The 54,446-nt window shown below is 61.6% G+C and carries 56 protein-coding genes and 1 pseudogene; 35 read left to right on the top strand and 22 right to left on the bottom strand.

From position 1 onward, the window contains the following. Positions 1-61: 61 nt before the first annotated feature. The gene (locus tag NWI01_RS14385) at positions 62-2,287 is read left to right on the top strand and encodes a malate synthase G (protein ID WP_141384628.1); all 2,226 of its coding nucleotides are present in this window, start codon (positions 62-64) and stop codon (positions 2,285-2,287) included. A gap of 103 nt (positions 2,288-2,390) precedes the next feature. Here NWI01_RS14385 and NWI01_RS18985 read toward each other — a convergent pair whose 3' ends face one another. Further along, a complete protein-coding gene (locus NWI01_RS18985) occupies positions 2,391-2,546 on the bottom strand; it encodes a hypothetical protein (protein WP_181410496.1) in 156 nt (51 codons plus the stop codon). A 348-nt stretch (positions 2,547-2,894) separates the two neighbouring features. Here NWI01_RS18985 and NWI01_RS14380 point away from each other — a divergent pair, with 348 nt between their 5' ends. After that, positions 2,895-3,263: a DUF883 family protein gene (locus tag NWI01_RS14380; protein ID WP_011315965.1), complete on the top strand. Its 369-nt coding sequence runs from the start codon at positions 2,895-2,897 to the stop codon at positions 3,261-3,263. Positions 3,264-3,629: 366 nt separating this feature from the next. Then, a complete protein-coding gene (locus tag NWI01_RS14375) occupies positions 3,630-4,052 on the top strand; it encodes a hypothetical protein (RefSeq protein WP_141384626.1) in 423 nt (140 codons plus the stop codon). An 18-nt stretch (positions 4,053-4,070) separates the two neighbouring features. On the opposite strand, the gene NWI01_RS14370 is transcribed toward NWI01_RS14375, so the two are convergent. Together NWI01_RS14370 and NWI01_RS14365 are read right to left on the bottom strand one after the other, a co-directional pair. Then, the gene (locus NWI01_RS14370; RefSeq protein ID WP_141384624.1) at positions 4,071-4,457 is read right to left on the bottom strand and encodes a hypothetical protein; all 387 of its coding nucleotides are present in this window, start codon (positions 4,455-4,457) and stop codon (positions 4,071-4,073) included. A 234-nt stretch (positions 4,458-4,691) separates the two neighbouring features. Beyond that, complete coding sequence (locus tag NWI01_RS14365) at positions 4,692-5,498, bottom strand: response regulator (RefSeq protein WP_011315969.1); 807 nt, start codon at positions 5,496-5,498, stop codon at positions 4,692-4,694. 241 nt (positions 5,499-5,739) lie between these two features. Here NWI01_RS14365 and NWI01_RS14360 point away from each other — a divergent pair, with 241 nt between their 5' ends. Continuing rightward, positions 5,740-5,958, top strand: a complete 219-nt coding sequence (locus tag NWI01_RS14360; protein WP_011315970.1) for a NepR family anti-sigma factor — start codon at positions 5,740-5,742, stop codon at positions 5,956-5,958. Next, the gene (locus tag NWI01_RS14355; RefSeq protein ID WP_011315971.1) at positions 5,958-6,500 is read left to right on the top strand and encodes a sigma-70 family RNA polymerase sigma factor; all 543 of its coding nucleotides are present in this window, start codon (positions 5,958-5,960) and stop codon (positions 6,498-6,500) included. Before NWI01_RS14360 ends, NWI01_RS14355 begins: the two co-directional genes overlap by 1 nt. A 196-nt stretch (positions 6,501-6,696) precedes the next feature. Here the strand turns inward: NWI01_RS14355 and NWI01_RS14350 are convergent, their stop codons facing one another. The 3 genes from NWI01_RS14350 to dapF form a co-directional block, all read right to left on the bottom strand. Next, positions 6,697-8,355 (bottom strand): CHASE domain-containing protein, encoded by a 1,659-nt coding sequence (locus NWI01_RS14350; RefSeq protein WP_141384620.1) that lies wholly within the window; start codon positions 8,353-8,355, stop codon positions 6,697-6,699. Positions 8,356-8,742: 387 nt separating this feature from the next. Beyond that, complete coding sequence (gene mtaB, locus NWI01_RS14345; RefSeq protein WP_141384618.1) at positions 8,743-10,011, bottom strand: tRNA (N(6)-L-threonylcarbamoyladenosine(37)-C(2))-methylthiotransferase MtaB; 1,269 nt, start codon at positions 10,009-10,011, stop codon at positions 8,743-8,745. Continuing rightward, positions 10,011-10,883, bottom strand: coding sequence for a diaminopimelate epimerase (gene dapF / locus NWI01_RS14340; RefSeq protein ID WP_141384616.1), 873 nt, complete (start codon positions 10,881-10,883; stop codon positions 10,011-10,013). The genes mtaB and dapF overlap by 1 nt, the downstream gene beginning before the upstream one ends. Before the next feature lie 277 nt (positions 10,884-11,160). Here dapF and NWI01_RS14335 point away from each other — a divergent pair, with 277 nt between their 5' ends. The 8 genes from NWI01_RS14335 (at position 11,161) to leuC (ending at position 18,610) form a co-directional block, all read left to right on the top strand. Next, positions 11,161-11,889 (top strand): GyrI-like domain-containing protein, encoded by a 729-nt coding sequence (locus NWI01_RS14335; RefSeq protein WP_141384614.1) that lies wholly within the window; start codon positions 11,161-11,163, stop codon positions 11,887-11,889. Further along, a complete protein-coding gene (locus tag NWI01_RS14330; protein WP_141384612.1) occupies positions 11,886-12,602 on the top strand; it encodes an SIMPL domain-containing protein in 717 nt (238 codons plus the stop codon). The genes NWI01_RS14335 and NWI01_RS14330 overlap by 4 nt, the downstream gene beginning before the upstream one ends. 195 nt (positions 12,603-12,797) lie before the next feature. Next, entirely contained in the window at positions 12,798-14,333 is a 1,536-nt protein-coding gene (gene ffh, locus NWI01_RS14325; RefSeq protein ID WP_141384610.1) for a signal recognition particle protein, read from the top strand. 78 nt (positions 14,334-14,411) lie between these two features. Then, on the top strand, positions 14,412-14,744 hold the full coding sequence (rpsP, locus tag NWI01_RS14320; RefSeq protein ID WP_141384608.1) for a 30S ribosomal protein S16: 333 nt from the start codon (positions 14,412-14,414) through the stop codon (positions 14,742-14,744). Between the two features lie 12 nt (positions 14,745-14,756). Beyond that, the gene (gene rimM, locus NWI01_RS14315) at positions 14,757-15,278 is read left to right on the top strand and encodes a ribosome maturation factor RimM (RefSeq protein ID WP_141384606.1); all 522 of its coding nucleotides are present in this window, start codon (positions 14,757-14,759) and stop codon (positions 15,276-15,278) included. Between the two features lie 162 nt (positions 15,279-15,440). Further along, positions 15,441-16,160 carry a tRNA (guanosine(37)-N1)-methyltransferase TrmD gene (trmD, locus tag NWI01_RS14310; protein WP_141384604.1) on the top strand — a complete coding sequence of 240 codons (720 nt, stop codon included), beginning with the start codon at positions 15,441-15,443 and terminating at the stop codon, positions 16,158-16,160. Positions 16,161-16,385: 225 nt separating this feature from the next. Beyond that, a complete protein-coding gene (rplS, locus tag NWI01_RS14305) occupies positions 16,386-16,766 on the top strand; it encodes a 50S ribosomal protein L19 (protein ID WP_079448048.1) in 381 nt (126 codons plus the stop codon). A gap of 437 nt (positions 16,767-17,203) precedes the next feature. Next, positions 17,204-18,610, top strand: coding sequence for a 3-isopropylmalate dehydratase large subunit (leuC, locus tag NWI01_RS14300; protein WP_141384602.1), 1,407 nt, complete (start codon positions 17,204-17,206; stop codon positions 18,608-18,610). Between the two features lie 148 nt (positions 18,611-18,758). On the opposite strand, the gene NWI01_RS19725 is transcribed toward leuC, so the two are convergent. Further along, the gene (locus NWI01_RS19725) at positions 18,759-19,217 is read right to left on the bottom strand and encodes a hypothetical protein (RefSeq protein ID WP_244613782.1); all 459 of its coding nucleotides are present in this window, start codon (positions 19,215-19,217) and stop codon (positions 18,759-18,761) included. Here NWI01_RS19725 and NWI01_RS19720 point away from each other — a divergent pair. After that, entirely contained in the window at positions 19,216-19,449 is a 234-nt protein-coding gene (locus tag NWI01_RS19720; RefSeq protein WP_244613781.1) for a hypothetical protein, read from the top strand. The two genes, NWI01_RS19725 and NWI01_RS19720, sit on opposite strands and share 2 nt — an antisense overlap. A 116-nt stretch (positions 19,450-19,565) precedes the next feature. On the opposite strand, the gene NWI01_RS14290 is transcribed toward NWI01_RS19720, so the two are convergent. Beyond that, positions 19,566-19,877: a hypothetical protein gene (locus NWI01_RS14290; protein WP_141384598.1), complete on the bottom strand. Its 312-nt coding sequence runs from the start codon at positions 19,875-19,877 to the stop codon at positions 19,566-19,568. Between NWI01_RS14290 and NWI01_RS18980 the strand changes: the two genes are divergently transcribed. After that, positions 19,876-20,052 (top strand): hypothetical protein, encoded by a 177-nt coding sequence (locus tag NWI01_RS18980; RefSeq protein ID WP_181410494.1) that lies wholly within the window; start codon positions 19,876-19,878, stop codon positions 20,050-20,052. The two genes, NWI01_RS14290 and NWI01_RS18980, sit on opposite strands and share 2 nt — an antisense overlap. A gap of 75 nt (positions 20,053-20,127) precedes the next feature. Next, positions 20,128-20,514, top strand: a complete 387-nt coding sequence (locus tag NWI01_RS20195; RefSeq protein ID WP_210242976.1) for a hypothetical protein — start codon at positions 20,128-20,130, stop codon at positions 20,512-20,514. A gap of 84 nt (positions 20,515-20,598) precedes the next feature. Here the strand turns inward: NWI01_RS20195 and NWI01_RS14280 are convergent, their stop codons facing one another. Further along, the gene (locus tag NWI01_RS14280) at positions 20,599-20,940 is read right to left on the bottom strand and encodes a hypothetical protein (protein ID WP_141384596.1); all 342 of its coding nucleotides are present in this window, start codon (positions 20,938-20,940) and stop codon (positions 20,599-20,601) included. 126 nt (positions 20,941-21,066) lie between these two features. Here NWI01_RS14280 and NWI01_RS14275 point away from each other — a divergent pair, with 126 nt between their 5' ends. Continuing rightward, the gene (locus tag NWI01_RS14275; protein WP_141384595.1) at positions 21,067-21,468 is read left to right on the top strand and encodes a metallopeptidase family protein; all 402 of its coding nucleotides are present in this window, start codon (positions 21,067-21,069) and stop codon (positions 21,466-21,468) included. Positions 21,469-21,537: 69 nt separating this feature from the next. Then, positions 21,538-22,143, top strand: coding sequence for a 3-isopropylmalate dehydratase small subunit (leuD, locus tag NWI01_RS14270; RefSeq protein ID WP_141384594.1), 606 nt, complete (start codon positions 21,538-21,540; stop codon positions 22,141-22,143). Between the two features lie 133 nt (positions 22,144-22,276). Here leuD and NWI01_RS14265 read toward each other — a convergent pair whose 3' ends face one another. Beyond that, positions 22,277-23,311, bottom strand: a complete 1,035-nt coding sequence (locus NWI01_RS14265; protein ID WP_141384592.1) for an aspartate-semialdehyde dehydrogenase — start codon at positions 23,309-23,311, stop codon at positions 22,277-22,279. A gap of 491 nt (positions 23,312-23,802) precedes the next feature. Between NWI01_RS14265 and NWI01_RS14260 the strand changes: the two genes are divergently transcribed. Then, on the top strand, positions 23,803-24,195 hold the full coding sequence (locus tag NWI01_RS14260; protein WP_141384590.1) for a hypothetical protein: 393 nt from the start codon (positions 23,803-23,805) through the stop codon (positions 24,193-24,195). A 123-nt stretch (positions 24,196-24,318) separates the two neighbouring features. Here NWI01_RS14260 and leuB read toward each other — a convergent pair whose 3' ends face one another. Together leuB and NWI01_RS14250 are read right to left on the bottom strand one after the other, a co-directional pair. Further along, on the bottom strand, positions 24,319-25,431 hold the full coding sequence (gene leuB / locus NWI01_RS14255) for a 3-isopropylmalate dehydrogenase (RefSeq protein WP_141384587.1): 1,113 nt from the start codon (positions 25,429-25,431) through the stop codon (positions 24,319-24,321). Between the two features lie 300 nt (positions 25,432-25,731). Next, positions 25,732-26,241, bottom strand: coding sequence for a superoxide dismutase family protein (locus tag NWI01_RS14250; RefSeq protein WP_141384585.1), 510 nt, complete (start codon positions 26,239-26,241; stop codon positions 25,732-25,734). Between the two features lie 336 nt (positions 26,242-26,577). Here NWI01_RS14250 and NWI01_RS14245 point away from each other — a divergent pair, with 336 nt between their 5' ends. The 6 genes from NWI01_RS14245 (at position 26,578) to NWI01_RS14215 (ending at position 34,616) form a co-directional block, all read left to right on the top strand. After that, positions 26,578-28,134, top strand: coding sequence for a malonate--CoA ligase (locus NWI01_RS14245; RefSeq protein WP_141384583.1), 1,557 nt, complete (start codon positions 26,578-26,580; stop codon positions 28,132-28,134). A 145-nt stretch (positions 28,135-28,279) separates the two neighbouring features. Next, positions 28,280-28,681: a succinate dehydrogenase, cytochrome b556 subunit gene (gene sdhC, locus NWI01_RS14240; RefSeq protein ID WP_141384630.1), complete on the top strand. Its 402-nt coding sequence runs from the start codon at positions 28,280-28,282 to the stop codon at positions 28,679-28,681. Between the two features lie 29 nt (positions 28,682-28,710). Next, a complete protein-coding gene (sdhD, locus tag NWI01_RS14235) occupies positions 28,711-29,085 on the top strand; it encodes a succinate dehydrogenase, hydrophobic membrane anchor protein (protein ID WP_181410497.1) in 375 nt (124 codons plus the stop codon). Positions 29,086-29,088: 3 nt separating this feature from the next. After that, positions 29,089-30,912, top strand: coding sequence for a succinate dehydrogenase flavoprotein subunit (sdhA, locus tag NWI01_RS14230; protein WP_141384581.1), 1,824 nt, complete (start codon positions 29,089-29,091; stop codon positions 30,910-30,912). A 210-nt stretch (positions 30,913-31,122) separates the two neighbouring features. Further along, the gene (locus tag NWI01_RS14225) at positions 31,123-31,905 is read left to right on the top strand and encodes a succinate dehydrogenase iron-sulfur subunit (protein WP_141384579.1); all 783 of its coding nucleotides are present in this window, start codon (positions 31,123-31,125) and stop codon (positions 31,903-31,905) included. A gap of 785 nt (positions 31,906-32,690) precedes the next feature. After that, positions 32,691-34,616, top strand: a complete 1,926-nt coding sequence (locus tag NWI01_RS14215; protein ID WP_141384573.1) for an OmpA family protein — start codon at positions 32,691-32,693, stop codon at positions 34,614-34,616. A gap of 102 nt (positions 34,617-34,718) precedes the next feature. On the opposite strand, the gene NWI01_RS14210 is transcribed toward NWI01_RS14215, so the two are convergent. The 7 genes from NWI01_RS14210 to NWI01_RS14175 form a co-directional block, all read right to left on the bottom strand. After that, entirely contained in the window at positions 34,719-35,948 is a 1,230-nt protein-coding gene (locus NWI01_RS14210; protein WP_141384571.1) for an argininosuccinate synthase, read from the bottom strand. 72 nt (positions 35,949-36,020) lie between these two features. Then, a complete protein-coding gene (locus NWI01_RS14205; protein WP_141384568.1) occupies positions 36,021-36,809 on the bottom strand; it encodes a phosphatase PAP2 family protein in 789 nt (262 codons plus the stop codon). 192 nt (positions 36,810-37,001) lie between these two features. Next, positions 37,002-37,478 carry a hypothetical protein gene (locus NWI01_RS14195; RefSeq protein ID WP_141384566.1) on the bottom strand — a complete coding sequence of 159 codons (477 nt, stop codon included), beginning with the start codon at positions 37,476-37,478 and terminating at the stop codon, positions 37,002-37,004. Positions 37,479-37,514: 36 nt separating this feature from the next. Next, positions 37,515-38,708, bottom strand: a complete 1,194-nt coding sequence (rlmN, locus tag NWI01_RS14190) for a 23S rRNA (adenine(2503)-C(2))-methyltransferase RlmN (protein ID WP_141384629.1) — start codon at positions 38,706-38,708, stop codon at positions 37,515-37,517. 263 nt (positions 38,709-38,971) lie between these two features. Further along, positions 38,972-39,520 carry an invasion associated locus B family protein gene (locus NWI01_RS14185; RefSeq protein WP_141384565.1) on the bottom strand — a complete coding sequence of 183 codons (549 nt, stop codon included), beginning with the start codon at positions 39,518-39,520 and terminating at the stop codon, positions 38,972-38,974. 359 nt (positions 39,521-39,879) lie between these two features. Next, positions 39,880-40,260, bottom strand: coding sequence for a YkvA family protein (locus NWI01_RS14180; protein ID WP_141384563.1), 381 nt, complete (start codon positions 40,258-40,260; stop codon positions 39,880-39,882). A 96-nt stretch (positions 40,261-40,356) separates the two neighbouring features. Then, a complete protein-coding gene (locus NWI01_RS14175) occupies positions 40,357-40,662 on the bottom strand; it encodes a 4a-hydroxytetrahydrobiopterin dehydratase (RefSeq protein WP_141384562.1) in 306 nt (101 codons plus the stop codon). A gap of 330 nt (positions 40,663-40,992) precedes the next feature. Between NWI01_RS14175 and fdxA the strand changes: the two genes are divergently transcribed. Both fdxA and NWI01_RS14165 read left to right on the top strand, forming a co-directional pair. After that, the gene (gene fdxA, locus NWI01_RS14170; protein ID WP_141384560.1) at positions 40,993-41,331 is read left to right on the top strand and encodes a ferredoxin FdxA; all 339 of its coding nucleotides are present in this window, start codon (positions 40,993-40,995) and stop codon (positions 41,329-41,331) included. Between the two features lie 187 nt (positions 41,332-41,518). Next, positions 41,519-41,890: a DUF488 domain-containing protein gene (locus tag NWI01_RS14165; RefSeq protein WP_141384558.1), complete on the top strand. Its 372-nt coding sequence runs from the start codon at positions 41,519-41,521 to the stop codon at positions 41,888-41,890. A gap of 89 nt (positions 41,891-41,979) precedes the next feature. On the opposite strand, the gene htpG is transcribed toward NWI01_RS14165, so the two are convergent. Further along, complete coding sequence (htpG, locus tag NWI01_RS14160) at positions 41,980-43,893, bottom strand: molecular chaperone HtpG (RefSeq protein ID WP_141384557.1); 1,914 nt, start codon at positions 43,891-43,893, stop codon at positions 41,980-41,982. A 415-nt stretch (positions 43,894-44,308) separates the two neighbouring features. On the opposite strand from htpG, the gene NWI01_RS14155 reads away from it, so the two are divergent. The 4 genes from NWI01_RS14155 to NWI01_RS14140 all read left to right on the top strand — a co-directional run bounded on the left by NWI01_RS14155 (position 44,309) and on the right by NWI01_RS14140 (position 47,639). Continuing rightward, the gene (locus NWI01_RS14155; RefSeq protein WP_141384555.1) at positions 44,309-44,974 is read left to right on the top strand and encodes a PepSY-associated TM helix domain-containing protein; all 666 of its coding nucleotides are present in this window, start codon (positions 44,309-44,311) and stop codon (positions 44,972-44,974) included. Positions 44,975-44,984: 10 nt separating this feature from the next. Further along, positions 44,985-45,509, top strand: a complete 525-nt coding sequence (locus tag NWI01_RS14150) for a DUF2271 domain-containing protein (RefSeq protein ID WP_141384553.1) — start codon at positions 44,985-44,987, stop codon at positions 45,507-45,509. Positions 45,510-45,808: 299 nt separating this feature from the next. After that, complete coding sequence (locus NWI01_RS14145) at positions 45,809-46,621, top strand: DUF4198 domain-containing protein (protein ID WP_141384551.1); 813 nt, start codon at positions 45,809-45,811, stop codon at positions 46,619-46,621. A 52-nt stretch (positions 46,622-46,673) separates the two neighbouring features. Next, a complete protein-coding gene (locus NWI01_RS14140) occupies positions 46,674-47,639 on the top strand; it encodes an FAD:protein FMN transferase (protein ID WP_244613780.1) in 966 nt (321 codons plus the stop codon). Positions 47,640-47,826: 187 nt separating this feature from the next. Here the strand turns inward: NWI01_RS14140 and dusA are convergent, their stop codons facing one another. Further along, on the bottom strand, positions 47,827-48,846 hold the full coding sequence (dusA, locus tag NWI01_RS14135) for a tRNA dihydrouridine(20/20a) synthase DusA (RefSeq protein ID WP_141384547.1): 1,020 nt from the start codon (positions 48,844-48,846) through the stop codon (positions 47,827-47,829). Between the two features lie 303 nt (positions 48,847-49,149). Between dusA and NWI01_RS14130 the strand changes: the two genes are divergently transcribed. From NWI01_RS14130 to NWI01_RS14125, 3 genes and pseudogenes are all read left to right on the top strand, one after another. Beyond that, positions 49,150-49,575: an IS5 family transposase gene (locus tag NWI01_RS14130; RefSeq protein WP_141384546.1), complete on the top strand. Its 426-nt coding sequence runs from the start codon at positions 49,150-49,152 to the stop codon at positions 49,573-49,575. 555 nt (positions 49,576-50,130) lie between these two features. After that, a pseudogene (locus NWI01_RS20330) lies at positions 50,131-50,484 on the top strand (hypothetical protein); the annotation flags it as partial. Positions 50,485-50,509: 25 nt separating this feature from the next. After that, the gene (locus tag NWI01_RS14125; protein ID WP_141384544.1) at positions 50,510-51,271 is read left to right on the top strand and encodes an acyltransferase family protein; all 762 of its coding nucleotides are present in this window, start codon (positions 50,510-50,512) and stop codon (positions 51,269-51,271) included. Between the two features lie 214 nt (positions 51,272-51,485). Here the strand turns inward: NWI01_RS14125 and NWI01_RS14120 are convergent, their stop codons facing one another. After that, positions 51,486-52,706: a GNAT family N-acetyltransferase gene (locus tag NWI01_RS14120; RefSeq protein ID WP_141384543.1), complete on the bottom strand. Its 1,221-nt coding sequence runs from the start codon at positions 52,704-52,706 to the stop codon at positions 51,486-51,488. A gap of 736 nt (positions 52,707-53,442) precedes the next feature. Here NWI01_RS14120 and NWI01_RS14115 point away from each other — a divergent pair. Then, positions 53,443-54,264, top strand: coding sequence for a site-specific integrase (locus tag NWI01_RS14115; RefSeq protein WP_307723463.1), 822 nt, complete (start codon positions 53,443-53,445; stop codon positions 54,262-54,264). Positions 54,265-54,446 lie beyond the last annotated feature (182 nt).

The following is a 54,446-nucleotide window of genomic DNA, read 5'->3' as shown; positions in this document are numbered from 1 at the left end:
GCTCTAGGTCGCTCGATCTTGAAACAGCGCATGGTCGCGCTTCCCGCGAGAAGCCGCCGACATGATCCGAATCGACGCCCACGGACTGAAGATCGCGCCCGTCCTGTTCGATTTTATCAACGGGGAAGCCACGCTCCGGACCGGCATCAAACCCGATACGTTCTGGGCCGGACTTGCAGCGATCGTGCGCGATCTCGGACCGAGAAACCGCGAATTGCTCGCAGTGCGCAATAGGTTGCAGGCCAAGATCGACGACTGGCATCGCACTCATAAAGGCACGTCGTTCGACATCAGCGCCTACGCGACCTTCCTGACCGAGATCGGCTATCTGGAACCGGAGCCGGAAACGCGGCCGATCGAGACCGCCAATGTCGATGACGAGATCGGCAAAATCTGCGGCCCGCAACTGGTCGTGCCGCTGACCAACGCGCGCTACGCGTTGAACGCCGCCAACGCGCGCTGGGGCAGCCTCTACGATGCGCTCTACGGCACCGATGCCATTGCGCACGAAGCCAATGAGGCGAAAGGCTATGACAGGGCGCGCGGCGACAAGGTGATTGCGAGAGCAAAGGCCTTCCTCGATACGGCAGCTCCGCTTGCGAACGGCGCTCATGCTGACGTCGCAGGCTACAGCGTGTTCGACGGACAGTTGTCGGTCACACTCCAGAACGGCGACACCACCGGTCTGAAGACGGAAACGCAGTTCGCGGGCTATCAGGGTGATGCGAACGCTCCATCCGCGATCCTGCTCGTCAATCACGGTCTGCACATCGACATCCAGATCGACCGCGCCCACCCCATCGGCAGGGATGATCCCGCCGGCGTCGCCGACGTGATCATCGAAGCGGCCATCAGCACGATTCTCGACATGGAGGACAGCGTCGCCGCCGTCGATGCCGACGACAAGGTTCTGGTGTATCGCAACACGCTCGGCCTGATGAACGGCACCCTCACCGACACTTTCGAGAAAGGCGGGAAAACCGTCATCCGCGCCCTCAACCCGGACCGCGTCTACACCGCGCCGGACGGGGAGCGACTTACGCTGCACGGACGCAGCCTGCTCTTGATCCGCAACGTCGGTCACCACATGACCACCGACGCGGTGCTCGACCAGCGCGGCGCCGAGATTCCCGAGGGCCTGCTCGACGCGGCCGTATCGGGCCTTCTCGCGATTCACGACATCAACGGGGTTTCGAAAAGGCGAAACAGCCGCAACGGTGCGCTCTATCTGGTCAAGCCGAAGATGCACGGCCCCGACGAGGTCGCGCTGACCTGCGAATTATTCGCCCGTGTCGAGGCGATGCTCGGACTGCGGGAGAACACGCTCAAGATCGGCATCATGGACGAGGAACGACGCACCACGGTCAACCTCAAGGCCTGCATCCAGACCGCATCGAAACGCGTCTGCTTCATCAATACAGGCTTCCTCGACCGCACCGGCGACGAGATTCACACCTCGATGGAAGCGGGCCCGATGATCCGCAAAGGCGAGATGAAAACGCAGCCATGGATCAAGGCCTATGAGGACTGGAATGTCGACATCGGCCTGATCGACGGCCTGCCCGGCCGCGCCCAGATCGGCAAAGGCATGTGGGCCGCGCCCGACCGGATGGCGGACATGCTGGCGCAGAAAATCAGCCACCCGGAAGCGGGCGCCTCCACCGCATGGGTGCCGTCGCCGACCGCGGCGACGCTGCACGCCTTGCACTACCACCAGATCGACGTGCGGAAGCGCCAGCAGGAACTGAAGGCCGGCGGGCGGCGCGCCACGCTGTCCGATCTTCTCACGATCCCGGTGTCTCATTCGAACTGGCCGCCTGAAGACGTGAAACAGGAAATCGACAACAACTGTCAGGGTATTCTCGGCTACGTCGTGCGCTGGATCGATCAGGGCGTCGGCTGCTCGAAGGTGCCTGATATCCACGATGTCGGCATGATGGAGGATCGCGCCACGCTGCGGATTTCCAGCCAGCATCTGGCGAACTGGCTGCATCATGGCGTCGTTACCCGCGATCAGGTGATGGATTCGCTCAAGCGCATGGCTGTCATCGTGGACGGACAGAACGCGGGCGATCCGCTCTACACGCCGATGGCGCCGGGTTTTGACAGCGTGGCTTTCAAGGCGGCCTGTGATCTGGTGTTCAGGGGCCGCGAGCAGCCAAACGGCTATACCGAATACATCCTGACCGAACGGCGGCGCGAGGCCAAGCTCGAGGCCCAGACAGCCAGAGTATTTTCCGGCGAAGTGGATACCGGTTCACCGCAAGAAGATGCGACCAGACAATAGTTTTTAAGCATGATCCGATTCAACTCGATCGGAACTGACGGTTTGATCCGTGACCGGCAACGCCACGGCGCAGGCGCGAGCACCAGCGCCGCAGGCTATCCGTTCAGAACATCGGCACAAATCTCAACGCCGAAGCGACGCCGATCACGATGGCGGCGACGCGAGCGATCTGCTTGCCGCGGATGTCGAGCGGCGCGACGCTGATAAAATACAGAACCAGAACAACGATGAAAAACGTAATCAGGACGCTGATGAGCATTTCGACTTCCTCCCATTGACAGCGGGAATTAGAGAAAGCGCCCTTACGGCATTTGGCGCGCGAGCCAATCGCTGACAAAGTTTGAAAGTTCCTAAACAAAGCGCTGTGCGATCGATCGTGCGGGATGGGGAAAAGCGTGTCTCGGTTTTGCAGCCGGGGCCCTGCTTCTTGGAGAGCCATCGCAAACGATACGTTGGCCGCCGGGCCTACGCCCGAAGCTGTCCGACCGTAGCATTTCCTCCCGCAACGTCTTATCTCTCAACGCCTTGGCGGCAGGCATGTCGGTGCGGAACTTTAAGCACGACAGCACGTTGGCTAGCGTATTTCTCAAGTTTTCAGGAGCGTTGGATGGCGAGCGACGGCGAAAATGCGATCAAAAACCTGACCGACAAGGCGACCTACGACCGGCTCGAGAAAGACCTGTCGGCCGTGAAGAACGAGATTTCCGCCCTTGCCGATCAGGTCTCGGACGCGCTGAGTGGGTTGACCGGCACGGCCAGGAAGCAAGCCCGTCGCGGATACAGGCAGGCGAAGGCGAATGTCGATTCCGTTCTGTCCGATGTCTCCGAACGCGGCAATGCAGCGCTTGACGCAGCTCAAAGCGCCGTAACGACCATCGAGGAAACCCTGGAGGACACGATCCAGCAGCGCCCGCTCGCCACGGTCGCACTTGCGATGGGTCTCGGATTTCTGATCGGCGTCACCTGGCGCCGGTGACATTCCATGGCGTTTTCGAGCGGCCCCTTCGCGTGAGCAAAACGCCTCAGAACGACGATTTACCGCTCGTTCCTGATTCAATCAGAAGCGAGGGGTACTCTGGAGGCTGTTTCAACTGCGTTGAACCAGACTCGTCGCTTATCTTTTTGTTGAGCATGATCTTTCCCAAAAACCGGTTTCCATTGCGCTGGCGCGGCCCTTCGGGTCCGGATTATGCTGGATATTTCTTATATTCCGGAGATAGGAGTGGAGCGTGGCAGCTTGCTGCCGCATCCGGCCGATCTCCGCTCTCGCAATCCTTTATTTTTCAACATGTGTTCAAACAAATGACTTCGCTTCGGTGAGGCGCTTCGGGTGAGGCGGTAAATGTTTCAGCGAGTAATCGATGACTTCAAGGAAAGCGCGGGCAGCGCGGTGCAGCTGACGAGTCTGGCGCTGGTCGCGGCTTTCGCAGCTTTTGTGACGATCGTGTTCCTCTGCGCGGCCGCGTTCGTTTTCGTACTCCAAAACTACGGCCTGATCGAAGCGTGTCTGAGCGGAGCGGCGATCTTCTTCCTGATCACCTTAATCACAGTCGTCACTTTGTTGATCCGGCGTAAGGCCGCGAAGAAACGCGCGGCCCAGCATGCCAAAGCCGCCACGCAAAACTTTCTCGCCGATCCGATGGTGGTGGCGGCGGGACTTCAGCTCGTCCGCGCCGTCGGCGTCAAGAAGCTGATTCCGATCGTGGCGATCGGCGGCCTGGCGCTGGGATTGTTCGCGGGAGGCCGAAGCCGCAAGGAAGATTGAATTTTCCGAGGGCGATTCTCACGTCACACAGCGACCGGGCTGGAGCCTCTTCGCAACATCCGTCAGCGTGCTCACTACCGGTTCGCATGCGATCGTTCGCTTGACCCGCGCGGCGGGAGAGCGCTGCAAGCCTCGCTTTGCGCCGCGATCGCGCGCTTCCTGACCCGGGTCCGGAAGCCGGAATACGATCGACATGCTTGGCAGGCTTTGCAGGCGAACGGAAACAGTTCTGCCGCTGGCGTTTGGGGCGTGGATAATGCCGAGGTCCGACTTGACGGCTCGATGCACAGAGGCGGCCGCTGCGTCATAAACGGCCGCATGCTGATCACCCGATTCCAGATGTACCGCGCCCAATGACAGGGTCACCGCCAGCCCGGCAAGAAATCCCGCGGATACCTGCAACATCGTTCCAGTCGCCTCTATTCCTCAAGCTGCAACGATTCCGAAAGCCACGCATGACGCTCGCGGATCCCCGCCGCCCTGCATCAACGCCGAGCGGGGAATATCGTTCACCGCAATCCTGAAAACCACACGAGCGGAATGCTGGTCAGCACACGCGCCGCCACGACGGCCAAACGTCCCTGACCGGCCAGCCGCGGAAATATCGCTGATCAGACTCCGCTCGGCTCGCGGTGAGTGTCACGACGCGGCGGCGCGAGGCTCACGATTGCGCGAATTCCGCTGGAAGAACAGCGCCTGACTTGCAACCGCGGAAACCATGGCGGGTTGGAACGGCTTCGAGATAAGAAACGCCGGCTCGGGCCGCTCGCCCGTCAGGAAGCGCTCGGGATAGGCCGTGATGAACACAACGGGCACCTCGACCACGCGCAAAAGCTCGTTGACCGCGTCCAATCCGGAACTTCCGTCAGCGAGCTGAATATCCGCCAGAATAAGGCCGGGCTCCTTGGTCTTGGCGAGAGCGATCGCGTCGGCGTGGGTGCGGGCAACACCGATCACACGATGTCCAAGATTCTTCACAAGGCTTTCCAGATCCATCGCGATGAACGTCTCATCCTCGATGATGAGCACGTCCGTTGCAATTTCCGCCGCCATTTCGCGGCCTGCGATACCGCTCAGCCTGCGCACTTCAGCGATATCGACCTCAAGAACGAATGCGGCCTCATCCTCCGAGAATCCTTCTAGCGACAGCAGCAGGAAGGCTTGTCGCGGAAGCGGCGTGATGTTCGTCAGCCGGCGCTCGGTGGGCGCCAGGGTCGGCACCTCGTCCGCACCTCCGTTCACCGAGACCGAATTCCAGATTCGGGTAAACAGCCGAAACAGACCCGCGCGCGCGCCATGCTGTTCATCGAGCAGCGTCGGATCCTGTAGCAGCGCCTCCAGCATGGCGCCCACATAAGCGTCACCGGAAGCCTGGCTTCCCGTCAGGGCGCGGGCATAACGGCGCAAAAGCGGCAAATGCTCGGCAACGACCTGTGATCGAAACATTCCCATCCATCCTTTTTGAGGTAGCTTATCGCTGGGGGAGCATTCACCGTCTGCGCAACACGCCAAACGGCAAAATCCAGGCCCGCCATTCGCCAGTTTACTCCCGAGCACGAGAAAAGTTCCCGAGCCCCGGAACTTTCACTTCGGCATTGAATTAGGCTTCATACAAATTCCGTGATAGCGGCGCGAAGCACAGGAATTTTCAGTATTTTCAATGTTTTGCAACTCGGGCGCGACTGTCATGAAAGATTCAAAACCACCCCTCGCCAAAGGCGGCCTCAACGCCGAGATTCAATCCCGGATCGGGCACCAGCTCCGCGCCATGTATGACGACGTCGTGAGGCAAGGTATCCCGGACCGGTTCGCTGAATTAATTCGAAAGCTCGATGCATCCGAACCCGGGACACCACAAGTAACCCCAAGGGGCGATCTCGACGTCAAAAATGACGGGAGGGACTAATGCCTCTCACAGATTCACTTCGCGACGAAATTCTGGCATCGGTGCCGAACCTGCGCGCTTTTGCGATCTCCCTGAGCGGAAATGGCGACCGAGCCGACGATCTCGTGCAGGAAACCCTGCTGCGCGCGCTTGCCAACATCGATTCGTTTCAGCCAGGCTCGAACCTTCCGGCATGGCTGTTCACGATCCTTCGCAACCTGTTCCGCTCCGACTACCGCAAGCGGCGGCGGGAGGTCGAGGATTCAGACGGCAACTATGCGAAAACGCTGAAATCGCAGCCGAGTCAGAATGCCCATCTGGAATTCGAGGAATTCCGGGCGGCGCTCGACAAACTCCCGCAGGACCAACGGGAGGCCCTGATCCTCGTGGGTGCTTCAGGGTTCTCCTACGAGGACGCGGCGAAGATCTGCGGATGCGCGGTCGGCACCATCAAGAGCCGGGTCAACCGCGCACGCTCCAAGCTGAGCGCCCTGCTATATGTCGAGGGCACGGAGGATTTTGGTCCGGACGATACTGTCAGGGCCGTGATCGGCAACCGCTAGCTCGACAATCGAGGAGCCGCGCAGAAAGCCGCTTCTGATTCCGTCAGAAGCGGAAAGCCGTCAGGTGCGCGAGATTCAATTGCGGTAGAGCGAAGCTCTGTTTGTTCTTTGATTGAGCGCGGGCTTGTCCAAAAACTCGTTCGGCCTTGCGCCGGCGGGCCTTTTGAAGTGGGGCATCGTTGGGGGTATCGTGTGCTCAAGCTCCATGCTTGAGCGGCGTGGAGATCTGCATCGTGCGATCTCTCTCGGTCAAGTCCACCACGGTATCCATGGGAGCGGCGAGTTCGTAGACGTAACTCACCTCGGTGAAGTATCGTTTGGAGATACCGCCCAGCGCTTCCGGCGCAACACGGTCCAGCAGGATGATGCCGAAATCGCTGTCCTCGCGTCGGGTCGCCGCGCTGGTATTGAATTCTTCCCATCGAAAGCGAAACAGCGCCTCTTCCCCCTCGCCCTCGACTTCCCAATTCACCACAATATGCGGATGCTTGCCGACCAGCGAAAGTCCCTCGTCGGAATGCGACGCCAGTTCAAAGAACAGCAATGAGAGGCTTTGGGCCGCCCGCGCGCTGACCGTGATATCAGCACCATGGATCGCGATGCGGTCGACGTGAGGGATGGCGCGGGCTTCGAACAGCCCCCTCAGTTTGACACCCTGCCACTGACTCTCGCTGAGCAGCGAAACAACGTTCGACATGGCGTGGATCCGGCCGATCAGCAATTCGCGGGCGACTTCGATGTCGGAGCCGTGCCGCAGCGTACGCGTGACGATCGATTGAATCACTGCAAGAATATTTTTGACGCGATGATTGAGTTCATCGATGACGGCGGTCAACCGCCGCTCGAAGCCGATCCGAACCTGAATTTCCCGGCTCAGCCGCAAATTATTGTAAGCGACATATCCGAACAGACCGCAAATAATGCTGGTCAGCGCAAGACCGATCGCGGCCACCACCGCGGCCAGTTTCTGCGCGCGATGCGCGGCATTGGTTTTCGGATAGTAGCCCAGCGACCAGTCCCTGCCGCCGAAGGTCACCGTCCGAAACACCGGCGGAGCGGGATCAGCCGCCTGTCCGGGACGCGAGGCGACATCGCCGCTATCGTCAACGACCAGTTCCAAAGCGGGGTTGCGCGGATCTTTCAGCACGACCGTAAACAGCGACAGTTCGTCGTTGGTCAGCATCAGCGACGCCAACTTGTAGGAAAAGGTAATAAAGCCGGCGACGGTCTCGTTTCCCTCCTGGAAAACAGGCGTTGCGATGACCAGCCCGATCGGCCCCTCCCGATCCATCAGGTTGAGCGGATCGGACACGGCGGACGTCCTGGTCTGCATCGCTCGGGCGAACATCGGCCCCAGGATCGGATGCTGATCGAGCGAGCGGCCGGGGAAAACGGAGGTTTGCGCGTTTTGCGGTTCGACATCCATGATCACATCGATCGGTTTGTCGAGCGACGACAGATCGCGCGAGGCGTCGTCAAAACTCCTGATCTGCGGATTTGGAAATCCAGCCGCGGCCAGGGCATCCCGAGCCTGCGGAAATTCACCGGCCTCAAGGCGCGCGACCCAGGCGGCAAGGACGAAATCGGTCTCAAAGGCATAGATGGAGGCACGCAACGGGTGGAGCATGTTGGCCTGCATCGCCGAGGGTGAACGAAACAGCCCCGAGGCGACCCGCGCCAGAAGCTCTCGCTGGATCAGACGCTCCTGAACCAGGCTGGCATGAACGTCGATCGCGCGCGACAGCGCAATCCTGTCGATCGCCAGTTCCTGGTCATGAGCCCGCCACGCCGCCAGACCGGAAAGAAAAATCCCGATGACGGCGACAAAGCCAATGACAAAACCCAGCCGAACCACGCGCCCTACCCGGAAATCAAGAGAATAAAACCATTCGCAACACTGGCCGGCCTTACCATGAACAACAGCGCCCCGCCCTGACGATGCACCACATCAATCATGCCGCGCCAGCCTGGTTCCCCGGCCAGATACAAAAGCCGGAAACGATCGTTAACGGAGTCCAGCTAACTGATCTTTCAGTGCACACGGGTGAAAGATTCAGCCGCGAGGATTCGTCTGCGACCATGCATGTCTTCCGGCTTACCCGTGGATGCCGGTTCGCACGAAGAAACTCTGTCAGATCGACACGACGGAGCCTGACTCCTGCGTCCACCTGAAGGAAATGGCTGCACCGCAAGGCACGGGCTTGATCCTGTGGACGGCCGCTCGTACCTTGACGCGGCAAAATCAAGCCAGCAGCCGCGTACCGTCCTGCCCCGCCACCCGCACCGTCCGCACGGCGCCGGGCGTGTCTCCCGTCATTGCGACCGGCACGAAATGCTCGGTGCGCCCCTGTGTGCCGCTTTCGATCAGCACCCGGCGCGTCGCGCCGACCTCCGCCGCAAGCCGCCGCCGCAGCGCGGCGCCCGCCGCCGCCCGTAACCGCCCGGCCCGATCCCTGATCACATCAGCCGCGACCGGCGGCATCCGCGCCGCAGGCGTTCCCGGCCGCGGCGAATAGGGAAAGACATGCAGGAAGGTGAGATCACATTCGGCAACGAGATCCAGCGACCGCGCGAACATGTCATCGGTCTCGGTGGGAAAGCCTGCGATGATGTCGGCGCCGAAGGCTATGTCCGGCCTCAACCGCCGCACCTGCGCGCAAAAATCGACGGCATCGCGGCGCGCGTGCCGCCGCTTCATCCGCTTCAGGATCATGTCATCCCCGGATTGCAGCGACAGATGCAAATGCGGCATCAGCCGCTCCTCGTTCGCGATCGCGTCCATCAGATCGCGATCCGCCTCGATCGAATCGATCGAGGAGATGCGAAGCCGCCTCATCTCCGGCACCTGCCGCAGGATCTGCTTGACCAGCCCGCCCAGTCGCGGCCCGCCCGGAAGATCGGCGCCATAACTTGTGAGATCGACACCGGTCAGCACGATCTCGGCATAACCGCCTTCAGTGAGCACGCGAACCTGATCGACCACGGCGTCCATCGACACCGAGCGCGAGTTGCCGCGTCCGAAAGGGATGATGCAGAAGGTGCAGCGATGATCGCAGCCGTTCTGCACCTGTACGAAGGCGCGCGGCAGGCCGCCCTGAAAGCCATTGACGAGATGCGGCGCCATCTCGGTCACCGCCATGATGTCGGCGACCGCGATCTTCTTCTCCGCCGCGATCGTCACATCCGGCGCAGCGAAAGCGGCCCGCGCGGCGCGCCACGCTTCGCCCCGCATCTTCTCATCGTTGCCGATCACGCGATCGACCTCGGCCATCTGCGCGAACATCGCCGGCTCGATCTGCGCGGCGCATCCGGTGACGACGATGCGCGCCGAGGGCCGCTCGCGCTTCAAGCGGCGGATCGATTGCCGTGCCTGCGCCACCGCCTCATTGGTCACGGCGCAGCTGTTGACGATGACGACATCCTCAAGGCCGGCCGCTTCCGCATTGCGACGGATGACCTCGGATTCGAAGGCGTTGAGCCGGCAACCAAAGGTGGCGACGTCGACCGGCATCAGGCCACCGACGCGAACAGCGCCGGATCGAAGGCGCCCTCATACTCGAATACGGCCGGACCGGTCATCAGCACATGATCATCGCGCTCGCGCCATTCAATGGTCAGGCTGCCGCCGGGAAGCGTCATATGAACGATGCGCTCAGCCCGCTTGAGCCGCGCCGCCGCCACCGCCGTCGCGCAGGCCGCCGAGCCGCAAGCCTTGGTCAGGCCCGCGCCGCGTTCCCAGGTTCGCATCGTGATGTGATCGCGATCGACGATATGGGCCAGCGTGATGTTGGCGCGCTCGGGAAACACCGGATGGTTCTCCAGCAGCGGCCCGAAACGGGCGAGATCATAGGCATCGATGTCGTCGACCCAGAAGATCGCGTGGGGATTGCCCATGCTGACAACGGACGGCGAATGCAGCACCGGGGCGTCGATCGGCCCGACCTGGAGTTCGATATAGCGGGTATCGCGGAATTCCTCGGCCAGCGGAATATCCTTCCAGCCGAACTTCGGCGATCCCATGTCAACGCTGTAAAGACCGGGCGCGGAGCCTCGCCAGCAGTTCAAAAGCCCCGCGCGCGTCTCGAAGGTCAGCGCGGTCTTGTCTGTCGTCTCGAAGATCTGGCGTGCCACGCAGCGCATGCCGTTGCCGCACGCATTGGCTTCCGAACCATCGTTATTGTAGATTCGAACGAAGGCTTCGGTGCCCGGAGTACGCGGGGGCTGCAGAACCATCAACTGATCATAGGGGACGCCGCCGGGCGATGCGACAGCACGGGCCTCCCCGGCCGTGACCGCGGCGGGGCTGTCGCGAAGATCGACAACGACGATCTCGTTGCCGATGCCGTTCATCTTGCTGAAAGCGTGATTTGCGAGCACACTCATCGGTTCCAGTTTCCGTATCAGCCCCCGGCTCCATCTCCGCCGCGTTATATGGTGACGCACGGTTGTTGACCAGCGCCACAACTCCCGTGATCAATTCACACAAGTCCGCCGCAAGCGCCCCATGCCCGCCACGATGCGGCATGACATATCGGTCTTGTTCTGTCATGGGACGAACGCCAGAGTCGCGTATTCAGCACCTTCATCCCTCCACCTGCACCAGCGGCCAAGGACCGGGTCTCGCGGACATCGGTCAGCACGACCAGGGAGACCCTCCTCGATGAACCGCCTTCGCTTCCTTTTCCCCTTCGGGATAGCCGCCATATCGGGGGTCATGCTGCTGGGGCTATCCGCCTTGCTGGCCGAGACGCCGCCTGCGACGCCTCCCGGCGCGACGGCGCCCGCTGCCGAGGCTCCGCCAGCCGCACCGGCCCCGCCCGGAACGACCGCCCCCGCCACGCCGACTCCGCCCCCGGCCGAGGTGCAGACACCGGAAAACCCGACCGCGGAAGCCCCCAAGCCGCCGGCGACCGCACCCGTGCAAACGGCCGACCCTTTCGGCGAGGAACACACCCTGACCCCGAAGACCGTCCTGTCACTGCGAAACACCGCCACCTGGGACACCGCCTTCGAAACGCTGATCGATTCGTTCAAGTCGCTCGCGGCCCTGCTGGACAAGCGGGGCGTCAAGCCCGCCGGCAACATGATGATCGTCTATACCTCGACAGACGATAACGGCTTCTCGTTTCTGGCCGAAATCCCGGTCGATCAGGAGATCAAGGACCTGCCCAAGAACATGAGCATGGGTAAATCACCGGAGGGCAAGGCGCTGAAGTTTGTACATCGCGGCTCTTATGACAACATGGACAACACCTATGAGGCGATCACGAACACCCTCGACGACAGGAAGCTTGAAGCCAAGGATACCTTCATCGAGGAATATACGACCGATCCCCTGAAGACCGAGGAAGACAACCTGGTCATCGATGTCTATGTCCCGCTGAAATGAGAACCGTCATGCAGAACCGGACCCCGCTCACCATCGCCGTCGCCACCATCACCGCCTTGATCCCGCTGGCCGCGCAAGCCGATGGGCCGCCGCCAATGATCTCGGTAACAGGCGAGGCAACGATCTCCACGCCGCCGGACCTTGCCCAGATCGAAGCAGGCGTCACGACCGACGCCAAGACGGCGCGCGAAGCGTCCGAAGCCAACAATGCCGCCATGAGCAAGGTGCTGGCCGCGCTGAAAAGCGCCGGCGTCGCCGAGAAGGACTTTCAGACGTCGCGGCTATCGCTGCAGCCGCAATATACCAATCCAAATCGCTCAGGCCCCAGCGTCCTCTCCGGCTACCGCGCCACCAACCGGGTCGCCGTCAAGCTGCGCGATATCAGCAAACTCGCCGGCGTGATCGATACGTTGACCGCCGCCGGCGCCAACGACATCGGCGGCATCAATTTCGCGGTCTCCAACGCATCCAAGCTGCTCGACGACGCCCGCGCCGAGGCAGTCGCCGACGCGCGGCGCAAGGCTGAAATCTACGCCAAGGCCGCGGGCGTCTCGCTCGGCGCGCCGCTCAGCATTTCGGAGCACGGCAGCGCGGTACCGGTATTGTACCGCCGTGCCGCGGCGCCGATGGCCGCGGAGGCCGCCATCGCGCCCGGCGAAGAAACGCTTCGCGTGACGGTCGGCATCTCCTGGGAGATCAAGGGCGCTCCATAAAGCGTGGCCCGCCGATCGGCTTGACTCGGGCGGACCGCTGCCTGTAAATCCGCCTGAATTCTCGAAAAGACTTCTTTTCGACCCGCCGACCGGCCGCAGGAGCCGGAGGTCAACGCCCGACAGCGCTGTGCGCCCTCGGGCGCAAACGTGTTTTGGGTTTACGTCTCACAGACCCTCGGAAGACAGGAACGGCTCATGTTCGACAATCTGTCGGAACGGCTCGGCGGCATTCTCGATCGGCTGACGCGGCGCGGCGCGCTGACGGAAGCCGATGTCGACGCCGCCATGCGCGAGGTTCGCCGGGCGCTGCTGGAGGCCGACGTCTCGCTCGACGTGGTGCGCGGTTTTACCGACAAGGTCCGCGAACAGGCGATCGGCGCCACCGTCGTCAAATCCGTGACGCCCGGCCAGATGGTGGTGAAGATCGTTCATGACGAGCTGATCGCCACGCTCGGCTCCGACGGCCAGACCATCGACCTCAACGCCGTGCCGCCGATCATCATCATGATGGTCGGCCTGCAGGGCTCGGGCAAGACCACCACGACGGCGAAACTGGCGCGGCGGCTGACCGAGCGGGACAAGCGCAAGGTCCTGATGGCCTCGCTCGACATCTATCGTCCGGCGGCGATGGAGCAGCTCGCGGTGCTCGGGCGCGATCTGGACATCAAGACGCTGCCGATCGTCGTGGGGCAGAAACCGGAGCAGATCGCGCGGCGCGCGCTGGAGGCCGGCAAGCTCGGCGGCTACGACGTGGTGCTGCTCGACACCGCCGGCCGCACCACGCTCGACGAAGACATGATGTCGGAGGCGGCGAACATCAAAACCGCCGCCCACCCGCATGAAGTGCTGCTGGTCGCGGATTCGCTGACCGGCCAGGACGCGGTCAATCTCGCGCGATCGTTCGACGAGCGCGTCGGCCTCACCGGCATCGTGCTGACCCGCGTCGACGGCGACGGCCGCGGCGGCGCCGCGCTGTCGATGCGCCAGGTCACCGGCAAGCCGATCAAGCTGATCGGCACCGGCGAGAAGACCGACGCGCTGGAGGATTTCCACCCCTCCCGTATCGCCGGCCGCATCCTCGGCATGGGCGACGTGGTCTCGCTGGTCGAGAAAGCCTCGGCCAATATCGACGCCGAAAAAGCCGCGCGCACCACCGAAAGGATGCGCAAGGGCCAGTTCGACCTCAACGACCTGCGCGAGCAGCTGCTGCAGATGTCCAAAATGGGCGGCATCTCCGGTCTGATGGGCATGATGCCCGGCGTCTCCAAGATGAAGAACCAGATCGCCGCGGCCGGCCTCGACGACAGGATCATCAAGCGTCAGGTCGCCGTGATCGACTCGATGACGCGGCAGGAACGCAAGCATCCCGACATCCTGAAAGCCAGCCGCAAACGACGCATCGCCGCCGGCGCGGGCCAGAAGGTTGAGGAGATCAACAAGCTCCTCAAGATGCACCGCAGCATGGCCGACATGATGAAGATGATGGGCGCGGGCAAGCGCGGCCCCCTCGCCGGCATCGCGCAGGCCATGGGATTTGGAGGGGGCATGCCCAGCGCCGAACAGATGAAGGCGCTCGCGGACAAAATGCCGAAAGGCGCCGATGGCCTGCCGCAATTGCCGAAGGAGTTGCCGGCCGGATTACGCGGCGGCCTGCCGAATCTGCCCGGTCTCACCGGACTGACCGGCAAGCCGACGCTGCCCGGTCTCGGTTTTCCCCGGAAGAAGAAATGAAACGAACGGCCTCACACATTTCGCCGCTGCTTTAACGACACAACGAACTCATCAGACAGCCTCAAGAAGGAGAACCTTATGCCCGTCGTGATCCGCCTCGCCCGTGCCGGCACCAAGAAGCGCCCGGTCTACCATGTCGTCGCCGCTGATTCCCGCTATCCGCGCGACGGCCGTTTCATCGAGCGGCTCGGCCACTTCAATCCCTTGATGCCGAAGGACAATGCCGACCGGCTCAAGCTCGACCTCGACAAGGTCAAGGCCTGGCTCGCCAAGGGCGCGCAGCCATCCGACCGCGTCGCCCGTTTCCTCGATGCCGCCGGCATCAAGAAGCGCACACCGCGCAACAATCCCGTGAAGGCTGTGCCGCGCAAGGAGCGCAAGGCGCAGGCCGAAGCCGCCGCGAAGTCCTGAGGCTGAGGCGGCATGACGGCGCGCGTCTGCGTCGCCCGGATCGGCGCCGCGCATGGCCTGCGCGGCGAGGTGCGGCTGTGGACCTTCACCGAGGACCCGATGTCGGTGACGCGATACGGTCCGCTCTCGACAAAGGATAGCGCGCGTCAACTCGAAGTGTCGCACGCGCGCGGGGCCAGCGATCACCTCATCGCAACGCTCATCGGCGTGACCACGCGCGAGGAAGCCGAGCGGCTCAATGGCACGGAACTCTACGTCGCGCGTGACAAGCTGCCCGAGACGGACGAAGGCGAATTCTACCACGCCGACCTGATCGGCCTCGCCGCCTTTGATGCGGCGGGCACGGCGCTCGGAACGGTCGCCGCCATTCACAATTTCGGCGCCGGCGACATCATCGAGATCGCGCCGGCGCGCGGTCCGACCCTGATGCTGCCGTTCACCGACGCCGTGGTGCCGACCGTGGACATCGCCGGCGGACGCGTGGTGATCGAGATTCCCGGCGAGATTGATGGCGATAAGCCGAACTCCGTTTAGCCGGTGCGAGTAACCTTCCCGGCTCTTCGTCATGCTCGGGCTTGTCCCGGGCATCCACGTCTGTCTTCTCTATGGCAAAGACGTAGTGGCCGGGACGCCTGCGCAAGGACGCGCTTCGCGCTTAAGCCCGGCCATGACAGCTATTGAGCCAAGAGCTTATCGATGACCTGGCGCGCGACCGTCCTGACCCTGTTTCCCGACATGTTTCCGGGGCCGCTCGGCATCAGCCTCGCCGGAAAGGCGCTGGCGGCTCGCTTATGGGCGCTGGACATCCGCGATATCCGGAACTCCGCCACCGACCGCCACCGCAGCGTCGATGACACACCGGCAGGCGGCGGTCCCGGCATGGTGCTGCGCGCCGACGTGCTGGCCAGGGCCATCGATGCCACCGAGACGCCTCCGGGCACACCGCACCTCCTGATGAGTCCGCGCGGTCGGCCATTGACCCAGTCGCGAGTGGCGGAACTTGCCGCCGGTCCCGGACCGTTGATCGTCTGCGGACGTTTTGAGGGGGTCGACCAGCGGATCATCGACGCTCGCGGGCTCGAGGAGATCTCGATCGGAGATTATGTGCTGTCGGGGGGTGAAATCGCAGCGATAGCGCTGATCGACGCCTGCGTCCGGCTTCTGCCGGGCGTAATGGGCAAGGCCGAATCTGGCGAGGATGAAAGCTTCTCGCACGGGCTTCTGGAGTACCCCCAATACACGCGCCCGCAGGAATTCGAGGGCCGGGTGATCCCGGATATTCTGCTGTCCGGCGATCATGCCAAGGTGGCCGGCTGGCGGAGGGCCGAGGCGGAAGCCTTGACACAGGCGCGCCGTCCGGACCTGTGGGCGGCCAGGGCCATTCAAAATCCGCCAGAACGCAAGACAAACGGGTGACAACGCGACGGCTTTGACGTATAGGGAGCCCAAATCCGCGCAGCGAGCATTTTCAGGCAAAGTGGAATCCGGTTCGCCGCTGGAAAACTCTCTACCTGACCTGACTGAGTTGCGCGTATTCATTCCGCAGAACCGGTATCCCCCTTTGCGGAATGCGCGCCACTGGACAGATGAATTCCGCGCAGCCCCCTCAAACGGCCGGGCGCGCCGCCGATGGAGATTGCAATGAACATCATTCAGCAGCTCGAAAAAGAGCAGTTCGACAAGCTGTCGGCGACCAAGACCATTCCCGAGTTCGGCCCCGGCGACACCGTAATCGTCAACGTCAAGGTGGTGGAAGGCGAGCGAACCCGCGTGCAGGCCTATGAAGGCGTCTGCATCGGCCGCTCCGGCGGCGGGCTCAACGAGAGCTTCACGGTCCGCAAGATTTCCTACGGCGAGGGCGTCGAGCGCGTGTTTCCGGTGATGTCGCCGATGATCGACTCGATCAAGGTGGTGCGTCGCGGCAAGGTGCGCCGCGCCAAGCTGTACTATCTGCGCAAACTGCGCGGCAAGTCAGCCCGTATTGTCGAGAAGAAGACGGACCGCGCGGCCGCAACGAGCTGAGCGCAAGCCGCCTCGGTTTCCGAAGTTTCCAGAAAGCGCGGCGCTGGCCGCGCTTTTTTGTTGCGGCGCGCAAGACTGAGCATGGTCCGATCGAACTGAATTGGACCATGCTCTATAAATTGTTGTCTGGTCGCATTTCTTGCGGCGAACTTGTCTCCACTCCGCCGGAAAATGCCCTATCTATCCGGAACCCCACCGCTCGTTCGATTGTCGCGGCGGATGCGGCCATGGTATAAAGACGCAATGATTACGGATCGGATCAGCAGCGACATCGGCCGGTTCACGGCCCGCATCGTGATCGACGATCGCAGCCGTTTGCCGGGGCGCTTCTTTGGGCGGTTCGCGACTTCGGCGACCTGACGCGCCGTCCTCTCCTCAGCGACCGTCCCGCGCGGCTTGCGCGACCCGATTCAAGAACTCCCGATAGGTTCACGTCCATGTCCCAACCGACAACCCTTTACGACAAGATCTGGAACGATCATCTGGTGCACGAGGCCGAGGACGGCACCTGCCTGATCTATATCGACCGTCACCTCGTCCATGAGGTGACGTCACCCCAGGCATTCGAGGGCCTGCGCGTCGCCGGACGCAAGGTTCATGCGCCTGAGAAAACGCTCGCGGTGGTCGATCATAACGTGCCGACCACGGATCGCTCAAAGCCCAATCCCGATCCGGAGAGCGCCGAGCAGATCGCCGCGCTGGCGCAGAACGCGCGGGATTTCGGCATCGAATACTACAACGAGTTCGACAAGCGGCAGGGCATCGTTCACGTCATCGGCCCCGAGCAGGGCTTTACGCTACCCGGCACCACCATCGTCTGCGGTGACAGTCACACCTCGACCCATGGCGCGTTCGGCGCGCTGGCGCACGGCATCGGCACGTCCGAGGTCGAGCACGTGCTGGCGACCCAGACGCTGATCCAGAAGAAAGCGAAGAACATGCGCGCGGTGGTCGACGGCAAGCTGCCGGACGGCGTCACCGCCAAGGACATCATCCTCGCGATCATCGGCGAGATCGGCACCGCAGGAGGCACGGGCTACGTGCTGGAATACGCCGGCGAAGCGATCCGCGCGCTGTCGATGGAAGGCCGCATGACGGTCTGCAACATGTCGATCGAGGGCGGCGCGCGCGCAGGTCTCATCGCGCCGGACCAGACAGCGTACGAGTTTCTGAAAGGCCGTCCGAAGGCGCCGAAGGGCGCCGACTGGGATGCAGCCCTGCGTTACTGGGAGACCCTGCGCAGCGATGACGGCGCGCACTTCGATCACGAGATCCGGCTCGACGCCGCCAGGCTGCCGCCGATCGTGACCTGGGGCACCAGTCCTGAAGACGTGATCGCGGTGACCGGCAAGGTGCCGGATCCCGCCGCCATCGAGGACGAGGCCAAGCGGCTGTCGAAAGAGCGCGCGCTGCACTACATGGGCTTGATCCCCGGCACGAAGATCACCGACATCAGGCTTGACCGCGTCTTCATCGGCTCCTGCACCAACGGCCGCATCGAAGACCTGCGCGCCGCGGCAAGGATCGCCGAGGGCCGGACGGTCAGCGGCAATGTCAGTGCGATGGTCGTACCAGGCTCAGGGCTGGTGAAGGAACAGGCGGAGGCGGAAGGCCTCGACAGGATCTTCACCAAGGCCGGCTTCGAATGGCGCGAACCCGGCTGCTCGATGTGCCTTGCGATGAATCCCGACAAGTTGAAGCCGGATGAGCGTTGCGCTTCGACCTCGAACCGCAATTTCGAGGGCCGGCAAGGTTTCAAGGGTCGCACGCATCTGGTGTCACCTTCGATGGCGGCGGCGGCCGCGATCGCCGGACATTTCGTCGATATACGCGAATGGCATTGAGCCATCTTTCGCTTGAAAGCATTTTCAAGCGAAGCATGATGGCCTTGCACTCGACACCGCAATGAAGCACAACACAGCCATGTGATCGTGGCCGCATCGCTTTGTATCGAACGACGTTGTCGCAGTGCTCGGACGAACTTAAGGCCGGTTACCTGCCGCGCACATTCGTCTGACAATACGAGCGTCTGACAAAACGAGGCCTCCGATCAGCTTCCGCTCGATCACTGATCGAAAAGTTATCAACGAGGATGCGACGACGAATCAGGCCCGCCTCGACTGGCGGGTTGCGTTCGCCGGACAATTCCGTCAGCCGTAACGACGTAATGAAAACAGCCAAGACCAAAGCCTCCGCTCCCAAGGCGGAAAAAACGTCGCGCCCGACCGCCAATGCGAAGGCACCGGCAAAGACGTCCTCCAGGACGCCTGCCAAGACGACTGCAAAACCGGCATCCGGGAAAGGCAAAGTCACGAACCCGGTGGAGGTCGTGACAAGCAGCGGCACACCCACGCAGCAAACGGCCGACAAGCCGACCGTGACCACGCCGCGCGATGCGCTTACCTTGCCACTGAAAACGGATTCCACGATCTCCGCGCCGAGGCCGCCCATGGCTGCGCCGCCGACGCCTGCGGCTACGACGATCAAGCCGGTATCCAGTCCCGCGACGCGCGCCGACGTGCCGCCTGAAGCCGGCTTTACGCTGCGGGTCGACGGGCATTTCAAGAACCAGTTCGAGACGCTGGCCCTGGCGAAGCAGGCCGCAACTGACCTGAAGTCGCGTTTTCCGATCCTGCGTATCGAGATCTACGATGCGGCGAACAAAGCGCGGCTGCCGATCTGACCGGCATTGGCGCCGATGACGACAGGCCGTTGCGCGTCGAATTTTTCAGCCTTTCTTTCCAGCCTGCACCGGCGTATCTGCTCGCGATCGGGTGAGATTCAACGGCCGAGTTCGTCTCACCAGGACGGATCGAGGCCATAGCCAAAGCCGAACGGAAAGAACGGAGTCACTTTTCCCGGCGCATAGTAGGATGGCCGTCCATAGTAAGGCTGATAAGGACCACGTACGTAAACACGCGCGCGCTGATGGCGATATCCGCGGCCTGCGCGATGAGGATGAGCACGGCGCGCCGCGCCGACCTCGATCAGCATCCCCGGCTGAGCAGCGACAGTAACGGCGCGAGGGACGGCCTTCGCGCTTTCAACGAACGCCACGCCACAAAAGGCGATGATTGCCGCGGCCAGACTGACGCCCAGATATCTTTTCATGGCGATTGCTCCGTGGATCGACGTGCACTGTCATTATGACACGTTTCTCGAAAGATCCGCCACGCTTCAGGGAAGGCAGGCCCGCATAGCGGGCCCGCTCGACATGACGGGAACCGGCTTCGCCGAACTCCCGGCCTGGAGCGTTTTCGAGCGAAGTGGACACCAGTTCGCGTGAAGAAAACGCGACAAAACAAAATCATGGAGCCCGCTTCTGATTCTATCGGAAGCGGGCTCCAGATCATCAACGCCAGTGGCGATGATGGTGGTGATGGCGGTGATGATGACGATGGTTCCGCCAATGGTTGCGATGATGGTGATGGTGTCCCCAGTGGCGGCGGTGATGATGGTGGTGCCAGTGACGATTGTGGTGGTGTCCCCACTGCACGTTGGTCGTCAGCTTACCTGCGTCGTTCTGCCCGGCGACGATGCCCGGGCTGATCGGAGTCGCCGCCTGCGCCTGCTGCGCGGGGGCCGCGACAATCAGAAGCGCGCCAAGAGCGGCGAATCCAAGAATTTTCTTCAAGAGCATGTAGACCTCCTTGAGTGGGTAACCGCGACGGCAGCAGAAGATTCGTCGCCGCGACGCGAGCGAGACGCGAGTGACAAAGCTATGAGCCAACAAGTGAACGCGACGTGAATGTGCCTGCGGCAAGATGCATCTAATGCGCGGATAGCGTGACCGGATTCCCGGCCACGAACAAACCGCGCGTTATTCGAACAGTCAGCCGCGGCGCCAGTAGCAGTTCATTCGCGGGACGATCACCGTCCCGCTCGGCCGGAATTCCTGCACATAGTGCGCGGTGCAATCGCGCACAGCATCCGATCCCGGATGATAGCTCGGATAAACTCCGCGCTCATCCTCGCGATAAATCCGCACGCGCGGACGCCGCTTGTGGGTTTGCGCCGACATGCCCGGCGACACGGCGCGATCCATGCTCCGAGCGGCGGTTTGCGCTTGCGCCCGTCCGCCATACATCAGCAGCAGCGTCCCCGGCGCCAGCAGCAATAGCAACGCCCCAGCCCCCGTCACGAGTCTCCCCGCCGCTGTCATCCTGACATTCATGGCTGCGCCCCGATCACCCCGCTCCCCGCGAACGGTCTCTGATTGCCGCGTCCGCGTCAACCGCAAGACCGCCCGGATCGCAAAAAACCATGCCGTAACGGTGAAACAGGGGTTAAACAGAGCTTCATGTGGACCTCCGCCAAAGCCCCCTCGCTGAACGAGATGGAGACCATGGCGCGCGAGGCGTTCGCTCGCCTGCCGGAGAATTTCCGGCGCCTGTGCGACGGCCTCATCATCCGCATCGAGGATTTCCCGACCGACGAGGTGCTGAAAGAAATGCAGGCCGACAGCGAATTCGACCTGCTGGGGCTGTTCCAGGGCACCGGTCTGCCGTTCCAGAGCCACGATGACGTTGCCAGGCTGCCCAATATGATCTGGCTCTATCGCCGTCCCATCATCGACTACTGGGCCGAGCACGATGAAACGCTCGACCATGTCGTCACCCATGTCCTGATCCATGAAATCGGTCACCACTTCGGGCTGTCCGATGACGACATGGAGGCGATCGAGGCGCAAGCGTTGGAATAACTCGGCATGTCCGGCTATTGGATCAACGCCGGGAACGGGATAGAGTGGCCCCTTACAAGGATCCCCGCCATGGATAAATTCACAACGCTGGAAGGCGTCGCCGCGCCGCTGAAGATCATCAATGTCGATACCGACATGATCATTCCGAAGCAGTACCTGAAGACCATCAAGCGCACCGGCCTTGGCAAGGGACTTTTCTCGGAGCAGCGTTACAGGGAGGACGGCTCGGAGAATCCGGATTTCGTTCTCAACAAGCCCGCCTATCGCAACGCCAAAATCCTTGTCGCCGGCGACAATTTCGGTTGCGGTTCGTCACGCGAGCACGCGCCATGGGCGCTGCTCGACTTCGGCATCCGCTGCGTGATCTCCACCTCGTTCGGCGATATTTTTTACAACAACTGCTTCAAGAACGGCATCCTGCCGATCCGGGTGACGCAAGCCGACCTCGACAAGCTGTTCGATGACGCCGAACGAGGCGCCAACGCAACGCTGACCATCGACCTGGCCAATCAGGAAATCCGCGGCCCCGACGGCGGCACGGTGAAATTCGAGATCGACGCGTTTCGCAAGCATTGCCTGTTGAACGGTCTCGACGACATCGGGCTGACGATGGAAAAGAAGGCGGCGATCGACAGCTACGAGGACAAGGCGAAGCGCGAGCGCGCCTGGGCCTGACCGCTTCCGCCGGCATGGCTCCAGCGGTTTCGTTTTCGAGCGAAGTGGATGACCTGTTCGCGTGAAGAAAAAGCGTCAAATCAAGATTATAGAGCCTCGCTTCTGATTCCATCAGAAGCGAAAAGGCTCTAGCTCAGGCGGCCTTCGGCTTCGCTCTGATCAACTTGCGGTTGATCAGGCACTCGGCGATCTGGATCGCGTTGAGCGCCGCACCCTTGCGCAGGTTGTCGGACACGACCCACATCGACAGACCGTTCTCCACCGTCGCATCCTCGCGGATGCGGCTGATGTAGGTCGCGTCTTCGCCGGCCGATTCATAGGGCGTGACGTAGCCGCCCGGCTCGTGCTTGTCGATGACGAGACACCCCGGCGCATTACGCAGGATGCCGCGCGCCTCATCCGCCGTGATCGGTTTCTCGAACTCGATGCTGACAGCTTCCGAATGGCCGATGAACACCGGCACCCGCACGCAGGTCGCGGTCAGCTTGATCTTGGGATCAAGAATCTTCTTGGTCTCCGCCATCATCTTCCATTCTTCCTTGGTGTAGCCGTCCTCCATGAACACGTCGATCTCGGGGATGACGTTGAAGGCGATACGCTTCGGAAACTTTTTGTTAACCAGTTCGCTCGCGGTGTAGACCGCCTTGGTCTGCGCGAACAACTCGTCCATGGCGTCCTTGCCGGCGCCCGACACCGATTGATAGGTCGCAACCACGACCCGCTGGATGACGGCCTTGTCGTGCAGGGGCTTCAGCGCCACGACAAGCTGCGCCGTCGAGCAGTTCGGATTGGCGATGATGTTCTTTTTCGTGAAGCCCGCGACCGCGTCCGCGTTGACCTCGGGCACGATCAACGGCACCTCGGGGTCCATCCGCCAGGTTGACGAGTTGTCGATCACAACCGCACCGGCCGCGCCGATCTTCGGCGACCATTCCTTTGATACCGCGCCGCCGGCCGACATCAGGCAAATGTCGGTATCGCTGAAATCGTGATTTTCCAGCGCTTTGACTTTCAGGGTTTTGTCGCCGTAGGAGACTTCGGTGCCGACGCTGCGGCGCGAAGCCAGCGCCACCACCTCATCCGCCGGAAATTTCCGCTCGTCCAGTATGTTGAGCATTTCACGCCCGACATTGCCGGTCGCTCCGACCAGCGCGACTTTGTAACCCATCGCTCAACTCTCCGAAGAAAACGTCTCCGTCCCGCTCACGCGCGAGAAAGGAAAGACGCTGCGCTTCTAAGCGAGAAACGCCATCAAGACAACGCCGGACCCTGTTCCGGCGTGGCCCGTTCCACCACCAGCCTGACAAGATCCTTCCGGCTTGCACGAATTCGCCGCCCGGACGCGGGTTCTCTCCGGGCGCATGGTCCTGGTGTCTCCTTGCCATACCGGGATGCCTTGAAGAGAATGGACGAGAGCATGACCATACGCCGTGACGGTCCTCGATAGCTTCTTGAAAACAGCAGCTTAAGCGACATCCTGGGGTAGCGGCCCGCCTCGCACCCCCGGTTCTCAAAGTCCACGGACCGGGGACCGCGCCAAGGCCCGAGGCAACATTTCGTCGTCACCTGCATTATTCTCGCAAGGTGTGGCCCGATTTGGCTTGTGGCGCGAACCAACTGGGCGGTAAAATGGCGATCACTCGGATTTGTGAGGACGCGATGACCTTGAAAATTTCCACCGCGACCGGCGCCCCTAGAATCATCGCGCTGTCGCTTGCGGCGGCCTTCATCGCGGTTGGCTTCGGCGCCTCGGACGCGAGCGCCAAGCAGCGCAGGTATCTTGACCGCGACAGTGCCTATGGCCCAAGCGGACCCAACGTGTCCTACCAGTCCGGCCCGCGCACCCGCGTCTACATCTCGAAGCGCTCGTGGCTTGATGCAGGCACCGAAGTGTTGCCAGGTGAGCGTAAGTACACCGACTATGCCTTTCCGCCTTCCGTCGGCTATCCCTCGTTCGCCCGCGAGAACCTGAACCGGCCGATCGACCGGCAGCCGCTCAGCTCGCCAGCCGATCTCGGCGGCAGATATCCGACCGGATTCCCGCTCTACTGATCAGCCCATTCTCTGATCAGCTCTTTTTACCGATCAGCCCCCTCGCGAGCATCGACCGGGTAAACCCGTCCGATCACGACATCTGCTGAAAATCCCGCCGCGAGCATCACTCCGGCGTTGCGTTCAGGCGTGCAGCGCCTCAAGCTCCTTCACGATCGCCTCGCCCATCTGCGATGTGCTGACCACGGTGGCGCCCTCGGACTTCAAATCAGCCGTACGCAGGCCCTTCCCCAGCACGGCAGCGATCGCGGCGTCGAGCTTGTCCGCCAGATCGCCCCTGTCGAAGGAATAACGCAGCGCCATCCCGAACGAGGCCAGCATCGCAATCGGGTTGGCGAGGCCCTGACCCGCGATATCGGGCGCGGAGCCATGCACCGGCTCATAAAGCGCCCGGCGCTTTTCGGTTTTCGGGTCGATGTCGCCGAGCGAGGCGGACGGCAGCATGCCGAGCGAGCCGGTGAGCATCGCCGCGATGTCGCTCAGCATGTCGCCGAACAGGTTGTCGGTGACGATCACATCGAATTGCTTCGGCCAGCGCACAAGCTGCATGCCGCCGGAATCCGCAAGCTGATGCTGCAACGCGACGTCGTTGTACTCGCGCTGATGCACCTGCGTCACGACCTCATGCCATAACACGCCGGTCTTCATGACGTTGCGCTTTTCCATCGAGGTCAGCTTGTTGCGGCGCTTGCGCGCGAGATCGAAGGCAACGCGCGCGATGCGTTCGATCTCATAGGTATCGTAGACCTGCGTATCGACGGCGCGCTTCTGGCCGTTGCCGAGATCGGTAACGGTCTTCGGCTCTCCGAAATAGACGCCGCCGGTCAATTCGCGCACGATCATGATGTCGAGGCCCTCGACCACCTCGGGCTTCAGGCTGGAGGATTCCGCGAGCGCCGGATAGCAGATCGCCGGACGCAGGTTGGCGTAGAGCGCGAGATCCTTACGTAGTCGCAACAGGCCCGCTTCCGGCCGCACCTCATAAGGCACTGAATCCCACTTCGGACCGCCGACCGCGCCGAACAACACCGCGTCGGCGGCGAGCGCCTTCGCCATGGTGGCGTCGGTGATGCTGACCTTGTCGGCATCATAGGATGCACCACCCACCAATCCTTCTTCGGTCTCGAATTTGGCGATGCCCTGCGCATCCAGCCAGCCGACCAGCCGCTTCACCTCCGCCATCACCTCGGGACCGATGCCGTCACCGGGCAGGAGAAGTAGCTTGTAGGTCGCCATGATAAAATCCTCGGACAGTCATCATGACCGGGAAAGCGGGCATGTGTTACCCGCCCGACGCCCGGACCGTCCGCCCGCAAACGATGAAGGCAGTATGCCCGGCTTAAGGCCGATCATGACATTGCATGTTGCGCCGATTGCTAGGCCGGTGTGGCGCTGTTGGCAAGACTGCCATTGCGGCAGACTGTTTTACAGTTAGGCATCGTCACCACGCGCACACAACTTCGATGTGGCGCGGCGAGCGGCGCCGCCGCGGCCGAACGCTGACGGCCGAGCACGCCGTTGCGGTCCCTGACGGGTCTACTCGATAACGCCGCAGGCGATGCGGCCCCCAGCCTCACCGGTCGGATCAGTCTTGTAGTCGTCGGCAGCGGCGTGAATGACGATGGCCGCGCCATCCGGCTTCAACACCGAATTCGGCTTGTCCTTGTCCAGCGTGATGGCGGTACTGACAACATCGAGCTTCAATTCGCCGGAAGCAGGCACGACGATGTTCGGCAGATCTCCCGCGTGAGAGCCATCGGCCGCCATCATGCCGTGCTTCTTGTTGTCCGGATTGAAATGGCCTCCTGCCGATTTGAAAGGCGGTTCGCACTTTCCGGCCGCATGAATGTGGAAGGCGTGTTCGCCGGGAGGAAGATCTTTCAGAGCGGCCTTGAGCAGAACGCCGTCCTTGACCTGAATCAGCTCAACCTTCCCGACCTCCGCGCCTTCGGCATTTTTCAGCAGGGCCTTGGCCGAATTGGCGGAGACCGCGGTCACGCTAAGGGCAAGGAGAGCCGTCGTCGCGAACAGGACACGAGCGATCATGGTAAACCTCCGCTGCGGAATCATGACTTGGAATAATGGCTTGGAAAAACGACGTTGTTGCCGCCTTATAGCAGCAGCTCCTCCCAGCGGCCAGTCACATCATCGGCCACTGAAGGAATTGTCATTCCATCTTCATCGAACAGCCGTTCCTTTGCGCGGTTGCGCGAAACCTGATTCACAAAACGCGAGCCGGGCTCCCCGCGCGGCTGGCCGCATCGCTGCATTGCCTTGCAAGGGACAACCTTGTTATCCAGCCCCTGCGCGCTTGTTATCCAGCCCCTGCGCGGCCGCCCGCGATCACACGCCGCAGGTCCATGATCGCCAACGGAAACCGTCATGAACGCCAACCTGTTCTCGCGCCTGTTCGACGATCTCGACGATGCAAGCCTGCTCGCGATCGAAACGCAGGACGGGCGGCGCATCACCTATGGCGACCTGATCGCATTCTCAGGACGGCTGGCCAACGTCCTGGTGGCGCGCGGCGTCAGGCCCGGCGATCGCGTGGCGGTCCAGGCCGAGAAGTCGGTGCCCAATCTCGCGCTCTATCTCGCGACCGCGCGCGCCGGCGCGGTCTATCTGCCGCTCAACGACGCCTATACGCTCAACGAACTCGACTACTTCATCACCGACGCCGAGCCGTCGCTGGTAGTCTGCGACCCGTCGAAGTCGGAGGGCATCCAGGCGATCGCATCGAAAGTGAACGCTACGATCGAGACCTTGGACGCAAAGGGAAAGGGATCGCTGACCGGAGCCGCCACGACAGCAAAGCCTGATTTCATCACGGTTGCGCGCGCGGGCGACGACCTTGCCGCGATCCTCTACACGTCAGGCACGACCGGGCGATCCAAGGGCGCGATGCTGACTCACGACAATCTGACATCGAACGCCATGAGCCTCGTCGATGCCTGGCGTTTCACCCAAAAGGATGTGCTGATCCACGCGCTGCCGATCTATCACACTCACGGATTGTTCGTGGCAAGCAATGTCACGCTGCTTGCACGCGCCTCGATGATCTTCCTTCCGCGGTTTGATCCGGAAGTTGTCATCAGCATGATGGCGCGCGCCTCCGTGCTGATGGGCGTGCCAACCTTTTACACGCGCCTGCTGCAACATCCGGCGCTGACGAAAGAATCGACCGGACCCATGCGGCTGTTCATCTCCGGCTCCGCTCCGCTGCTCGCCGACACTCACCGCGAGTGGTCGACGCGTACAGGTCATGCCGTGCTCGAACGCTACGGCATGACGGAGACCGGCATGAACACGTCAAACCCCTATGACGGCGATCGCGTTCCCGGCGCGGTCGGCCCCGCGTTGCGGGGGGTCTCGGTCCGCGTTACCGATCGGGAAACCGGAAAGGAGCTGCCGCGCGAGAGCGTCGGCATGATCGAGGTCAGGGGCCCGAACGTGTTCAAGGGCTACTGGCGGATGCCCGAGAAGACCAGGACCGAATTTCGCGACGACGGCTTCTTCATAACGGGCGACATCGGCAGGATCGATCAGCGGGATTACGTGCACATTCTCGGCCGCGGCACGGACCTTGTGATAACAGGAGGCCTGAATGTCTATCCGAAGGAGATTGAAAGCGAAATCGATGCACTGGCGGGCGTGGTCGAGAGCGCCGTCATCGGCGTGCCTCACCCGGATTTCGGCGAGGGCGTGACGGCGGTCGTGGTCCGCAGCAAGGATGAAGACCTCACCGAAGAACAAATGCTGAAAACTCTGGATGGGCGGCTGGCGAGATTCAAAATACCGAAGCGCGTTATCTTTGTCGATGAACTGCCTCGCAACGCCATGGGCAAGGTGCAGAAGAATATCTTGCGCCAGACCTATGCCGGCCTCTACGGGTCGAAGGTCCGTGGCAGCTTCCCGCCGCATGATGTTAAGAAACGGTGAAGGCGGTGTTCCCCAGCGGCTATCCGTCAACAGCGATATTGAACGTTGCACAGGCTGGCTCAACTCCATAAGTATATGGACAGAATTGCTTGTCGCGGATCCCCAACAGGGCTTGCGTCGCGTGCCCGCAACCAGCGAAGCCATGATGACCGTCAGGATCGAACGACCGCTTTCGCCGCACCTGCAGATTTACCGCTGGACCCTGACGATGACGCTGTCCATCGTCCACCGCGCGACCGGCGTGGCGCTCTATTTCGGAACCCTGTTGCTGGTGTGGTGGCTGATGGCCGTGTCATCCGGGCCGGGCGCATATGCTGCGGTCCAGTCCTTCACGTCGAGCTGGGCCGGACGGCTGATCGCGTTCGGGTACACATGGGCGCTGATGCATCACATGCTCGGCGGCGTTCGCCACCTTGTCTGGGATCTCGGCTACGGATTCCAGCCGACCGAGCGTGAGTGGCTGACCAGGGCGACGCTGATCGGCGGTATTCTGCTCACGGTGCTGCTCTGGATCGCCGCCTATGCGATCGGAGGCGGAGGACGATGACCGCAACGCCGCCATCCGGCGCGAAGTCCATGCGGACCCCGCTGGGGCGGGTACGCAACCATGGCTCGGCCCATTCCGGCACGACGGATTTCTGGCGTCAGAGACTCACTTCGGTCGCCATGATCCTGCTCATCGTACCGATGGTCGTGGTGATGATGATCCTGCTCGGCCGCAACCAGGCGGGCGCGGCGCAGATTCTTGGCTCGCCGCCGATCGCCATCATCATGCTGCTGTTCGTGGTCGCCAGCATCTGGCATATGAAGATCGGGATGCAGGTGATCATCGAGGACTACGTGCACGACGGAAAGCTGAAACTGGCGTCGATCATGGCGAACAACTTTTTCTCCGTGACCCTGGCGCTCACCGCCGCTTATGCCATCTTCAAATTGTCATCCGGAGTTTAGTTCATGGCCGGAAACGGCAACGCGGCGGCGGCCGTCAACGGCAAGGCCTATCCCATCGAAGACCATACTTATGACGTCGTCGTCGTCGGCGCCGGCGGAGCCGGACTGCGGGCCGTCGTAGGTTGCGGCCAGGCCGGCCTGCGTACCGCCTGCATCACCAAGGTTTTTCCCACCCGCTCACACACCGTAGCGGCGCAGGGCGGCATTTCCGCCTCGCTCGGCAACATGCACAAGGATGACTGGCGCTGGCATATGTACGATACCGTCAAGGGATCGGACTGGCTCGGCGATCAGGATTGCATCGAATACATGGTGCGTAACGCACCGGAGGCGGTCTACGAACTCGAGCACTGGGGCGTTCCGTTCTCCCGCACTGAAGACGGCAGGATCTACCAGCGCCCGTTCGGCGGCATGACGATCGATTACGGCAAGAGCCAGGCCCAGCGCACCTGCGCCGCCGCCGACCGCACCGGTCACGCCATGCTGCACACGATGTACGGCCAGGCGCTGCGCCGCGCCGCCGAATTCTTCATCGAGTTCTTCGCCATCGACCTGATCATGGACGATCAGGGCGCTTGCCGCGGCGTGATCGCGCTGAAGCTCGACGACGGCACGCTGCACCGCTTCCGCGCCCAGACCACCATTCTCGCAACCGGCGGCTATGGGCGGGTTTATGCCTCCTGCACCTCGGCGCATATCTGCACCGGAGACGGCGGCGGCATGGCGTTGCGCGCCGGCCTGCCGTTACAGGACATGGAGTTCGTCCAGTTCCATCCGACCGGCATCTACGGTTCGGGCTGCCTCGTCACTGAAGGCGCGCGCGGTGAAGGCGGCTACCTGGTCAACGCCGAGGGCGAGCGCTTCATGGAGCGCTACGCGCCGTCCGCCAAGGACCTCGCCTCGCGCGACGTCGTCTCGCGGGCGATGACGATCGAAATCCGCGAAGGCCGCGGCGTCGGCAAGAAGAAAGACCACATCTTCCTGCACCTCGACCATCTCGACCCGAAAGTGCTGCACGAACGGCTGCCGGGCATTTCGGAAACGGTGAAGATCTTCGCCGGCGTCGACGTTACCCGCGAGCCGATCCCGATCCTGCCGACAGCGCACTACAACATGGGCGGCATCCCCACCAACTTCCACGGCGAGGTGGTCACCAGGAAGGACGGCAACGACAACGCGGTCGTGCCGGGCCTGATGGCGGTCGGCGAAGCCGCCTGTGTCTCCGTGCACGGCGCCAACCGCCTTGGCTCCAACTCGCTGATCGATCTCGTGGTGTTCGGTCGCGCCGCCGCCCGGCGCTGCGCCGAAAAGCTCACCGCCAATGCCGAGCAACCTGATCTTCCCGCGAACTCCAGCGACATGGCGCTCGGACGTCTCGACAAATTTCGTTACGCCGCCGGCGGCACGTCGACCGCCAGGCTGCGCGAAAACATGCAACGCGTGATGCAGGCCGACTGCGCCGTCTTCCGCACCCAGGATACCCTGGCTGAAGGCCAGAAACTGATTCACCAGGTCCACGAAGGAATTTCCGACATCGCCGTGTTCGATCGCTCGCTGGTATGGAACACGGACCTGATGGAAACGATGGAATATGACAATCTCATCTCCCAGGCGGTGGTGACGATGGATTGCGCCGCCAACCGCACAGAGAGCCGCGGCGCCCATGCGCGCGAGGACTATCCCCAACGCGACGATCAGAACTGGATGAAACACACGCTGGCGCGGCTCAGCGATCGCGGCGTCACCACGATCGACTATCGCCCGGTACACGATTACACGATGACAAACGACGTTCAGTCCATCCCGCCGAAGGCGCGGGTGTATTGATTCGAAGCAAGGGCGTTCATCGCTTCCGACGGCATCAGAAGCGAGGCGCCATGGTCTTGATTTAACGCGTTTTCTCCGCGCGAACCGGTATCCGTTTCGCGCGAAAACGCTATAGTAACGTCATGCGCGACCATGATCCGCGCATCCGTCGCGAGCAGGTGGATTGCCGGATGAGGCCTGCAATGACGGACAGACAGCAAGGACGCACCGATGGTTAAGTTCGCGCTTCCGAGAAAGTCAAAGGTGACCGAGGGCAAAAACTGGCCGAAGCCGGAAAGCGCGAGCGAGACCCGCGAATTCAAGGTCTATCGCTGGAATCCCGACGACGACGAGAATCCAAGGGTCGATACCTTCCATGTCGATCTCAACGAGTGCGGCCCGAGGGTGCTCGATGGCCTGATCTGGATCAAGGATCATATCGACCCGACGCTGACCTTCCGCCGCTCCTGCCGCGAGGGTGTATGCGGCTCCTGCGCCATGAACATCAACGGCCAGAATACGCTGGCCTGCACCAAGTCGCTGCACGACATTTCCGGCGACGCGGTGAAGGTCAATCCGCTGCCGCACCAGCCGGTCGTGAAGGACCTCGTTCCCGACCTGACAAATTTCTACGCGCAGTATGCCTCGATCGAGCCGTGGCTGAAGACCACGACGTCTACCCCGCAGAAGGAATGGCGGCAGAGCCGCGAGGATCGCGAAAAGCTCGACGGCCTCTACGAATGTATCCTGTGCGCCTGCTGCTCGACGGCATGCCCGAGCTACTGGTGGAACAGCGATCGCTTCCTCGGCCCCGCCGCCCTGCTGCAAGCGGCGCGCTGGGTCACCGACTCACGCGACGAGGCCGCCGGCGAGCGTCTTGACTATCTCGAGGATCCGTTCCGGCTCTATCGCTGCCACACCATCCTTAATTGCACCAAGGCTTGTCCGAAGAGTTTGAATCCGGCGGAAGCCATCGCCACGCTGAAGTTGAAGCTGGTCGAGCGTCAGGTCTGATTCCCGTTCGATGACGATTCGCAACCGACGCGACGTTCCTGCGCGCGCAGCCGCCTGCGCGGATGTCGGCAGCCGAAGGCGCGTCGTCATGGTCGCGAACAGCAACCTCGGGAACATCACAGCGCCGAAACTGTTATAGCGTTTCGAACGAAGCGGATGACCTGTTCGCGTGAGGAAAACGCGTTGGATCAGACTCGTCGCTTATCTTTTGTTTTGAGCATGATCTTTTCCGAAAACCGGTTTCCACTTTGCGGGATCATGCTTCCAGCGTTTCAGGTCCGGAGCAAATCGTCCGAGATTGCCGGATAAGACCTGTCATTTGAAAAGCCGAATGGAGAGGCCTGATGGGGGATGAACCGACAGAAGTGCCGCCCGCGGAACCTGGCCGTCCGAAGGAGCCGCCTCGCGAAGACCCGCCCGGAAGCCCCCAGCCTGGGCCAGACATTCCGCCGCCAAGACACGAACCGGATGCGCCCGTCCCTCCGCAGGAATTACCCGGCCAGATGCCCGATGAGCTGCCGCCGCAGAATCCTCCGACACCCCCCGCGCAACCTCCCGCTACCATGCAGGTGCTCCACCAGACATGATGCGAAGACGCGCGATCCATCCGGGTCGGTGCAATCCGGATCGGAGAATGACGGGCGACGAATGCGGCATGGTTTGATCCACCGGCGCGAAAACGGATCGCTGCCACACTACAGCCTTATCGCTATCGATTGATCGGTTCCCCGCTCACTGACGGCAGGCTGGGCCTGCTGCCAAAATCTCTGTTGGAAGAAATGGTCATGACGCATTTTCGCCTGCTCCTGCTCGCCACGTCGGCTCTCACTCTCTCGTCGCTGACGGTGACGCCCTCACAGGCGCAATCCGGGCCGGTCCAGTTCGCGCAGGCAACGCCTTCGACAGAGAACGGCGACAAGGACAAGCGGAAGGGACCGCCGAAAGCCGCCCCCGGTGGTCCGGCAGCAACATCAAGCCCGCCCGCGGCACCGCCGCCTCATGCGCGACCCAGGGCGCCGGAGCCTCCAGCGGCCGCTCCGCCGCGACCCGCCATACCCCCGGCGGCACCGCCGTCGCGGCCGACAACATTGCCGCAGCGGGCAACGCCTCCCGCGGTTCCAGAGACGCCTAGAACCGCGCCATCGCCTCAGCCAGCCACACCTCCGGCTGCCCCGAAGCCGCCCACGCCATCAGCCGTCGCACCGCCCTCTCCACCGAAGGGCACGCCGCCGGCTGCCATGAATTCCGCTCCGGCGACGTCCGCTCCGATCGCGCCGCCACAAGCCACGCGACCCACGACGCCACCTGCCGGCGCGGAGCCGAATGCAATGCGTCGCGACGAGCGAGGCCGTGGCAGATTCGAGCGCAACCGCGGCGAACCCGGTGGTCCCGGCGAGCCTCAGAAGGGCGCAGCGTCCGCGCCGAAGACAACCCCGGCGGCTGGGGCTGGATCGCCGTCTGAAGCTCCAAAATCCGCGCCGGACGCAGCCCCGGCATCGCCCCGCGCGGCACCGGCTACGCCGCCCGCGCCGGCGACCCCACCCGTGGCCGTCCCTGCCGCCAGCCCCTCCCCCAACCCGAACGGGACCAAGGCCGGATCTGAGCCTCCGACCTCCGCCAACCAGACCGCAAGACCGGCAGGCGCGCCTCGTGCCCCCCAGGCGCCGCCGACTGTCACCGCTCCCCTGCCGCCGCCACCGCCGGTCGCCGACAAGGTCGTGGCGCCCGGCGCCGCGCCACAGGGACCCCGCCGCATCGAGGATTTTCGTTCCAGGCGGCAGGAGACGCAGCAGGGTGGCCGCACCATCATCACCGAACCGGGTCGCGTGATCGTGCGTGATCCGAGCGGACAATCGTTCATCCGGCACAACGAAAGTGATCGATTCCGTCGCGGGGCGCGGGATATCCGGCAGGAGCGCGTCGGTAACGACACCCGTAACATTGTGGTGCGGCAGGACGGCACGCAGATCATCACCGTCAACGATCGCGACGGACGGATGCTGCAACGAATCCGCCGTGACCCTCGCGGTCAGGAGATCGTTATCATCGACAACAGGCATCCCGGCCACGGCGGCCGGGGCGGTGCGCTCGCCGCAGGCGTCGCCGCCGGCATAGCGGCCGGCGCGATCGGCAGCTACTTCGTATCGCTGCCGCCGCCGCATATCGGGATTCCGCCCGATCGTTACATCGTCGAAGCGGAAGGCGCGCCGCCTGAGGTGATCTACGACACCCTGATGGCGCCGCCGGTGGAGTCGATCCAGCGTCCTTATACGCTCGATGAAGTTCGCTACAGCCCGATGGTGCGCGCGCGGATGCCGAGCATCGATCTCGACACCATCAATTTCGAGACCGGATCGTGGGATATCTCGGACGATCAGGCCGCGAAACTGCAGGTGATCGCCGACGGCATCAACCGTGTGGTCTCGCGCAATCCAGGCGAGGTGTTCCTGATTGAAGGCCACACCGACGCCGTTGGCAACGACGTCGACAACCTTTCGCTGTCGGATCGCCGGGCGCAATCGGCCGCGGAGCTGCTGACGCAGCAATTCCAGGTGCCGCCCGAGAATCTGGTGACGCAAGGCTATGGCGAGCAGAACCTGAAGATCCAGACCGACGGTCCCTCGCGGGAGAACCGGCGCGTCACGGTCCGTCGTATCACGCCGCTCCTGAACGGCGGGCAGGCCGCGGGGTATCAGCAGCCGCCCAACTGATCGAGAGCAGAAGCAAAACGAAACGGCCGGGAGTGATCCCGGCCGTTTTTGTCCTTGTTGGAGCCAGTTGCCGCTGTCGTCCTACGCGGGCTCGCGATGCGCCTATAGCCCCAGTTTCTTTTTGCGCTGGCCGAGTGTGCGCAACCGCAGCGCATTGAGCTTGATGAAGCCGGCCGCGTCGCGGTGATCATAGGCCACGGCTCCCTCCTCGAAGGTGACGAGGTCCTGATCGTACAGCGAATATTCGCTGTCGCGGCCGACCAGGATGACGTTGCCCTTGTAGAGTTTCAGCCGCACCTGCCCGGTGACGTAACGCTGACTCTGGTCGATCGCGGCCTGCAGCATCTCGCGCTCCGGCGAAAACCAGAAGCCGTTGTAGACCAGCTCGGCGTATTTCGGCATCAGTTCATCCTTCAGATGCGCCGCGCCGCGATCCAGCGTGATCTGCTCGATGCCGCGATGGGCAACCAGAAGAATGGTGCCGCCCGGCGTCTCATACATGCCGCGCGACTTCATGCCGACGAAACGGTTCTCAACCAGGTCGAGCCGGCCGATGCCGTTGGCGCGGCCGAGTTCGTTCAGCTTCGCGAGCAAGGTGGCGGGAGACATCTTGCCGCCATCGATGGCGACGGCGTCGCCCTGCTCGAAATCGATGGTGATGTAGGTCGGCTGGTCCGGCGCCGCCTCCGGATCGATGGTGCGCGAATAGACGTAATCCGGCACTTCCTGCGCCGGATCTTCCAGCACCTTGCCCTCGCTGGAGGCATGCAGCAGATTGGCGTCCACGGAGAACGGCGCTTCGCCGCGCTTGTCCTTGGCGATCGGAATCTGATGCTGTTCAGCGAACGCGATCAGGTGCTCGCGCGAACGCAGATCCCATTCCCGCCACGGCGCGATGATGGTGATGTCGGGCTTGAGCGCATAATAGCCAAGCTCGAAACGGACCTGATCATTGCCCTTTCCGGTCGCTCCATGCGCCACGGCGTCGGCGCCAACCTTCTCCGCGATCTCGATCTGCTTCTTCGCGATCAGCGGGCGCGCGATCGAAGTGCCGAGCAGATATTGCCCCTCATAAACCGCATTAGCGCGGAACATCGGGAACACATAATCGCGAACGAACTCCTCGCGTAAGTCCTCGATGAAGATGTTCTCGTCCTTGATTCCGAGCAACTGCGCCTTCCTGCGCGCGGGCTCAAGCTCCTCGCCCTGACCGAGATCGGCGGTGAAGGTCACGACCTCGGCACCGTAGGTGGTCTGCAACCATTTCAGGATAATCGAGGTATCGAGCCCGCCCGAATAGGCGAGCACGACCTTCTTCACCTTCTTGCTCATGGAAATCCTGTGGGATGACGTGAATTCGGCGGGACTATAGGCGGAACCGGACCCCGTGCAAGGTCCGAACGCTCATACCGGCTTCTCTGGCGCGGGCGCGGGGCCGACATCGCGGCCGCGCCATCGCTGCCGCAGGCGATAGCCCGGCCAGGCGAAGCGGGTCAACGCGGCATCGATCCCGGCGTCGCTCTTGCGGGTTGACGGCCAGCGGTAGATGTAGCCGTGCACCAGCCAGATCACCAGAAACGCTACCAGGCCCGCCGTCGCCACGTCGGTGAAGAAATGACCGCCGAAAGCCATTCGCAGCACGCTGGTGACCGCGCCGAACGCGATCGCCCCCGCATAGGCCAACGGCCGCCACGCGGGCGGCGTCAGCACCGCCGGGGCCAGCGTCCAGAACGCGGTCGCGCCCTCGCCGGAAAAGAAAGAGCAGTTCCGGCCGCACTCGCCGCGCGGATCCCACCAGGGCATGAACTTCCACGGGCCACTGAACTCCGTCACCATCACGGGGCGTGGCCGGGCCCAATAGGTCTTGAACGTCAGGTTGGTGAGGATTCCCGCGCTGAGCAGCATCGTGATCAGCAGAAACACAACAGCCCGGCCGGACATCATCAACGGGCGATCAGGGCGAAACATCTTGACCGCCAGCGCGACGATGGCGGGGACCGCGAACCCCCACGCCACCCACATCGCGGCATTGCGCGCGAACGAAGCGAGCGCATCGGACTTGAGCGGAAAAGTCCCGGTCGCGGAATCATAGAACAGCGCCGCGAGACGGAGATCGTATTCGGGATGAATCCCGAATACGACCCCGATCACAAGCGCAAGTCCAAGCGCAATGAATAAGCCGGCGCGGTTCATGGAGCGCGGTTTATAGCGTTTTCGAGCGAAGTGGAATCCGGTTCGCGTGAAGAAAACGCGTCAAATGAAAGACTCTCGAGCATGATCCCGACCCCAAGGGCCGCGCCAGCGCAAAGTGGAAACCGGTTTTCGGATAAGATCATGCTCGATCACAAGGTTTATGGCTACAGGCATGAAAAGGCCGAGGGCAGCTCAGGTCCGCGACGGCAAATCGGGGGGCCGCGGACCTCGTGGAGCTTCACGCCATGCGCCGGCATTGCGCCCGGCGATCAGCCAATAAGTGAGGCCAGCGACAACACCGGCTCCGGTCATGATTTCGAGGTGGCGGCGCACGATGCCATCAAACCGCATGGTCTCGGGGTCGAACGGGACCAGGCCAAGATAACAGGCCGCACCGCAAATCGCGCCGCCGACGGCGTAGGCCAGTATGCGCCGGATCGAGAAGGCTTCGGTGATGAGCACCACAATCATCGCCGGCAAGAACGCAAAGCCACTCACGAAGATGAAGCCGAATCCGAGAACGACATCCAGCGTATCCGGATTCGGCGGGGCGACGTCGAGATCGCTGAACTCGGGATAGAGCAGCGCCACCACGACGATGGTCCCCGCAACGAAGCACGCCGCCAGGAGCCCGAACAAAATCGCAAACAGCCGGCCGATCAGCGCCATGACGGCAATCCATCCGCGATGATGGCCCTCATCCCCTTAATCCGTCATCGCCATGGCGCGGAGCGCCTGACGCTCACGAGCGGACAGCTTCTCGGTTTCGGACTTGAGTTGTCCGCAGGCGGCCAGAATGTCGCGGCCGCGCGGCGTGCGCACCGGGGAGGAGTACCCGGCGTTGAAAACGTATTCAGAAAATTTCTCGATCTGATCCCAGTCGGAGCACTCATAGCGTGTGCCCGGCCACGGATTGAATGGAATCAGATTGATCTTGGCGTGGATGCCCTTGAGCAGCTTCACCAGCCGCCTGGCGTCCTCAAGCGAATCATTGACGCCCTTGAGCATCACATATTCGAACGTGATCCGTTTTGCGTTGGAGGCCGCCGGATAATCACGGCACGCCTGCATCAGTTCGGCGATCGGATACTTGCGGTTCAACGGCACCAGTTCGTCGCGCAACTCGTCGCGCACCGCATGTAGCGAGATCGCCAGCATGACGCCGATCTCCTCGCCGGCGCGAACGATGTTCGGAACCACGCCCGACGTCGACAGCGTGATCCGCCGCTTCGAGATGCCGATGCCTTCGTTGTCGGCTACAATCAGAAGCCCGTCGCGAACCGCGTCGAAATTGTAAAGCGGTTCACCCATCCCCATCATCACGATGTTGGTGACAAGACGATTGCCATGCGGCGTCTCGCGGTCGGCCCAGTCGTTCAAACGATCGCGCGCAACCATGATCTGGCCGACGATCTCGCCCGCCGTAAGATTGCGCACCAGGCGTTGGGTACCGGTGTGGCAGAAGGAACAGTTCAGCGTGCAGCCGACCTGCGACGAGACGCACAGCGTGCCGCGGTCGGTCTCGGGAATGTAGACGCATTCGACTTCATGCGGCTTTTCGAGATCGTTACCGCTCGGCAGCCGCAGCAGCCATTTGCGTGTTCCATCGCTGGAAATCTGTTCGGCAACGACTTCGGGACGATCGACCGTGACGTGCTTTTCGAGTTCAGCACGCATGTCTTTCGACACGCTGGTCATTTCGGCGAAGGTGCGGGCCCCGCGAACATACATCCAGTGCCAGAGTTGCTGCACCCGCATCCTGCGTTGCTCCCGCGGGATGCCAATGGCGGCGAACCGCTCGGCAATCTCCGCGCGCGACAAGCCGATCAGCGAAGGCTTCGCCGGCGGCACGTAGGTTTCGAGCGCGACTTTCTCCAGAGGAGCGCCGCCGGTCGCCATTCCGGGCGCACCCGGTTTGCTCGCCGCGATGTCTGTCTCAGTCGGTATGGTGCTCAGGTTGCCGGGCGTCTCGGTCATGCAGCATGACATAGGCTTTCCAGCGCCCGCTGAAAAGCCGGTAAACGTAGCAAGGACAGCAATGATGGGGTCTGATTCAACCGCGTTGAACCAGACCCCATCCCGTTCTTCCGACCGAGCACAATCCTATTCGAAAGCCAGTTTCCACTTTGCGCTGGCGCGGCCCTTCGGATCTGGATCGTATTCTAGCGCTTGCAATCCTGCGCGACCTTGTCCAGCGCCTGGGACAGTCCCTTGAGGGAAAACACATCCGTGGTTTGCGTCCCCTTCGACGACACGCCCTTGACGGTCGCTTCCGAGCCCTTGCGCATGGCATCGATCAACCGATCCTCATCAGCCGCGCTCTTGATCCAGATGCCGTCGCCCTGGGTGTACATCGCGTAGCTTGTACCGCTGACCTCGAGCGTAGCTTCCGAGCCCGGCTTGAGCGGATAGCCCATTGTGACCGATACTTCGTTCGTCACCTTCTCCGCCGGCCGGGTCGAAACGAAAGCATAGGCCGTATCGCGCGGCCGATTCGGCGGAGTGGTCTTTGAAGACGTCGGCTTGGAGAGAGCGAAACACACTTTCTTGCCATTAGGCGAGGCGGTATAGGCGCCCCATGCGCCGAACTGTCCCAGCAGCGTCGGCTCGGAACTGCCGGCTGTCGGTGCGCTGAATGCGGGAGCAAGGCCGAGCCCACCTGCGAGCAGACTTCCCACCAGAACTGTCAGCAATTGCCGCATAGACATCATCAAATCTCGTCCTTCATCATTTGTGCTGGAAGATGGCTTGACGTGCGCGGATCACACATCACCGGGGATAACTGGAAACGCCTGATTTGTGAAGGCGGCCTATCCTTGCGGCTCGCGGCACGATTCGCAAGTTCTCCGCCCGGCTCGGCGGCACGCAATGACGCCGCGCACGATCGCGTGACGAAGTCATGCGATGTTTGGAACGTGATCCGATCAAGTTGGACCATGCTCTGGAAATGATTGTCTGGTCGCATTTTCTTGCGGCGAAACCGATACCCACTTCGCCGGAAATGCTAAAGCGATCGCGACAGGAGCCACGCCTTCATCATGAAGCGTGGGTATCGGCATGGCCTGAGGCGTCACGCCGCTTCGTTCTCTATCCCGCGCTTTAATGCCGCGCGCGCGGCCTCACGATGCTCCGGCGTGATATGCGCGGCGACGATCCTGATCGCCGTCGCGAGCACCGCGGCGTCGTCGGTGAAGCCGAGCACCGGCAGCATGTCGGGAACGAAATCGAGCGGGATGATGAAGTAGGCGATGGCGCCGAGCAGCGACGCCTGCACATGACGCGGCGTCTGCTTGTCGAATGCGCAGTAGTAGGCAGCCAACAAGTCTTCGGCGAAGGGCACATGAGCAACGACGCGCTTCAGCTTGCCCCAGAACCGCCGGCGCACATTGTCGCGGTCCTGCGCCAGCCGATCGGCCGGCTCAAATCCCACACTGTGTTTCGATGCCGTCATCAAGGTTCCCGAACTTATGTCGCGGTTCGTCAATGCCGCCGCACCTACAAAGTGGGAACTATGTTTCTCCGCTGCAAGATCACAGGATCGCCTCGCTCAAATCCCGCCGCGCTGTCCTGCGATCGTGTTCATCGCCTCCGCCAGCCTGATGTCGCGCTCGGTGACGCCGCCGGCATCGTGGGTCGCGAGCACGACCTCCACCGTCCTGTAGACATTGCGCCACTCCGGGTGGTGGTCACTCTTTTCGGCGACCAGCGCGACGCGGGTCATGAAGCCGAAAGCCTCGTTGAAGTCCCGGAACGTGAAAGTACGCGTGATGGCCTCGCGACCCGCGACCGGCGACCAGCCCGGCAGTTCTTTGAGCGCTCTGCTTCGTGCTTCATCCGACAATCGCTCCACCATGTTTTTGTCCTTTCGCAGGTTGGGAACAGGTTCTGGGCTCGCTTCACATTGGCGTGTTTTCAGGGCGAAGCGGAGCCTGCCGCCCCCGAAGAATCCCATGAAATGTTGCTTCCGGCCGGGATTGAGCATATAAGGGCTATTTACGATGTATCTTATAAACAAGTCTCCGCCCGGCGTTTCCACGCCAGCACGGTGATATAACGCCTTGGCTAAGGCGTTTGTTGATATATACGGCCTATATCGAGAACGGGCATCGCGGAACCGCGCTTACGTGAGGGTTTGCGCCGATGTTCGTCGCGCTTCCTTATCTGCCTTCGCGGAGTCTTCGAGATGACCTTCGTTGTCACCGAAAATTGTATCAAGTGCAAATACATGGATTGTGTGGAGGTATGTCCGGTCGACTGCTTCTACGAAGGCGACAATATGCTCGTCATCAATCCCGACGAGTGCATCGACTGCGGCGTGTGCGAGCCTGAATGTCCGGCCGAGGCCATCAAGCCTGACTCCGAGCCGGACCTCGAAAACTGGCTCAAGCTGAACGCCGAATATTCCGCGGCCTGGCCGAACATCACCATCAAGCGCGATGCGCCTGCCGACGCAAAAACCTTCGACGGCGTCGCCGGCAAGCTGGAGCAGTATTTTTCAGCGAATCCCGGTCAAGGCGACTGAGCGAACGCCCGCCGCGCCGTTGCTATCGCGCGCCGAGATATCGGGGCGGCGAAAAGCGATGGCGTTTTCGGGCGCGACATGTCCTCAGGCTTGACCCGAGGACGGATACCGGTTCGCGTCATGAGAACGCGTCAGGTCAGAATCTGGAGGCCACGCTTTTGATTCCCTCAAAGCGGCGGAAACTCTGATGGCGCGGCTTGCGGCCAAGGACATCAGCGTGAAGCGAGCTTATGAAGCTCCGATCACCGACGATGGCACGCGGATACTGGTCGATCGTCTCTGGCCCAGGGGTCTGCGCAAGACAGACGCCGCCATCGATCTCTGGATAAAGGACATCGCGCCCAGCACGGGGCTGCGCAAATGGTTCGGACATGATCCCGCCCGCTGGCAGGAGTTCCGGCAGCGATATGCGGAAGAGATTCAACAGCACCCGGAAGAGCTCGACGAACTGCGGACCCGCGCAAAAGCGGGCCGGGTCACGCTCGTCTTTGCGGCTCATGATGAAGCACACAACAACGCGGTCGTGCTGAGAGATGTCCTTCTGGACCGCGTCAGCTGAACCGCTCCGCCCCGGAGGGCCGGCTGCGCTCGAAAGCGCGACAGCCGGGCCCGCCGATCATTCGCAAGGTTCGATCTGTCAGGGCGCCATCAATCGCCGCCGCCCACGGTCGAGCGACGCAGTCCCCGCTCGACGAGACGGGCAAGGCGTCTGGAAAACTCAAGCGCATCACTGGGGCGGTCTCCGTCGAGGACGCGCGCATCGTCGAGCAGCATCCGCGCGGCGTCCTCCTTGAACTCGCGATCATCCTGCCCGAGCGCTGCCAGCGAAGCGATCAGGGGATGAGTCGGATTCACCTCGAGAACCGGTTTGGATGCGCCCGCCAATTGTCCGACTCCGAGAAGAATTTTTTCAAGTTGCCGGTCGGGTCCCGACTCGGCTGCGACGAGGCAAACCGGACTATCGGTGAGACGGTCCGACGAGCGGACGTCTGAAACCAGGTCTGAAAGCGTTGTCTTGAGGAAGGCGAGAAACTCCGTGACACCCTCACTGAGGCCCTGTGACGGCTCGGTACTGGCGTCGAGGCGCGGAATCGCCGCCAGATCCGCTGCTCCCTGCGTCACGGATTTGAAAGGCTTTCCTTCGAAGCTCGGTCCGGACGTGACCCAGAAGCTGTCGACCGGATCGGACAGCAGGAGAACCTCCACGCCGCGAGCGCGAAAACCCTCCAGATGAGGCGAGGCTTCGAGACGGGCGGCATCCTGTCCGGCGAGATAGTAGATCGAGGTCTGATTCTCCTTCAGGGAGCCGACATAGTCCTTGAGACTCCGCAACGAACCGGCCGTTGTCTTGAAGCGGGAGAGTCCGAGGATGGTGTCGCGCCGGTCGACGGCATCGTAGATGCCTTCCTTGAACATCGGACCGAAGGCCTCCCAGATTTTTCCGTAAGCCTCCGCGTCCTTGCCAGCCAGCTTCTCAAGCTCGCTGAGGATGCGGCCGGTGATGCTTTTCTTGATCGCGGCCAGGATCGGACTTTCCTGAATCATTTCGCGCGAGATATTGAGCGGCAGGTCCGCCGAGTCGACGACACCCCGCACGAACCGCAGATAGCGCGGCAGCAGGTCGGCATCCTCGGTGATGAAAACGCGTCTCACGTAAAGTTTGAGTTGCCGCTTCTGGTCCGGTTCGAACAGATCGAAAGGCCGGCTCTGCGGTACGAACAGCAGCGCCGTGAACTCCTGCCGTCCCTCGGCGCGGAAATGCACCGTCAGCGCGGGCTCGTCGAACTGGCCTGCGACGCTTCGGTAGAAATCGTCGTATTCGGAAGCGCTGATCTCGCCGCGCGGCCGGGTCCAGAGCGCCGCGCCATCGGCGATCTCGGCCGGCTCGGCCCCGGGCTTCTCGATGAGCGCGATCGGAACCGGCACGTGCCCCGATTGCTCCTTGATCATCTGCTCCAGCTTGGCCCGATCGGTATATCCCGTGGCGTCTTCCGTCAGATGAAGCGTCACGCGGGTTCCTCTCGCGGGGGCTTCACTCTCATCCACGGGTGTGACCGTGAATGTCCCCTTCCCGTCCGATGACCAGCGCCACGCCTCCTTGGCGCCCGCGCGCCGTGAGACCACATCGACCTGATCCGCCACCATGAAGGCGGAGTAGAATCCGACCCCGAACTGGCCGATCAAAGAGACGCCGTCGCCCGACTCCGCGGCCTGAGCCTGCTCGATGAAGGCCTTGGTGCCCGACCGGGCGATAGTTCCCAGCGCGTCGACCAGATCGTCCCGGCCCATGCCGATGCCGTTGTCCTCGACAGTCAGTTGCCGCCGTTCCGCATCGATGGTGATGGAGATCTGCGGCCTGGTTTCGTCCGCCAGCAACGCCGGATCGCTGATCGCCTCATAGCGCAGACGCTCGCAGGCGTCCGCCGCGTTCGAAATCAGCTCCCGCAAGAACACGTCCTTGTCGGAATAGACCGAGTGCACCATCATCTGGAGCAGCTTGGCCACATCCGCCTCAAACACCCGGCTTTCGGCCGCGCCATTCTTGTCGATTGTCGAGGTCATATCTCATTTACCCTTGATCAACTTGACGCAAAAACTCAGTGCGCTTCAAACGTTTATCTTCCCGTCGCGGCGGATCCGGTCAAGCGGGCCTCCGAACCTGCCCGCACGACAGGATGCCGGCATGGCCTGGATCTGAAGCTCGCATCAAAGGTTCGCAATGGGTACGCGAATCTGGGAACCGGAGCACCCGCGCGGGGATCATATAGAAACCATGGACGCGTCATTCCAGTGCGCTGCGCACGCCACGCCCCGGAAAGACGCATGGTGACTGATCCGGCACTGGGGTATTTAGAATGAACCTAATCTCGGGCGGTAGTAATACGAAGTCGGCTTCGCTAAACACCTTTGGACGATCTTGAAGGGTACCGCCCGCGCCTCCTGGATTTTGCAGAGTACTGACCCGGCGACGAGACAAATGGACAATCCGGATAGATTGACAGTCGACGGCGACGAACTCTGGCAGCGAAAGAAGCGCCGCGCCTTCTTCATTAATCAGCTGTACCAGTGGCACTGGATCAGCTCAGGCCTGTGTTTGATCGGCATGCTGCTGTTCGCCCTGACCGGTATCACGCTGAACAATGCCGGCCAGATCGAATCCAAGCCCGCGGTGACGATGCGTCAGGCACAACTGCCCCAACCTCTGATCGCCGACCTGACGTCTGATCCAGGCAGCGCCAAGGCGGCTCTACCATCGAGCATCAGCGAGTGGCTGCGACGCGAGATCGGCGTCAACACCGCGGAGCGCGACACTGAATGGTCGTCCGACGAGGTCTATGTCGCCCTGCCCCGGCCGGGCGGCGACGCATGGCTCAGCATCCAGCGTGATGGCAGTGGCGCGGTATCTTATGAGGTGACCGACCGCGGCTGGATCGCCTATCTCAATGATCTGCACAAGGGCCGCCACACCGGCAAGGCGTGGAGCTGGTTCATCGACGTGTTCGCGGCCGCCGCGATCACCTTCTGTCTCACCGGCCTGTTGCTTCTGCAGCTTCATGCCAGGCGGCGCCCGGCCACCTGGCCGGTTGTGACCCTGGGACTGATTATTCCGACCCTGCTCGCTGTTCTTCTCATTCATGGCTAGAAGGTAAACAATGCGCCTTTTAATTTCCGCCGCACTCACGACCCTTGCCGCAAGTTCGACGCTAAGTTCGTCGCTGGCTTCCGAGGCGACAATCAGCATCGATGTTCCCCAGCTCGATGTCGCCGAGTACCATAAACCTTACGTCGCGATGTGGGTGGAACAGGCCGACGGCGGCAAGATCACCAATCTTGCCGTGTGGTACGACGTCAACCACAAGAAAAACGAAGGTACGAAGTGGCTCAAGGACGTGCGGCAGTGGTGGCGCCGCACCGGCCGTGAACTCGCGCTGCCCGTCGATGGATTATCCAGTCCGACCCGCGCGCCCGGCACCCATCAGGTCAAGTTTGATAGCGCCAGCAAACCGCTCGAAGGACTGAGCCCGGGCAAATACCAGCTCGTCATCGAGGCCGCTCGCGAAGTCGGCGGCCGTGAATTGTTGAAGATCCCGTTCGAGTGGCCACCGAAGGCTCCCGCAACCAGCGAAGTCAAGGGGGAGCGTGAGCTTGGCACGGTCACATTGAAATTGACGCCCTAGAGCATGATCCCGACCCGAAGGGCCGCGCCAGCGCAAAGTGGAAACCGGTTCTCGGAAAAGATCATGCTCAAAAAAAGATAAGCGACGAGTCTGATTCAACGCAGTTGAATCGGATTCAACGCAGTTGAAACAGACTCTGGAGCTTCCGCTTCCGGTGACATCAGAAACGGAACGCCACGAGTCAATCTGACGCGTTTTTCTCGGAGCCGATACTCACATCGTTCGAAAACGCCTTGATCCGCACCCTCGAACACGCCGTGCGTTTGTCGCCTCATATCTTTCATGGAAAGGATTTCGCCATGACCAACCATCTCAAGCTTGCACTGATCGCGGCGACGGTTTCGCTGCTTGCCCCGCCCGCGCAGGCTCACCGCGCCTGGCTGCTGCCATCCGCCACTGTCCTGTCCGGCCCCGATCTCTGGGTCACGGTCGACGGCGCCATCTCCAACGACCTGTTCTATTTCGAGCATAACCCGTTGCCGCTCGACCAGCTGGCGATCGAGGGCCCCGACGGCAAGGCCGTCACCCCGGAAAACCTGGCCAAAGGCCGCTTCCGCAACACCGTCGATTTCAAACTGGCGCAACCCGGCACCTACAAACTGAGCCTGACCCACCAGGGCTTGTTCGCGAGCTATAAACTGGACGGCGAAAACAAGCGCTGGCGCGGCATGCCCGACGAACTGGCGAAGGCCATTCCCGCCAAGGCGACTGATGTGAAGGTCACCGAAAACCGCAGCCGGATCGAAACTTTCGTCACATCGGGCAAGCCTTCATCCGACACGCTGAAACCGACCGGCGTTGGTCTCGAGATGATTCCGGTGACCCATCCCAACAATCTGGCGGTGGGAGAGAAGGCAACGTTCCGGCTCGTGCTGGACGGCAAGCCCGCCGGCAATGTCGCAGTCGAGATCGTTCCGGGCGGGATCCGCTATCGCGATACACTGAACGACAGCAAAGCCACCACCGACGAGACGGGCACTTTCAGCGTCACATTCCCGGATCCCGGCTTCTACTGGGTGAAAGCCTCGGTGCAGGACGACAAGAGCACGATCAAGGACGCGCAGCAGCGCCGCAGCACGTACATCACCACGGTCGAAGTGCTGCCGCAGTAACGCGATGACCGCGCCGGTCACGCGGCGTGTGGCTATCCCGATAATCCCGGAAATGCCGCACGCCGTACCTTCGGCGGAGCGCATCCGGGATCTCGCCGGCACGACCATGGGCACGACGTGGTCGGTCAGGTTTGTCGGATCATCCGCCAGCGCGCAAACCCTGCACCGGATGATTCCACTGGCCCTTGAGCGCGTGATCGCGCAGATGAGCCCGTGGGAAGATCAGTCCGACATCAGCCGGTTCAACCGCCTGGCGCTGAACCAGTGGCAGGATCTGCCGCCGGAATTCAGCCGGGTCATGGTGAGCGCGCTGCGCATCGCGGCGGAATCCGACGGCGCCTACGACCCCACCATGGGAGCGCTGGTCGATCTCTGGGGGTTTGGTCCGAGCGGCGCTCGCGCCTTGCCGCCATCGCCGGATGAGATTGACCGACGCCGCCAGGAGTGCGGATGGCGGCGGCTCGACCTTGATGCCCGCGCCCGCCGCCTGCGGCGATCCAGTTACGAACCGCTCGATCTCTGTGGCATCGCCAAGGGATTTGCGGTCGATCTGGTGGCGGAAACCTTGCGCGGGCTCGGGATCCACAACGCGCTGGTGGAGATCGGCGGCGAATTGCGGGGCCTCGGCGTCAAGCCGGACGGCAGCCCGTGGTGGGTCGAGATCGACCGGCCGGCGCGGCCAACGGACAAGGCCGCCGAGCCGATCCTGGTCGCGTTGCACCAGCTTGCGATCGCGACATCCGGATGCGAACGCGGCTTCACGCGCGGCGCGGACCACTTCTCCCACACCCTGGATCCGCGAACCGGATGGCCGATCACCAACGGCATGATGACCGCGACTGTCCTGCATCCCTCTTGCATGGAAGCCGATGGCTACGCCACCGCGCTGATGGTGCTTGGACCGGACGCCGGCGTCGATTTCGCCGTCAAGCACCAACTCGCGGCTCTCATCCTTTTCAGGCATGGCGATGCCGTCATGGAACGGACAACACCGGCTCTCGATGCCATGCTGGCGTGAGATGAGACAAGGGTCGGACGTCTTGCGCCGTCGGCTCTGATATTTGTCGGTCGCTAGAGTCTGTTTCAACCGCGTTGAATCCGATTCAACTGCGTTGAATCAGACTCGTCGCTTATCTTTTTATTTGAAGCATGATCTTTTCCGAAACCGGTTTCCACTTTGCGTTGGCACGGCCCTTCGGGTCGGATCATGCTCTAACCGCAAAACCGGCATCCGCTTTCACGGAATACGCGGGAAGCTCGTCCACCAGCGCAATCGCCTCCTTCAGAATCTCGGCACCAGCATCTGCCTTTACACCGTTCTCGGCAAGATAGCGTCGAAACCCACGCGCGCCCGGCACGCCATGAAACGCGCCGACAAGATGCCGGCTGATGGAATGCAGCCGCGCGCCGCCCGCCAGTTGTCCCTCGATGTAGGGGACCATCGCCTCAAGCGCCTGTTTCATCGTCGCGTGCGGCGACGCCTCACCGAAGAGTTCGGAATCGACTTCCAGCAGACGCCACGGCTCCTGATAGGCGGCGCGACCCAGCATGACGCCATCGACATGCGCCAGATGCTGTTTCGCTTCCGGGATCCCGCCGATGCCACCGTTGATGATGATGGGCAGGCCGGGAAACGACGCCTTTAACCGGTAAACCCTGCCATAGTCCAGCGGCGGAACATTGCGATTCTCCTTCGGAGACAATCCTTGAAGCCAGGCTTTTCGCGCGTGGACGATCAGCACATCAACGCCGCCGGCGACAACCTTGCGCGCGAAAGTATCAAGGGCGGATTCGATGTCCTGGTCGTCGATACCGATCCTGCACTTCACGGTGACCGGAACAGAAACCGCGCGCTTCATGGCGTTGACGCTCTCGGCAACGATGTCTGGTTCGGCCATCAAACAGGCTCCAAACCGACCATCCTTCACCCTGTCGGACGGGCAGCCGACGTTCAGATTGATTTCGTCGTAACCAAAATCCTCTCCGATCCTTGCCGCGGTCGCGAGATCGGCCGGATTTGATCCACCGAGCTGGAGCGCGACCGGATGCTCGACATCGCTGAACCCAAGCAAACGATCGCGCGCGCCATGAATTATCGCACCGGTCGTCAGCATCTCGGTGTAGAGCCACGCCCTGCGCGTGAGCAGACGATGGAACACCCGGCAATGACGGTCGGTCCAGTCCATCATCGGCGCCACAGAAAATCGGAAGCCTAAGCCATTCATTTCATGAATCTTTTCCCCTGCCAGTCAGTCCAATACCCCATTGGAAAGACTGAGGAACTTTCCTGGCAGAATATAGCCGCAAGCCGCACCTTCTACGATTTTATTGGCGCAGAATGACAGCCATCTAGCCGATTTTTGCTTGTGAGTGCACACGTAGCGCACACGACAGCGGCTGTAATTTCTAAGGAAGCAGACTCAAAAAGCAGAAGCAGGCGAGCGGCGCGGCGTCTCGTCGGCTACTTCGATCGCGCGGCCTGCGCGAGAAATGATGACAGATCGCCAACGACGGTGGGAAGGTCCGGCATGTCCGCTTCAATACCCCGAGCGAACGCATTCTATTGCTGTTGCTTCGCCTGCGTGCACGCCGTCTGCGATGGTCAGGGCTGCCCCGTCGCCATGCTGCTTAGCGAGGGCCAGATGAGCGATTACAAGGGCGCGGCCCTGATGATCGATGTGCTGCCGCCCGCCAGACAGTTGCTCGCCGACAAGGGTTACGACGCCGACTGGTTTCGCCGGGCTCTCGCCGCGCGCGGCATCACGGCCTGCATCCCATCGAAGTCAAACCGCAAAGAGCCCGTCGAACACGACCGCATTCTCTATCGCCAGCGCCACAAGATCGAGAATATGTTCGGAAGGCTCAAGGACTGGCGGCGTATCCATACCCGATATGATCGGTGCACTCACACCTTCATGTCCGCAATCTGCATCGCGGAAACAATCATCTTCTAATCAGTCCTGAGCCTAGAAACAAAACTCACAGCGCGCGCCTATGGCTCATCTACCGCCTCGCGCAACACCTTCCAATACACCTGCGCAAAAGGGGCTACTCCCAGCTGGAAAACGTCTCAGCGAGCCTCTAAAGGTGCGCTGCATCAGGCAGCGGCCTTTTTTGTCTTCAAGGGCGGACCTTCTCCAGTCGGGGCGGCGACATCGTACCACCGATCAAGTCAAGAAGAACCATCGATGGAGCAAGCGGAAGCTGGCGAGAGGCAAGCGAAGGCGCAGATTAATCACAGTTTCTCATATATTTCCGATCCATATTAAATGAATATAATAATGGTAACAGAATAAAATTCATGAAGACCATTCTCAGAGTTTTATTGGTGGCGATTAGATTCTGGAACGGCATGTGTGGGGTTGCATCCTAGCCCTACACGGCATCGATCTTTCAGCTTTTGCCACTGTAGATAGCGTCCACCATGAACGCTTCCCGAATTGATGGCATCAAAAAATGACCGGACCTAAAAGCCAAAAGCGCTCTGTTCAAATCGATGTCGTTCGAGCATGTGCCATTCTTTTAGTCGTCGGTGCACATCTCCGATTTCAGAAGCCGAGCGGCATCGTGGGCTCAATTGCTTGGGTTTGGCACGAATGGGGCGGATTTGGCGTTCAACTTTTTTCTCGCTCTCGGGTTACCTTGTCTGCGGATTACTCTTCATCGAGATGCGCAACTCCGGCACAATTGATGTTAGCCGATTCTTGATCCGACGAGGCTTGAAAATATGGCCGGCTTACTTCGCATTCGTGGCGTATCTCGTCGCCGTGCCTCTCGTAAAAGGAACGGCAACAATATCTAGTCTAGTGTCAGACTATTGGCCGAATGTATTATTTCTTAACAACTACATAGGACCAAACACGGCTCTACACACATGGAGCCTTGCAGTTGAAGAACACTTCTACCTTTTGCTTATTGCATTTCCTGGTTGCATTTATTCGAACGGGGAAAATATCGTGGATCGCTCCGTTATTCTTGCTGGCACCGTTAATTTGGAGCGTTATCAGAGCAATCTGCGCCTTAGCTGGCGACCCTTACCTTTCGGACCCGACGATGCCTGCCACCCATCTATGGCTTGATGGCCTGCTGGTAGGAGCCGGCGTCCGTGCAATTTCTGAGTTCAATCCCGGGATGTTCGCCAGGCTGCACCCTTGGCGCTGGCCGCTCATAATTGCCGGGGTAGCGGTTATCGCGAGCCTAGCTGCACCGTGGCCCAGCTTAAATAACGTATCACTGTATCGCATACTGCCGGTGCGCGCCGTAGCCTCAACTCTCATCCTGATCGGAATGCTGCATCTTTCCATGACCACCTGGCTGCACTCCGCGGCGGCATGGACTGGCCGGTATTCTTACAGTATCTACCTCTCGCATGTGACGATCCTCGGGATCATGTATAAATTTGTCAGTCCCTTACTCGAAACAGGCAACGTTCTGCACTGGCTGGCCGCAGTAGGAGTGGCCACCGTAGCGGCAATCCTGTCCGGCGCATTGATGTCCCAAGCCATTGAGTGGCCCGTCATAAAAATCCGAGACCGAATATTTCCATCTAGAGCTCAGGAGAGCCTGCCATCGGCTTTGTCTGGCTTCGCGAACGGTCCGGTAGAAACAAAGAGAGTTGCCCCAGTGGAGAAGCGCGGCCAAGTACTATAGCCTTTGTCAGGGTCGGTATCGCTGAGAAGCGTTGGCATCCAGGACGCATAGGAAGGGCATCAACACCTGCACCGACACCGATCGCTTGCCTATTTACTGCACCGAGCCCACACTAGTGAACCGCGCGCACATAGATCAGACGCTCGGCGAAGGCCAGCTTGAGCACGGCGCGACGGCAGGCCAATTGTGGCTCTTCAGGGCGGGCGGCGGCCGATTACCGCTTGAGGAGTTTCTTGAGGCGCTGCTTGCCTTCATAAGCGGCCTGCCACCCTTTCGCGAACAGGTCGGTGCGCCAATCGGCAGGCCCAAGAATCAATCGGCCCATCGCTTTCTGCCCATCCCACAAGCCAAGAACCACATGGTCTCCGGTCGTGGTTGCAGCGTCCATGTCGGCGAACTCTCTTTCGGCATAGAAGCGCTCGATGACCAGATATTCCAGCACCATACCGGGCCCGTATTTGCGCAAGCTCTCATCATAGGTGCATTTAGGTGTGAAAGCGGTACGGCCCTTGGCGATATTGATGCTCATGGCGATGGGACGACCGTCCAGCAAGAGACTGTCAATCATCGTTAACCCCTCGTTTCCAGCAATGCCGGCAAAGGCGCGACGTGCAAAATCGGCATGCAAATCGTCCGACAGGAAGGCGGTGCCGCGTTCACCTTTCCAGCCTGCCTGCTCTAGAGCCAGGAATTGTTCGAGACGCTCGCGCAACATGGCAGGCTCGCTGATGCGCTCGAAGGCAACGTCTCCCATATCGCGAAGCCGACGCAGATTGCGCTGAATATCCTTGAGCCGGTTTTTCGCGATCGCCTGGGTAGCGTGAGCGTCAAAGCCGGCAAGCTGCCCTGTAAAATAGGGCCGCGGATAGGGCACAACGAGGCGTGTGGTTAATCCTCTCGTTGCCGACGCGTCTTCGATCATGCCCCGAAGCGGATGATCGGCATCGAAATTCGCCATGGTCCAAAAGCCCGGAGCCCGCCGGGAGGTGATGGCGTCGAGCCAGGTCGCAACGACTTCCCGCGCGCCCTCCCGCGCCACCAAAGGCATTCCGCTGAATTGATAGAGATTTTCCGCCCCTTGCGCCACGGGCCAAGGGAATGGCGGGAATATCCGATGACGAAAGGGAAACAGGCCGGCCAGTTGTCTTCGCGTGTTCCAGATGGCGACCGCCATGAGATTGGCTCGCTTGTCGACGGTATCGAGCCCCGCCAACACATATTGCCGTGCGTAGAACGGATTGTCTGCCATGGCGTTGGCGGCCAGCGCTTCCCAATCGGCGGCATCTAGGGCGCGGATGCCAGCGCAATCCAGAATAGCACTGGTATAGGCTGGCTTACCGTGCATGGTGCTGCACCCCCCCCAATTTGCGATAAAGCCCGTGCCGATGGGCAGGAGCAGCCCCAGGCGGCCATAGGCAAGGATGGCCATCAGCATAGAACGCACTGCCAGCGCTGCCCGCCGAGGCGAGAGCCGCGCAAGCCAGAATTGCCTGAAGTGAGACTGCACGAGAATCGTTAAAACAGGCTCATTTCCCCCACGAGCCCCTGCCGAACAAGCCAAGGTGTCTGGCGGCCTGACGTAGACGACATGACCTGAGATTTCAATGCGCCATAAATGTCCGCGAGATTAGCTAGCTTGAGGCCAATGAGCGACTAACTGCAGGCCGCCTTTCGTGATCGCGACGACGACAAGCTGAGCGCTTTTAGCGAGTTCTTTTGGCAACATTAGTAGTAGAGCTTTGCCTCGTCACAGCAACGCGCCCCAGCCGCGACATCCGCTGACAACACTTGGACGCCGTTGATCCGATAGGTGTTTCCGGCTCCTCGCTCGGGGTGTGGCTGGAAATAGGCACATAAGCGACACAACCAGATTTTTCTGCACCGCCCTGGAATAACCCTTGGCACCGCGTCGCGGGCGTCCTTGTATCGTGAAAACCAGGTGATCCGAGCGCTTCACGATGGCGACGATACGCAAACTCAGAGGTCGATGGCAGGCGTAGGTACGCCGTCGTGGCGTTCCTCCCAGGGCTAAATCGTTCGACAAGCGGACTGACGCCGAGCGCTGGGCTCGCGATCTCGAAGCCGAAGCTGACAGGACTGGCTGGGTCGCTGATACGCGCGCTGCCGAGAAAACGACGCTCGGTGAGCTCCTGACGCGATACTGCGCTGAGGTGACACCTACCAAGAGGGGAGCCATATCAGAACAGTCGCGCATCAACTCGATTGTGCGCTGCCCCATAGCGCACCGCACGCTCGCCAAGCTCACCAGCTTCGATGTCGCAACCTATCGCGACGAGCGACTGAAGACTGTGGCGCCGGCGACGGTCATCCGAGAGCTCAATACGATCTCCCATGCCATCGAGATCGCGAGCCGCGAGTGGGGACTCTGGGTACCCCGCAACCCGGTCAAGTTGGTGCGACGACCTCCAGTCCCACGGGGGCGCACCCGTCGATTGAAAGAGGGCGAGGAGGAGCGCCTGCTCGAAGCCTGCGATCGCGGGCGGACACCGCTGCTCAAGCCACTCATAATAATAGCTATCGAGACCGGGATGCGGCGTGGCGAACTGCTCGACCTTCGTTGGGAGCATGTCGACCTTAAGCTCCGGGTCGCTCATCTTCCGCTGACCAAGAATGGCGACAGTCGGGACGTGCCGCTGTCGAGGCGCGCGGCTCAGGTGCTGCAGGAACTCCGCACGGATGGCGCCAGCCGAGAGCGGGTGTTTCCGGTGACGGGCAACAGTATTCGGCTGGCGTTCGAACATCTGCGGATTCGGGCCGGCATGTCGGATTTCCGTTTTCACAATCTGCGCCATGAAGCAATCAGTCGGCTCTTTGAGCGTGGATTGAACATCGCAGGGATCTCAGCGATTAGTGGACACCAGGAGCTCAAAATGCTGCAACGATACACGCATTTGAAGGTGCGTCGATCTGGTCGCGCGTCTGGGGTAACATTATGCCGGGCCGTCGCCGAGCTCCTGATTATCTTGAGATGAAGTCCTAGAAATTTCCGGAGTGAATCAATCCCCTGCCTTTTGTGTCGGCAGACAATTTTTTCATTTAGCCTTGGCCAATGCCCTCTGCTTCGAGCAACTAAAATCCGTTCTTGGCCAACCACTTCTGAAGCGCGTCCAAAACGTCCGAACGCAGGCCTACCCCGCCCTTTAGCGACTGGGCT

It is taken from the genome of Nitrobacter winogradskyi (assembly GCF_006539545.1).
Taxonomy (GTDB): Bacteria; Pseudomonadota; Alphaproteobacteria; order Rhizobiales; family Xanthobacteraceae; genus Nitrobacter; species Nitrobacter winogradskyi_A.
Note: the sequence above shows the minus strand (reverse complement) of the source record. Positions and strands in the feature narration are given on the sequence as shown.

Excerpts from the sequence above, each read along its gene's own strand:
- rpsP (WP_141384608.1), top strand. The coding sequence starts at position 14,412 with ATGCCCGTCGTGATCCGCCTCGCCCGTGCCGGCACCAAGAAGCGCCCG.
- NWI01_RS18985 (WP_181410496.1), bottom strand. The coding sequence starts at position 2,546 with ATGCTCATCAGCGTCCTGATTACGTTTTTCATCGTTGTTCTGGTTCTG.
- NWI01_RS18980 (WP_181410494.1), top strand. The coding sequence starts at position 19,876 with ATGGCGATTGCTCCGTGGATCGACGTGCACTGTCATTATGACACGTTT.
- NWI01_RS14275 (WP_141384595.1), top strand. The coding sequence starts at position 21,067 with ATGTGGACCTCCGCCAAAGCCCCCTCGCTGAACGAGATGGAGACCATG.
- NWI01_RS14195 (WP_141384566.1), bottom strand. The coding sequence starts at position 37,478 with ATGGCGCTGATCGGCCGGCTGTTTGCGATTTTGTTCGGGCTCCTGGCG.
- NWI01_RS14365 (WP_011315969.1), bottom strand. The coding sequence starts at position 5,498 with ATGTTTCGATCACAGGTCGTTGCCGAGCATTTGCCGCTTTTGCGCCGT.
- fdxA (WP_141384560.1), top strand. The coding sequence starts at position 40,993 with ATGACCTTCGTTGTCACCGAAAATTGTATCAAGTGCAAATACATGGAT.
- dapF (WP_141384616.1), bottom strand. The coding sequence starts at position 10,883 with ATGAGTGTGCTCGCAAATCACGCTTTCAGCAAGATGAACGGCATCGGC.
- NWI01_RS14265 (WP_141384592.1), bottom strand. The coding sequence starts at position 23,311 with ATGGGTTACAAAGTCGCGCTGGTCGGAGCGACCGGCAATGTCGGGCGT.
- NWI01_RS14120 (WP_141384543.1), bottom strand. The coding sequence starts at position 52,706 with ATGCTGATGGCCATCCTTGCCTATGGCCGCCTGGGGCTGCTCCTGCCC.
- NWI01_RS14210 (WP_141384571.1), bottom strand. The coding sequence starts at position 35,948 with ATGAGCAAGAAGGTGAAGAAGGTCGTGCTCGCCTATTCGGGCGGGCTC.
- mtaB (WP_141384618.1), bottom strand. The coding sequence starts at position 10,011 with ATGCCGGTCGACGTCGCCACCTTTGGTTGCCGGCTCAACGCCTTCGAA.
- NWI01_RS14180 (WP_141384563.1), bottom strand. The coding sequence starts at position 40,260 with ATGACGGCATCGAAACACAGTGTGGGATTTGAGCCGGCCGATCGGCTG.
- NWI01_RS14245 (WP_141384583.1), top strand. The coding sequence starts at position 26,578 with ATGAACGCCAACCTGTTCTCGCGCCTGTTCGACGATCTCGACGATGCA.
- NWI01_RS14335 (WP_141384614.1), top strand. The coding sequence starts at position 11,161 with ATGAACCGCCTTCGCTTCCTTTTCCCCTTCGGGATAGCCGCCATATCG.
- NWI01_RS14215 (WP_141384573.1), top strand. The coding sequence starts at position 32,691 with ATGACGCATTTTCGCCTGCTCCTGCTCGCCACGTCGGCTCTCACTCTC.
- NWI01_RS14330 (WP_141384612.1), top strand. The coding sequence starts at position 11,886 with ATGAGAACCGTCATGCAGAACCGGACCCCGCTCACCATCGCCGTCGCC.
- dusA (WP_141384547.1), bottom strand. The coding sequence starts at position 48,846 with ATGAATGGCTTAGGCTTCCGATTTTCTGTGGCGCCGATGATGGACTGG.
- NWI01_RS14360 (WP_011315970.1), top strand. The coding sequence starts at position 5,740 with ATGAAAGATTCAAAACCACCCCTCGCCAAAGGCGGCCTCAACGCCGAG.
- NWI01_RS19725 (WP_244613782.1), bottom strand. The coding sequence starts at position 19,217 with ATGGGCGGCCTCGGCGCGGAGATCGTGGAATCCGTTTTCAGTGGCAAG.
- NWI01_RS14380 (WP_011315965.1), top strand. The coding sequence starts at position 2,895 with ATGGCGAGCGACGGCGAAAATGCGATCAAAAACCTGACCGACAAGGCG.
- NWI01_RS14290 (WP_141384598.1), bottom strand. The coding sequence starts at position 19,877 with ATGAAAAGATATCTGGGCGTCAGTCTGGCCGCGGCAATCATCGCCTTT.
- leuC (WP_141384602.1), top strand. The coding sequence starts at position 17,204 with ATGTCCCAACCGACAACCCTTTACGACAAGATCTGGAACGATCATCTG.
- NWI01_RS14150 (WP_141384553.1), top strand. The coding sequence starts at position 44,985 with ATGCGCCTTTTAATTTCCGCCGCACTCACGACCCTTGCCGCAAGTTCG.
- rlmN (WP_141384629.1), bottom strand. The coding sequence starts at position 38,708 with ATGGCGACCGGCGGCGCTCCTCTGGAGAAAGTCGCGCTCGAAACCTAC.
- sdhD (WP_181410497.1), top strand. The coding sequence starts at position 28,711 with ATGCGGACCCCGCTGGGGCGGGTACGCAACCATGGCTCGGCCCATTCC.
- ffh (WP_141384610.1), top strand. The coding sequence starts at position 12,798 with ATGTTCGACAATCTGTCGGAACGGCTCGGCGGCATTCTCGATCGGCTG.
- trmD (WP_141384604.1), top strand. The coding sequence starts at position 15,441 with ATGACCTGGCGCGCGACCGTCCTGACCCTGTTTCCCGACATGTTTCCG.
- leuB (WP_141384587.1), bottom strand. The coding sequence starts at position 25,431 with ATGGCGACCTACAAGCTACTTCTCCTGCCCGGTGACGGCATCGGTCCC.
- NWI01_RS14370 (WP_141384624.1), bottom strand. The coding sequence starts at position 4,457 with ATGTTGCAGGTATCCGCGGGATTTCTTGCCGGGCTGGCGGTGACCCTG.
- NWI01_RS14385 (WP_141384628.1), top strand. The coding sequence starts at position 62 with ATGATCCGAATCGACGCCCACGGACTGAAGATCGCGCCCGTCCTGTTC.
- NWI01_RS14140 (WP_244613780.1), top strand. The coding sequence starts at position 46,674 with ATGCCGCACGCCGTACCTTCGGCGGAGCGCATCCGGGATCTCGCCGGC.
- NWI01_RS14205 (WP_141384568.1), bottom strand. The coding sequence starts at position 36,809 with ATGAACCGCGCCGGCTTATTCATTGCGCTTGGACTTGCGCTTGTGATC.
- NWI01_RS14260 (WP_141384590.1), top strand. The coding sequence starts at position 23,803 with ATGACCTTGAAAATTTCCACCGCGACCGGCGCCCCTAGAATCATCGCG.
- NWI01_RS14185 (WP_141384565.1), bottom strand. The coding sequence starts at position 39,520 with ATGATGTCTATGCGGCAATTGCTGACAGTTCTGGTGGGAAGTCTGCTC.
- rimM (WP_141384606.1), top strand. The coding sequence starts at position 14,757 with ATGACGGCGCGCGTCTGCGTCGCCCGGATCGGCGCCGCGCATGGCCTG.
- NWI01_RS14250 (WP_141384585.1), bottom strand. The coding sequence starts at position 26,241 with ATGATCGCTCGTGTCCTGTTCGCGACGACGGCTCTCCTTGCCCTTAGC.
- NWI01_RS14175 (WP_141384562.1), bottom strand. The coding sequence starts at position 40,662 with ATGGTGGAGCGATTGTCGGATGAAGCACGAAGCAGAGCGCTCAAAGAA.
- NWI01_RS14225 (WP_141384579.1), top strand. The coding sequence starts at position 31,123 with ATGGTTAAGTTCGCGCTTCCGAGAAAGTCAAAGGTGACCGAGGGCAAA.
- NWI01_RS19720 (WP_244613781.1), top strand. The coding sequence starts at position 19,216 with ATGGCTGCGCCGCCGACGCCTGCGGCTACGACGATCAAGCCGGTATCC.
- rplS (WP_079448048.1), top strand. The coding sequence starts at position 16,386 with ATGAACATCATTCAGCAGCTCGAAAAAGAGCAGTTCGACAAGCTGTCG.
- htpG (WP_141384557.1), bottom strand. The coding sequence starts at position 43,893 with ATGACCTCGACAATCGACAAGAATGGCGCGGCCGAAAGCCGGGTGTTT.
- NWI01_RS14355 (WP_011315971.1), top strand. The coding sequence starts at position 5,958 with ATGCCTCTCACAGATTCACTTCGCGACGAAATTCTGGCATCGGTGCCG.
- NWI01_RS14280 (WP_141384596.1), bottom strand. The coding sequence starts at position 20,940 with ATGAATGTCAGGATGACAGCGGCGGGGAGACTCGTGACGGGGGCTGGG.
- NWI01_RS14155 (WP_141384555.1), top strand. The coding sequence starts at position 44,309 with ATGGACAATCCGGATAGATTGACAGTCGACGGCGACGAACTCTGGCAG.
- NWI01_RS14130 (WP_141384546.1), top strand. The coding sequence starts at position 49,150 with ATGTCCGCTTCAATACCCCGAGCGAACGCATTCTATTGCTGTTGCTTC.
- NWI01_RS14145 (WP_141384551.1), top strand. The coding sequence starts at position 45,809 with ATGACCAACCATCTCAAGCTTGCACTGATCGCGGCGACGGTTTCGCTG.
- sdhC (WP_141384630.1), top strand. The coding sequence starts at position 28,280 with ATGACCGTCAGGATCGAACGACCGCTTTCGCCGCACCTGCAGATTTAC.
- leuD (WP_141384594.1), top strand. The coding sequence starts at position 21,538 with ATGGATAAATTCACAACGCTGGAAGGCGTCGCCGCGCCGCTGAAGATC.
- NWI01_RS14165 (WP_141384558.1), top strand. The coding sequence starts at position 41,519 with ATGGCGCGGCTTGCGGCCAAGGACATCAGCGTGAAGCGAGCTTATGAA.
- NWI01_RS14375 (WP_141384626.1), top strand. The coding sequence starts at position 3,630 with ATGTTTCAGCGAGTAATCGATGACTTCAAGGAAAGCGCGGGCAGCGCG.
- sdhA (WP_141384581.1), top strand. The coding sequence starts at position 29,089 with ATGGCCGGAAACGGCAACGCGGCGGCGGCCGTCAACGGCAAGGCCTAT.